The organism is Klebsiella sp. LY (assembly GCF_004010915.1).
Classification (GTDB): Bacteria; Pseudomonadota; Gammaproteobacteria; order Enterobacterales; family Enterobacteriaceae; genus Klebsiella; species Klebsiella quasipneumoniae.
In genome coordinates this window covers 963,117-1,020,787 of the sequence record NZ_CP022444.1, presented here as the reverse complement: position 1 = coordinate 1,020,787, position 57,671 = coordinate 963,117, and the positions used below count along the sequence as shown (strand labels likewise).

General features: G+C 59.6%; 45 protein-coding genes and 1 tRNA gene (2 of these 46 cut by a window edge). 26 read left to right on the top strand and 20 right to left on the bottom strand.

Going from position 1 to position 57,671, the window contains the following annotated elements; all coding sequences use genetic code 11:
• From menF to menE, 6 genes are all read left to right on the top strand, one after another.
• Positions 1 to 1,266, top strand: partial view of an isochorismate synthase MenF gene (menF, locus tag CE636_RS07695; RefSeq protein WP_017899279.1) — the 3' portion only. It extends 24 nt beyond the left edge of the window; the window shows 1,266 of its 1,290 coding nt (coding positions 25-1,290); its start codon lies beyond the left edge, outside the window; its stop codon occupies positions 1,264 to 1,266.
• A gap of 81 nt (positions 1,267 to 1,347) precedes the next feature.
• The gene (gene menD / locus CE636_RS07690) at positions 1,348 to 3,018 is read left to right on the top strand and encodes a 2-succinyl-5-enolpyruvyl-6-hydroxy-3-cyclohexene-1-carboxylic-acid synthase (protein WP_017899280.1); all 1,671 of its coding nucleotides are present in this window, start codon (positions 1,348 to 1,350) and stop codon (positions 3,016 to 3,018) included.
• On the top strand, positions 3,015 to 3,773 hold the full coding sequence (gene menH, locus CE636_RS07685; protein ID WP_017899281.1) for a 2-succinyl-6-hydroxy-2,4-cyclohexadiene-1-carboxylate synthase: 759 nt from the start codon (positions 3,015 to 3,017) through the stop codon (positions 3,771 to 3,773). Before menD ends, menH begins: the two co-directional genes overlap by 4 nt.
• 14 nt (positions 3,774 to 3,787) lie before the next feature.
• Complete coding sequence (gene menB / locus CE636_RS07680) at positions 3,788 to 4,645, top strand: 1,4-dihydroxy-2-naphthoyl-CoA synthase (RefSeq protein ID WP_004201730.1); 858 nt, start codon at positions 3,788 to 3,790, stop codon at positions 4,643 to 4,645.
• Positions 4,645 to 5,610 carry an o-succinylbenzoate synthase gene (menC, locus tag CE636_RS07675; RefSeq protein WP_017899282.1) on the top strand — a complete coding sequence of 322 codons (966 nt, stop codon included), beginning with the start codon at positions 4,645 to 4,647 and terminating at the stop codon, positions 5,608 to 5,610. The genes menB and menC overlap by 1 nt, the downstream gene beginning before the upstream one ends.
• A complete protein-coding gene (gene menE, locus CE636_RS07670) occupies positions 5,607 to 6,968 on the top strand; it encodes an o-succinylbenzoate--CoA ligase (protein ID WP_017899283.1) in 1,362 nt (453 codons plus the stop codon). The genes menC and menE overlap by 4 nt, the downstream gene beginning before the upstream one ends.
• Here the strand turns inward: menE and CE636_RS07665 are convergent.
• The 3 genes from CE636_RS07665 to CE636_RS07655 are packed head-to-tail and all read right to left on the bottom strand — an operon-like array spanning position 6,965 to position 9,921.
• On the bottom strand, positions 6,965 to 8,482 hold the full coding sequence (locus CE636_RS07665; RefSeq protein ID WP_004201726.1) for a tripartite tricarboxylate transporter permease: 1,518 nt from the start codon (positions 8,480 to 8,482) through the stop codon (positions 6,965 to 6,967). The genes menE and CE636_RS07665 overlap by 4 nt on opposite strands.
• 11 nt (positions 8,483 to 8,493) lie before the next feature.
• The gene (locus tag CE636_RS07660) at positions 8,494 to 8,925 is read right to left on the bottom strand and encodes a tripartite tricarboxylate transporter TctB family protein (protein ID WP_004201725.1); all 432 of its coding nucleotides are present in this window, start codon (positions 8,923 to 8,925) and stop codon (positions 8,494 to 8,496) included.
• Between the two features lie 15 nt (positions 8,926 to 8,940).
• Positions 8,941 to 9,921 carry a Bug family tripartite tricarboxylate transporter substrate binding protein gene (locus CE636_RS07655; RefSeq protein WP_017899284.1) on the bottom strand — a complete coding sequence of 327 codons (981 nt, stop codon included), beginning with the start codon at positions 9,919 to 9,921 and terminating at the stop codon, positions 8,941 to 8,943.
• A gap of 133 nt (positions 9,922 to 10,054) precedes the next feature.
• Here CE636_RS07655 and tctD point away from each other — a divergent pair, with 133 nt between their 5' ends.
• Both tctD and CE636_RS07645 read left to right on the top strand, forming a co-directional pair.
• A complete protein-coding gene (tctD, locus tag CE636_RS07650) occupies positions 10,055 to 10,732 on the top strand; it encodes a transcriptional regulator TctD (RefSeq protein WP_017899285.1) in 678 nt (225 codons plus the stop codon).
• Positions 10,719 to 12,125 carry a sensor histidine kinase gene (locus CE636_RS07645; RefSeq protein ID WP_025999154.1) on the top strand — a complete coding sequence of 469 codons (1,407 nt, stop codon included), beginning with the start codon at positions 10,719 to 10,721 and terminating at the stop codon, positions 12,123 to 12,125. The genes tctD and CE636_RS07645 overlap by 14 nt, the downstream gene beginning before the upstream one ends.
• Here the strand turns inward: CE636_RS07645 and nudI are convergent.
• Complete coding sequence (gene nudI, locus CE636_RS07640; RefSeq protein ID WP_017899287.1) at positions 12,117 to 12,542, bottom strand: nucleoside triphosphatase NudI; 426 nt, start codon at positions 12,540 to 12,542, stop codon at positions 12,117 to 12,119. The two genes, CE636_RS07645 and nudI, sit on opposite strands and share 9 nt — an antisense overlap.
• Before the next feature lie 414 nt (positions 12,543 to 12,956).
• Here nudI and CE636_RS07635 point away from each other — a divergent pair, with 414 nt between their 5' ends.
• The 6 genes from CE636_RS07635 (at position 12,957) to yfaU (ending at position 19,152) form a co-directional block, all read left to right on the top strand.
• The gene (locus CE636_RS07635; protein ID WP_004201712.1) at positions 12,957 to 13,499 is read left to right on the top strand and encodes a YfaZ family outer membrane protein; all 543 of its coding nucleotides are present in this window, start codon (positions 12,957 to 12,959) and stop codon (positions 13,497 to 13,499) included.
• A 102-nt stretch (positions 13,500 to 13,601) separates the two neighbouring features.
• The gene (locus tag CE636_RS07630; RefSeq protein WP_017899289.1) at positions 13,602 to 14,798 is read left to right on the top strand and encodes a nicotinamide mononucleotide deamidase-related protein YfaY; all 1,197 of its coding nucleotides are present in this window, start codon (positions 13,602 to 13,604) and stop codon (positions 14,796 to 14,798) included.
• Positions 14,799 to 15,001: 203 nt separating this feature from the next.
• On the top strand, positions 15,002 to 15,787 hold the full coding sequence (locus tag CE636_RS07625) for an IclR family transcriptional regulator (protein WP_017899290.1): 786 nt from the start codon (positions 15,002 to 15,004) through the stop codon (positions 15,785 to 15,787).
• Positions 15,788 to 15,797: 10 nt separating this feature from the next.
• The gene (gene rhmD / locus CE636_RS07620; RefSeq protein WP_017899291.1) at positions 15,798 to 17,003 is read left to right on the top strand and encodes an L-rhamnonate dehydratase; all 1,206 of its coding nucleotides are present in this window, start codon (positions 15,798 to 15,800) and stop codon (positions 17,001 to 17,003) included.
• A 41-nt stretch (positions 17,004 to 17,044) separates the two neighbouring features.
• A complete protein-coding gene (locus CE636_RS07615) occupies positions 17,045 to 18,334 on the top strand; it encodes an MFS transporter (protein ID WP_017899292.1) in 1,290 nt (429 codons plus the stop codon).
• Between the two features lie 14 nt (positions 18,335 to 18,348).
• The gene (yfaU, locus tag CE636_RS07610) at positions 18,349 to 19,152 is read left to right on the top strand and encodes a 2-keto-3-deoxy-L-rhamnonate aldolase (protein ID WP_004201703.1); all 804 of its coding nucleotides are present in this window, start codon (positions 18,349 to 18,351) and stop codon (positions 19,150 to 19,152) included.
• A 21-nt stretch (positions 19,153 to 19,173) separates the two neighbouring features.
• Here the strand turns inward: yfaU and glpC are convergent, their stop codons facing one another.
• Genes glpC through glpA form a run of 3 tightly spaced genes read right to left on the bottom strand, consistent with a single transcriptional unit; the run spans position 19,174 to position 23,220 of the window.
• Complete coding sequence (gene glpC, locus CE636_RS07605) at positions 19,174 to 20,352, bottom strand: anaerobic glycerol-3-phosphate dehydrogenase subunit GlpC (RefSeq protein WP_017899293.1); 1,179 nt, start codon at positions 20,350 to 20,352, stop codon at positions 19,174 to 19,176.
• The gene (glpB, locus tag CE636_RS07600) at positions 20,349 to 21,608 is read right to left on the bottom strand and encodes a glycerol-3-phosphate dehydrogenase subunit GlpB (RefSeq protein WP_017899294.1); all 1,260 of its coding nucleotides are present in this window, start codon (positions 21,606 to 21,608) and stop codon (positions 20,349 to 20,351) included. The genes glpC and glpB overlap by 4 nt, the downstream gene beginning before the upstream one ends.
• Positions 21,598 to 23,220 carry an anaerobic glycerol-3-phosphate dehydrogenase subunit A gene (glpA, locus tag CE636_RS07595; protein ID WP_004201696.1) on the bottom strand — a complete coding sequence of 541 codons (1,623 nt, stop codon included), beginning with the start codon at positions 23,218 to 23,220 and terminating at the stop codon, positions 21,598 to 21,600. Before glpA ends, glpB begins: the two co-directional genes overlap by 11 nt.
• 272 nt (positions 23,221 to 23,492) lie before the next feature.
• Between glpA and glpT the strand changes: the two genes are divergently transcribed.
• On the top strand, positions 23,493 to 24,839 hold the full coding sequence (gene glpT, locus CE636_RS07590; protein WP_004201695.1) for a glycerol-3-phosphate transporter: 1,347 nt from the start codon (positions 23,493 to 23,495) through the stop codon (positions 24,837 to 24,839).
• Between the two features lie 9 nt (positions 24,840 to 24,848).
• Positions 24,849 to 25,919: a glycerophosphodiester phosphodiesterase gene (gene glpQ, locus CE636_RS07585; protein WP_017899295.1), complete on the top strand. Its 1,071-nt coding sequence runs from the start codon at positions 24,849 to 24,851 to the stop codon at positions 25,917 to 25,919.
• A 463-nt stretch (positions 25,920 to 26,382) separates the two neighbouring features.
• Here the strand turns inward: glpQ and yfaE are convergent, their stop codons facing one another.
• The 4 genes from yfaE to ubiG all read right to left on the bottom strand — a co-directional run bounded on the left by yfaE (position 26,383) and on the right by ubiG (position 31,227).
• A complete protein-coding gene (yfaE, locus tag CE636_RS07575; RefSeq protein ID WP_004201692.1) occupies positions 26,383 to 26,637 on the bottom strand; it encodes a class I ribonucleotide reductase maintenance protein YfaE in 255 nt (84 codons plus the stop codon).
• Positions 26,637 to 27,767: a class Ia ribonucleoside-diphosphate reductase subunit beta gene (nrdB, locus tag CE636_RS07570; RefSeq protein WP_004140835.1), complete on the bottom strand. Its 1,131-nt coding sequence runs from the start codon at positions 27,765 to 27,767 to the stop codon at positions 26,637 to 26,639. The genes yfaE and nrdB overlap by 1 nt, the downstream gene beginning before the upstream one ends.
• Before the next feature lie 101 nt (positions 27,768 to 27,868).
• On the bottom strand, positions 27,869 to 30,154 hold the full coding sequence (gene nrdA / locus CE636_RS07565) for a class 1a ribonucleoside-diphosphate reductase subunit alpha (RefSeq protein ID WP_004201691.1): 2,286 nt from the start codon (positions 30,152 to 30,154) through the stop codon (positions 27,869 to 27,871).
• Between the two features lie 344 nt (positions 30,155 to 30,498).
• A complete protein-coding gene (ubiG, locus tag CE636_RS07555; protein WP_004201690.1) occupies positions 30,499 to 31,227 on the bottom strand; it encodes a bifunctional 2-polyprenyl-6-hydroxyphenol methylase/3-demethylubiquinol 3-O-methyltransferase UbiG in 729 nt (242 codons plus the stop codon).
• Between the two features lie 146 nt (positions 31,228 to 31,373).
• Between ubiG and gyrA the strand changes: the two genes are divergently transcribed.
• Together gyrA and rcsC are read left to right on the top strand one after the other, a co-directional pair.
• Complete coding sequence (gene gyrA, locus CE636_RS07550; RefSeq protein WP_004201688.1) at positions 31,374 to 34,007, top strand: DNA topoisomerase (ATP-hydrolyzing) subunit A; 2,634 nt, start codon at positions 31,374 to 31,376, stop codon at positions 34,005 to 34,007.
• A gap of 131 nt (positions 34,008 to 34,138) precedes the next feature.
• Positions 34,139 to 36,979, top strand: coding sequence for a two-component system sensor histidine kinase RcsC (gene rcsC / locus CE636_RS07545; protein ID WP_017899297.1), 2,841 nt, complete (start codon positions 34,139 to 34,141; stop codon positions 36,977 to 36,979).
• Positions 36,980 to 37,024: 45 nt separating this feature from the next.
• Here rcsC and rcsB read toward each other — a convergent pair whose 3' ends face one another.
• A complete protein-coding gene (gene rcsB / locus CE636_RS07540) occupies positions 37,025 to 37,675 on the bottom strand; it encodes a response regulator transcription factor RcsB (protein WP_004201684.1) in 651 nt (216 codons plus the stop codon).
• Between the two features lie 15 nt (positions 37,676 to 37,690).
• Positions 37,691 to 40,348 carry a phosphotransferase RcsD gene (rcsD, locus tag CE636_RS07535; protein WP_017899298.1) on the bottom strand — a complete coding sequence of 886 codons (2,658 nt, stop codon included), beginning with the start codon at positions 40,346 to 40,348 and terminating at the stop codon, positions 37,691 to 37,693.
• 772 nt (positions 40,349 to 41,120) lie between these two features.
• Here rcsD and ompK36 point away from each other — a divergent pair.
• From ompK36 to mgtE, 6 genes are all read left to right on the top strand, one after another.
• Complete coding sequence (ompK36, locus tag CE636_RS07530; protein ID WP_017899299.1) at positions 41,121 to 42,212, top strand: porin OmpK36; 1,092 nt, start codon at positions 41,121 to 41,123, stop codon at positions 42,210 to 42,212.
• Positions 42,213 to 42,315: 103 nt separating this feature from the next.
• Positions 42,316 to 43,368 carry an FAD:protein FMN transferase ApbE gene (apbE, locus tag CE636_RS07525; protein ID WP_017899300.1) on the top strand — a complete coding sequence of 351 codons (1,053 nt, stop codon included), beginning with the start codon at positions 42,316 to 42,318 and terminating at the stop codon, positions 43,366 to 43,368.
• Positions 43,369 to 43,441: 73 nt separating this feature from the next.
• Positions 43,442 to 44,506, top strand: coding sequence for a bifunctional DNA-binding transcriptional regulator/O6-methylguanine-DNA methyltransferase Ada (gene ada / locus CE636_RS07520; protein WP_017899301.1), 1,065 nt, complete (start codon positions 43,442 to 43,444; stop codon positions 44,504 to 44,506).
• The gene (gene alkB, locus CE636_RS07515) at positions 44,506 to 45,159 is read left to right on the top strand and encodes a DNA oxidative demethylase AlkB (protein WP_017899302.1); all 654 of its coding nucleotides are present in this window, start codon (positions 44,506 to 44,508) and stop codon (positions 45,157 to 45,159) included. Before ada ends, alkB begins: the two co-directional genes overlap by 1 nt.
• 74 nt (positions 45,160 to 45,233) lie before the next feature.
• Positions 45,234 to 46,877: a multidrug ABC transporter permease/ATP-binding protein gene (locus tag CE636_RS07510; RefSeq protein ID WP_017899303.1), complete on the top strand. Its 1,644-nt coding sequence runs from the start codon at positions 45,234 to 45,236 to the stop codon at positions 46,875 to 46,877.
• A 148-nt stretch (positions 46,878 to 47,025) separates the two neighbouring features.
• Entirely contained in the window at positions 47,026 to 48,462 is a 1,437-nt protein-coding gene (mgtE, locus tag CE636_RS07505; protein ID WP_004201674.1) for a magnesium transporter, read from the top strand.
• On the opposite strand, the gene CE636_RS07500 is transcribed toward mgtE, so the two are convergent.
• The gene (locus CE636_RS07500) at positions 48,425 to 49,663 is read right to left on the bottom strand and encodes a SulP family inorganic anion transporter (protein WP_017899304.1); all 1,239 of its coding nucleotides are present in this window, start codon (positions 49,661 to 49,663) and stop codon (positions 48,425 to 48,427) included. The two genes, mgtE and CE636_RS07500, sit on opposite strands and share 38 nt — an antisense overlap.
• A gap of 280 nt (positions 49,664 to 49,943) precedes the next feature.
• Here CE636_RS07500 and mqo point away from each other — a divergent pair, with 280 nt between their 5' ends.
• Positions 49,944 to 51,578: a malate dehydrogenase (quinone) gene (gene mqo, locus CE636_RS07495; protein ID WP_017899305.1), complete on the top strand. Its 1,635-nt coding sequence runs from the start codon at positions 49,944 to 49,946 to the stop codon at positions 51,576 to 51,578.
• Positions 51,579 to 51,633: 55 nt separating this feature from the next.
• Here the strand turns inward: mqo and eco are convergent, their stop codons facing one another.
• From eco to CE636_RS07470, 5 genes are all read right to left on the bottom strand, one after another.
• Positions 51,634 to 52,125, bottom strand: a complete 492-nt coding sequence (eco, locus tag CE636_RS07490) for a serine protease inhibitor ecotin (RefSeq protein WP_004201671.1) — start codon at positions 52,123 to 52,125, stop codon at positions 51,634 to 51,636.
• Positions 52,126 to 52,298: 173 nt separating this feature from the next.
• Entirely contained in the window at positions 52,299 to 53,408 is a 1,110-nt protein-coding gene (locus tag CE636_RS07485) for an AI-2E family transporter (RefSeq protein WP_004201670.1), read from the bottom strand.
• 185 nt (positions 53,409 to 53,593) lie between these two features.
• A tRNA-Pro gene (locus CE636_RS07480) sits at positions 53,594 to 53,670 on the bottom strand.
• 76 nt (positions 53,671 to 53,746) lie between these two features.
• Positions 53,747 to 55,507, bottom strand: a complete 1,761-nt coding sequence (yejM, locus tag CE636_RS07475; RefSeq protein ID WP_017899306.1) for an LPS biosynthesis-modulating metalloenzyme YejM — start codon at positions 55,505 to 55,507, stop codon at positions 53,747 to 53,749.
• Between the two features lie 18 nt (positions 55,508 to 55,525).
• Positions 55,526 to 55,753 carry a YejL family protein gene (locus CE636_RS07470; protein ID WP_004195346.1) on the bottom strand — a complete coding sequence of 76 codons (228 nt, stop codon included), beginning with the start codon at positions 55,751 to 55,753 and terminating at the stop codon, positions 55,526 to 55,528.
• 186 nt (positions 55,754 to 55,939) lie between these two features.
• Between CE636_RS07470 and yejK the strand changes: the two genes are divergently transcribed.
• Entirely contained in the window at positions 55,940 to 56,947 is a 1,008-nt protein-coding gene (gene yejK / locus CE636_RS07465; RefSeq protein ID WP_004144267.1) for a nucleoid-associated protein YejK, read from the top strand.
• 13 nt (positions 56,948 to 56,960) lie between these two features.
• On the opposite strand, the gene CE636_RS07460 is transcribed toward yejK, so the two are convergent.
• Positions 56,961 to 57,671: the 3' portion of a DeoR/GlpR family DNA-binding transcription regulator gene (locus CE636_RS07460; protein ID WP_017899307.1), read on the bottom strand. It continues 57 nt past the right edge of the window; 711 of the gene's 768 nt are visible here — the last part of the coding sequence; the start codon falls outside the window, past its right edge — the gene reads right to left on this strand; the stop codon is at positions 56,961 to 56,963.

Genomic DNA, 57,671 nt, shown 5'->3' with positions numbered 1-57,671 from the left:
GCCCGTTTACGTGACGGCCTGAGTGAGCCCTTTCCTGACTCACCCGGCACGCGAATTATCGATATTGCCTTTCCGCTGAATGATGCCTTCGATCCGCTGCTATGGTGCGGCCAGCAGCCGCAGTGGCCGCAGTTCTACTGGCAACAGCGCAATGGCGACGAGGAGCTGGCGGCGCTGGGGGCGGTAAAAAGCTTTCCCTCGCTCGACGCGGCGAACCGCTTTTTACACCAGGCCGGACGGCAGGATCTGCGCATCTGCGGCCTGAATGCGTTTGCCCCGCAGCAAGGCCGGCTGGTGCTGCCGCGTCTGGAATGGCGTCGGTGCGGCGGCAGGGCCGTGATGCGACTGGTGCTGCACAGCGACCTCTCCCTGCGCGACGATGCCGTGACGGCGCGTGATTTTCTCGCCAGCCTGACCACCGCCCAGGCGACCCCTGGCGGCGTACCGCCGCTGTTGAGCGAGCGCCACTCCTCCGATTATCCCCTGTGGCAGGCAATGATAGACCTGGCGACGCAGGCCATCGCCGCCGGCGACATGGATAAAGTGGTGCTGGCGCGGGCAACCGACCTGCAGTTTGCCGCCCCGCTGGATGCCGTGAGCATCATGGCCGCCAGCCGCAGCCGCAATCTTAACTGTTTTCATTTCCTGATGGCGTTCAATGCCCGTCAGGCGTTTTTCGGCTCCACGCCGGAGCGGCTGTGGCGCCGGCGCGGCGCGCTGCTGCGCACCGAAGCGCTGGCGGGCACCGTCGCTAATCATCAGGATGACGCGAAGGCGCAGCAGCTGGCCGACTGGTTGATGAAAGACGACAAAAATCAGCGGGAAAACATGCTGGTGGTGGAGGATATCTGCCAGCGCCTGCAGAGTGAGGCCTCGACGCTGGACGTTCTGCCGCCGCAGGTGGTGAGGTTGCGCAAGGTACAGCATCTTCGACGCTGCATCTGGACCGAGCTGGCGGAGCCTGACGACAGCCGCTGTCTGCTGCAGCTGCAGCCTACCGCCGCGGTGGCCGGCCTGCCGCGGCGGGCGGCGCTGGCATTCATTCAGCGCCATGAACCTTTTTCCCGTGAATGGTACGCCGGTTCCGCCGGGTATCTGTCGCTGGCGCAAAGCGAGTTTTGCGTGGCGCTGCGTTCGGCGAAAGTGGACAACGACACCCTGCGACTGTATGCCGGGGCGGGGATCGTCAGCGGCTCCGATGCGCTGCAGGAGTGGCAGGAGATTGACAACAAAGCGGCCGGGCTGCGCTCGCTACTCTGTCCATAAGCGGGAATGACGATGCATATCAAAACGCCGTCACTTTGGCTTATCTATACTTAGCATCAATATTTGATACCGGACAATTTCATGTCAGTAAGCGCATTTAACCGACGCTGGGCGGCAGTGATCCTGGAAGCTTTAACGCGCCACGGCGTGCAGCATATCTGCATCGCGCCGGGCTCGCGCTCGACACCCTTAACCCTGGCGGCGGCGGAAAACCGCGCCTTTATCCATCATACCCATTTTGACGAACGCGGCCTCGGCCACCTGGCGCTCGGTCTGGCGAAAGCCAGTCGCCAGCCGGTGGCGGTCATTGTGACCTCCGGGACCGCCACCGCGAACCTCTATCCGGCGCTGATTGAGGCGGGTCTCACCGGGGAAAAGCTGATTCTCCTGACCGCCGACCGTCCGCCGGAGCTGATCGACTGTGGCGCCAATCAGGCGATTCGTCAGCCGGGGATGTTCGCCTCCCATCCGTCGCAGACGATTTCTCTGCCGCGTCCCTCGCAGGATATTTCCGCCCGCTGGCTGGTCTCGACCATCGACCAGGCGCTGGGCGAGCTGCACGCCGGCGGGGTGCATATCAACTGCCCGTTCGCCGAACCGCTGTATGGCGATATGGATGATACCGGCGTGGAGTGGCAGCATCAGCTCGGCAGCTGGTGGCAGAGCGATAAGCCCTGGCTGCGTCAGGCGCTGCAGAGGGAAAGTGAGAAACAGCGTGACTGGTTCTTCTGGCGGCAAAAGCGCGGCGTGGTCGTGGCGGGCAGAATGAGCGCTGCCGAAGGGAAAAAAGTGGCCGAGTGGGCCCAAACCCTCGGCTGGCCGCTGATCGGCGATGTCCTGTCGCAGACCGGGCAGCCGCTGCCGTGCGCTGACCTGTGGCTGGGCAATGGCAAAGCGGTGAGCGAGCTGGCGCAGGCGCAGATCGTGGTTCAGCTCGGCAGCAGCCTGACCGGCAAGCGGGTTCTGCAGTGGCAGGCCACCTGCGAGCCTGATGAATACTGGCTGGTGGATAATCTGCCCGGTCGTCTCGATCCGGCACAGCACCGCGGCCGCCGTCTGCTTGCCAGCGTTGACCGCTGGCTTGAGCTGCACCCGGCGGAGAAACGCCAGCCGTGGGCGACGGCCATTCCTGAACTGGCCCGTCAGGCGTGGGAGGCGGCGGTCGCCAGCAACCACCCCTTTGGCGAAGCGCAGCTGGCGCAGCGAATTCGCCGCTATCTGCCGGAACAGGGGCAACTGTTTGTCGGCAACAGCCTGGTGGTGCGCCTGATCGACGCCCTGGCGCAGCTGCCGGCCGGCTACCCGGTTTACAGCAACCGCGGCGCCAGCGGCATTGATGGCTTGATCGCCACCGCCGCCGGCGTGCAGCGCGCCAGCGCCCGGCCAACCCTGGCCATCGTCGGCGATCTTTCGGCGCTGTACGATCTCAACTCGCTGGCCCTACTGCGACAGGCGTCGGCGCCGCTGGTGCTGATCGTGGTGAACAACAACGGCGGGCAGATTTTCTCCATGCTGCCGACGCCGCAGGATGAGCGGCGCCAGTTCTACTTAATGCCGCAGGATGTTGATTTCAGCCACGCGGCGGCGATGTTCGGCCTGGCCTATCATCGCCCGGCTGACTGGCAGGCGCTGGATGAGGCGCTGGCCGGCGCCTGGCGCAGGGCAGGGGCGACGGTGATTGAGCTGGCGGTCAATGAGACCGACGGCACACAGACCCTCCAGCAGCTGCTGGCGCAGGTAAGCCGCCTGTGACTCTCAGCGCGGCTGTCGAACATGGCCAGCCGGGTTATCCCTGGCTGGTCTTTCTGCACGGTTTTTCCGGCGACCGCAACGAGTGGCGGGAAGTGGGCGACGCGTTTCGCGCCTGGCCGCGGCTGTATCTCGATCTGCCGGGCCACGGCGGCTCCGCGAATATCGCAGTGCAGGACTTTGCCGGGGTCAATATTCTGCTGCAGGCTACGCTTAATAGTTACAACATACTTAACTACTGGCTGATCGGCTACTCGCTGGGGGGCCGGGTGGCGATGAACTTCGCCTGCCAGCCGCGCGCGGGCCTGCGCGGCCTGATCGTCGAAGGCGGCCATCCTGGCCTGCAGGATGCCGAAGCGCGGCGGGCGCGGCGCAGCAACGACAGCGCCTGGGCGGACCGTTTTCGCCATGAGCCGTTGGCGCAGGTCTTTGCCGACTGGTATCAGCAGCCGGTCTTCGCTTCACTGAACGCCGGGCAGCGCGCGGCGCTGGTCGCCTTACGCAGCCGGAACAACGGCGCGACGCTGGCGGCGATGCTGCAGGCAACCTCCCTTGCCGGGCAGGCCGATCTGCGCGCATCCCTGCAGGCGCGCGATTTCCCCTTTCATTACCTGTGCGGCGAGCACGACGCGAAGTTTCACGCCATCGCCCAGGCGCTCGCGGCGGATCTCCATCTTATTCACCATGCCGGACACAACGCGCACCGGGACAACCCGGCGGCGGTGATTGCCTGTCTGGCGCAGATTTTGGCAAGTTAACTGAAGGACATTCTATGATCTCTCTTGATGAAGCAATGCTCTATGCCCCTGTTGAATGGCACGATTGTTCCGAAGGCTATACCGATATTCGCTACCACAAATCGGCCGACGGCATTGCCAAAATTACTATCAACCGCCCGCAGGTGCGCAACGCCTTCCGCCCGCTGACCGTCAAAGAAATGATCCAGGCACTGGCGGATGCCCGTTATGACGACAATATCGGGGTGATTGTCCTGACCGGGGAAGGTGAGAAAGCCTTTTGCGCCGGCGGCGATCAGAAAGTCCGCGGCGATTACGGCGGCTATCAGGACGACTCCGGCGTGCATCATCTCAACGTACTCGACTTTCAGCGCCAGATCCGCACCTGCCCGAAACCGGTGGTAGCGATGGTGGCCGGCTACTCTATCGGCGGCGGCCATGTGCTGCACATGATGTGCGATCTGACCATCGCGGCGGAAAACGCCATCTTCGGTCAGACCGGGCCGAAGGTCGGCTCCTTCGACGGCGGCTGGGGCGCCTCCTATATGGCGCGCATCGTCGGGCAGAAAAAAGCGCGGGAAATCTGGTTCCTCTGCCGTCAGTATGACGCGCAGCAGGCGCTGGATATGGGGCTGGTGAACACCGTGGTGCCGCTGGCGGATCTGGAAAAAGAGACGGTGCGCTGGTGTCGGGAAATGCTGCAGAACAGCCCAATGGCGCTGCGCTGCCTGAAAGCGGCGCTGAACGCCGACTGCGACGGCCAGGCCGGTCTGCAGGAGCTGGCGGGCAACGCCACCATGCTGTTCTACATGACGGAAGAGGGGCAGGAAGGCCGCAATGCCTTCAACCAGAAACGTCAGCCGGACTTCAGCAAATTTAAACGGAATCCCTAATGCGCGTATCGCAGGTTTACCGCTGGCAGATACCGATGGACGCGGGCGTGGTGCTGCGCGAACGGCGGTTAAAAACCCGCGACGGCTTGTTCATCCGCCTGCGGGAGGGTGAACGCGAAGGCTGGGGGGAAATATCTCCCCTGCCGGGATTCAGCGCAGAGACCCTGGAGGAGGCGCAGGCGGCGCTATTGGCGTGGGCGCAGGCCTGGCGCGACGGCGCGGAGCCGGCGCTTCCTGCGCTGCCCTCTGTCGCGTTTGGCATCAGCTGCGCGCAGGCGGAGCTCAGCGGCGAGCTGCCGCTGGCCGCGGATTATCGCGCAGCGCCGCTCTGCTCCGGCGATCCGGATGAGCTGTTCGCCAGACTGGCGGCGATGCCCGGCGAGAAAGTCGCTAAGGTGAAAGTGGGGCTCTGGGAGGCGGTCCGCGACGGCATGGTGGTTAATCTGCTGCTGGAAGCCATTCCCGACCTGCAGCTGCGTCTGGATGCCAACCGGGCCTGGACGCCGCTGAAAGCGCAGCAGTTTGCGAAATATGTCGATCCGGCGTATCGCCAGCGCATCGCGTTTATTGAGGAGCCCTGTAAAACGCCGGAGGACTCACGAGCCTTTAGCCGCGAAACCGGGATCGCTATCGCCTGGGATGAAAGCCTGCGCGAGGCGGATTTTCGCTTCGTCGCCGAGCCGGGCGTGCGCGCGGTGGTGATTAAGCCGACGCTAACCGGCAGTTTACACCAGGTTCAGCAGCAGGTCGCCGCGGCCCATGCGCTGGGGCTGAGCGCGGTGATCAGTTCGTCGATCGAGTCCAGCCTCGGGTTAACTCAGCTGGCGCGGGTTGCCGCCTGGCTGACGCCGCAGACCATCCCCGGACTGGACACCCTGTCGCTGATGGGCGCCCAGCTGGTGCGGCCGTGGCCGGAAAGCACCCTGCCGATGATCAACATGGATACGCTGGAGGCGCTGTTGTGACCTTTTGCGACTGGCCCTGGCGCCACTGGCGCCAGCGGCGCGGAGAGGCGCAGGCGCTGCGCCTGAATGACCAACCGCTGACCTGGCGCGACCTGTGCGCCCACGTTGACGCGCTGGCGGCCGGCTTTGCCGCGCAGGGCGTAACGGCAGGTCATGGGGTGGCGCTGCAGGCTTTTAACCAGCCGTCGACGCTGCTGGCCTGGCTGGCGCTGCTGCAGTGCGGCGCGCGGGTGCTGCCGCTGAATCCGCAACTGCCCGCAGCGTTGCTGCAGGAACTGCTGCCAGCGTTGACCGTCCAGCATCAGCTGGTGCTTAACGGCGATGCGCTGCCGGGGGATTTACCGGCGTTAACCCTGCAGACGACAGTGGGAACCCATGCTGTGCCGTGGCGCGGGGATCGTTTCGCCTCAATGACGCTGACCTCAGGGTCGACCGGTCTGCCGAAGGCGGCAGTGCATGATGCCAGCGCCCATCTGGCCAGCGCCGCCGGCGTGCTGGCGCTGATGCCGTTTGCCGCAGAAGATGACTGGCTGCTGTCGCTGCCGCTGTTTCATGTCTCCGGCCAGGGGATTATGTGGCGCTGGCTGCTGGCCGGCGCGCGGCTGACGGTGCGCGATAAACAACCGCTGGCGCAGATGCTGCAGGGCTGCACCCATGCTTCGCTGGTACCGACACAGCTGTGGCGCCTGCTGAATGACGGTGCTGCGCTCTCCCTCAAGGCGGTGCTGCTTGGCGGCGCGGCGATCCCGGTCGAGTTGACCGAGCGGGCGCGGGGGCAGGGGGTACGCACCTACTGCGGCTATGGCCTGACCGAGTTCGCTTCCACCGTCTGCGCCAAAGAGGCCGACGGCGCAGCGGATGTGGGCGCGCCGTTGCCGGGGCGGGAGATGAAAATCGTTGCCGGCGAGGTCTGGCTGCGGGCGGCGAGTATGGCCGCGGGCTACTGGCGCGACGGTCAATTGTTGCCATTGACCAACGACGAAGGGTGGTTTGCCACCCGCGATCGCGGCGAGATCATCAATGGTCGGCTCAATCTCCTCGGGCGCCTGGATAATCTCTTTTTCAGCGGTGGGGAAGGGATCCAGCCTGAGGAGGTGGAACGGATCATCGTGGCGCACCCGCAGATACAGCAGGCGTTTGTCGTGCCGCTGGACGATGCGGAATATGGCCAGCGTCCGGTCGCGGTGGTGGAATGCGATGACGGCTGCGAGATCAGTGTGCTGGCGGCATGGAGCGCGGAGCGGCTGGCGCGTTTCCAGCAGCCGGTGCGTTGGCTGCGGCTGCCGGAAACGTTAAAGAACGGTGGGATTAAGATCTCGCGCCGGGCGCTGCGCGAATGGGTCAATTCGCCGGCTTAGCCGATATTGGCTTCGGCGCGACGCTGGCGCTGTTTACGCCGCAGACGCAGCAGCGGCGGCACCACCAGCACGGCGATGGCCAGCACCAGCAGCGTTTTGGTTACCCCGCTTTGCCACAGGATCGCCAGGTTGCCGTTGCTGATGGACAGCGCGCGGCGCAGGTTCTGCTCCAGCATCTCCCCCAGCACGAAGCCAAGGATCAGCGGCGACATCGGGAAGTGCATTTTGCGCATAATGTAGCCAAGCACGCCAAGCCCCACCATCAGCAACAGGTCAAAAGTGGTGCTGTGTACTGCGTAAACGCCGACGGCGGAGACCGCGGCGATGGCCGGGACCAGAAACCACAGCGGAATGGTCAGCATACGGGTGAACAGGCCGATCAACGGAATGTTCATGATAAGCAGCATCACGTTAGCGATCAGCAGGGCGGCAATCAGCCCCCAGACGATATCCGGCTGTTCGGTGAACATCGCCGGGCCGGGCGTAATGTTATACAGCGTCAGCGCGCCCATCATCACCGCGGTGGTGCCGGACCCTGGCACGCCGAGCGTCAGCATGGGAATAAAGGAACCGCAGGCGGAGGCGTTATTAGCCGCTTCCGGCGCCGCCACGCCGCGAATATCTCCCTTGCCGAAGTTATCGCTGTTACCGCTGAGTTTTTTCTCCGTCATGTAGGTAATGGCGCTGGCGATGGTCGCCCCGGCGCCGGGCAGAATACCGACGAAGAAACCCACCACCGAGGAGCGCAGCGTCGCGCCGACGCACTGTGCGGCCTCTTTGGTGTTAAACAGCATCCGTCCGGTTTTCCGCACCAGGGTTTGTCCGCCGCTGGTGCTCTCCAGCATCAGCAGGATCTCCGAAACCGAGAACAAGCCGATCACCACCACAATAAACTGCACGCCGTCGGAGAGATGGACGCTGTCGAAGGTGAAGCGGTAAACCCCGGTATTGGCGTCTACGCCCACCGTCGCCAGACCCAGGCCGATTAACGCCGCGAGGAACGACTTCAGCGGGTTCTGCGCCATCATGCTGCCAAGACAGGCGATGGCGAAGACCATCAGCGCGAAGTATTCCGCGGGACCGAACGCCAGCGACCACTGGGCGAGCAGCGGCGCGAACAAAATAATGCCGCCGATGGCGATCAGTGAGCCAAAGAAGGAACTGACGGCGGAAATCGACAGCGCAACGCCGCCGCGACCCTGCTGGGCCATCGGATAGCCGTCGAGGGCGGTCATAATGGCGGCGGCATCGCCGGGCACGTTCAGCAGAATCGATGAGATTCGCCCGCCGTATTCGCAACCGATATAGACCGTCGCCAGCAGGATCAGCGCCGATTCCGCGGGCAGGTGAAGGGCGAAAGCCAGCGGCAGCAGGATCGCCACGCCGTTGATAGGGCCCAGCCCCGGCAGCAGGCCGACGATAGTCCCGACAAAGCAGCCGATCAGGGCGATCAGCAGGTTCTCCGGCGTCATGGCGACGGCGAAGCCCTGCGAGAGATAGATCCAGGTATCCATAAACGCCTCCGTTAATTAAACCAGATGCCGAGGGGCAGGGTGACATCGAGCAGGGTGTCGAAGGCGTACCATAACGACACGCCCATCGCGACGCCGGCAATGCCCGCCGCCGGCAGCGTCGCGCCGAACAGCAGACCAATGATCGCCGTCAGCAGCGCGGTGGCCAACGGAAAACCGAGCCATTCAAATCCCCAGGCGTACACCACCAGCACCACGACCATGGTCAGCAGACGCTGCAGCACATGCCGTCCCGGCCACTCGACGGCGTCCGGGCGACGCAGCAGCATTAACGCCGAGCACAGCAGCATCAGGCCGATGATCCCGAGCGGGAAGGGGCGCGGGCCGACGGGTTCATAGGAGTATTCGCTATGGATCTGCCAGGCGATAAACAGACCGCCAGTACATAACAACAGCCATACTCCGGCAAAAATACGATCGCTCATGAGCGCCTCCGCGGTTTATTTTGCCAGGCCAAAGGCTTTCGCCTGTTCGCGGTAGTCGCTGACCTGCTGCTTAACGTAGGTATCGAGCGCTTTGCCGTTCATATTGAATTCAAACAGGCCGCGCAGTTCACGTTGCTTTTTGAACGCTTCGGTTTGCTGCAGTTTAGTGAATTCATCGACCCACCACTGGTACTCGGCGTCGCTGACTTTCGGGCCCATAAAGAAGCCGCGAATAATCGGCCAGACCAGGTCGTAGCCCTGCTCTTTAGCGGTGGGGACATCGGCGAGCGCGCCCGGCAGCCGTTCACTGGAGAAGACCGCCAGCACACGGATTTTATTACCCTGCAGATAGGGCACCATCTCGCTGAGATCGCCGGAGACTGCCTGCACATGGTTACCGAGCAGCGCGGTCACCGGCTCGCCGCCGCCTTCAAAGGCGACATAGCGCATTTTATGCGGGTCGACGTTGGCTTTTTGCGCCAGCAGCGCCGCTTTCATCCAGTCCTGACTGCCGATGGAGGCCCCGGCGCCAATCACGATACTGGAGGGGTTTTTCTCCATCGCGGTCATAAACGATTTCAGATCTTTCCATGGCGAATCGGCGCGCACGGCGATCATGCCGTAGTCGGTGCCGACGCTCGCCAGCCAGCGCACGTCATCGACGCTGTAACGGCCGAATTTACCCTGCGACAGGTTCAGCAGCGAGCCGCCGGAGAAGGCGACGACGGTCCCCGGCTCTGCCGGGCGCTGGGCGACAATGGCGTTGTAGGCCACCGCGCCCACGCCGCCGGGCATATAGGTGACGCGCATCGGTTTTTCGATGGCGCCGGTTTCCATCAGGCTCACCTGAATCAGCTTACAGGTCAGGTCAAAGCCGCCGCCCGGTTTAGCAGGCGCGATACATTCGGTGCGGGACGGGGCCTCCGCGGCGAAGGCGGATGTGGTACAGAGGCACAGCGCGATGGCGCTCAGATGACGGAGAAATGGCGTTTTCATAGGCTTCCTCAGCAGGTACAGGGCAGGTTTTTTTGATTATGTGAACCGACATATAGCGATTCGGTTGCATGATTGTTAAAACAGTTACCTTTCATTTCCCTTTCAATGCGGCAGCAACGTTACAGGATGTGATATGCGTCTCTTATTAGCCGAGGATAACCGTGAGCTGGCTCACTGGCTGGAAAAAGCGCTGGTGCAGGGCGGTTTTGCCGTGGATTGTGTCGCTGACGGGCGTGCGGCCGACCATCTGCTGCAAAGCGAGCAATATGCGCTGGCGGTGCTGGATATCGGTATGCCGGGGTACGATGGCCTTGAAGTGGTCCAGCGGCTGCGCAAGCGTGGGCAGACTCTGCCGGTGCTGTTGCTGACCGCCCGCAGCGCGGTAGCGGACCGGGTGAAAGGTTTAAATGCCGGCGCGGATGATTATTTACCCAAGCCCTTTGAGCTGGAAGAGCTCGACGCCCGCCTGCGGGCGCTGCTCCGGCGCAGCGAAGGGCAGGTGCATGAGGTGCAGCAGCTTGGCGAGCTGGCGTATTGTGACGAAGGCTATTTTTTACTCCGCGGCCAGATGTTGTCTCTGACGCCGCGCGAGCTGGCGCTATTGAAGGTGCTGATGTTTCGCCGCACTCGCCCGGTTTCCCGTCAGCAGCTGTTCGAACAGGTGTTCAGTCTTAGCGACGACGTCAGTCCGGAAAGCATCGAACTCTACATTCACCGTCTGCGCAAGAAACTTCAGGCGAGCAATGTGCGTATAACCACCCTGCGCGGTTTAGGCTATCTGCTTGAGTGCGAGCGCCATGAGATGGAGTAAGCCGCAATCGCTCTATGCCCAACTGTTGCTGTTTCTCGGCCTGCCGCTGGTCCTGCTGTGGGGACTCTCCGCGTTTAACAGCTACGTCAGCGCGCTGCAGGCGGCGACGCAAGCCTACGATCGTACCCTGCTGTCGTCGGCGCGGACGGTGGCCGAGCGGCTGGTGGTTCGCGGAGGGCAACTGGAGGTGAATGTGCCCTGGGTGGTGCTGGACAGCTTCGAGCTCAATATGAACGATCGTCTCTATTACAAGGTGCTTGACCCGCAGGGGAAGGTCATTTCCGGCTATGACGATCTGCCCGCGATGCCGCCCTCCACCTCGCGAACTCAGCTCTATCCGGCGCTGGCATGGTTTTATCATACCGAATATCGCGGTCAGGCAATTCGCGTGGCGCGCCTGCTGCAGCCCATCAACGAAGGGGGTATCGTGGGCATGGCGGAGATCTATATTGCCGAAACGCTGCAGTCCCGCCGCTGGCTGGCTGGACAATTACTCTTCTCATCCTGGGTGTCGCAGGGGTTACTGGTCCTGTTGACGCTGGTGCTGGCAGCCTGGCTGCTGCGCCGCGTGCTGCGGCCCATGCGCCAGCTCTCCGCGCTGATGGTGCGCCGTGAACCCGGCCTGCTGACGCCGCTGCCGGAGCTGCTGCCCTGGTCAGAAACGCGGCTGCTGATTGTCGCGTTCAACCGCTATATCGACCGCCTGCGGGTGATGATCTCCCGTCAGGAGCGCTTCAGCGCCGATGCTTCCCATCAGCTGAAAACGCCGCTGGCGGTGCTGAAAACGCAGGCTTCGGTTGCGCTGGCCAGCGACGATCCGCAACTGTGGCGCGAAAGCCTGCAGGCGATGCGCGCCACGCTGGACGATACGGTCTTGTTAACGGAGCGGTTGCTGCAGCTGGCGACGGTAAAACAGCGGGAGCAGGCGTTTGCGGTGATTAACTTGCCGGAAATTGTGCGCAACAGCTGCTTTTCGCGTATTGCGCAAGCGCGGAGCAAACATATCGATCTTGGCTATGAGGGCGAGCAGTCGGCGGTACAGGTGGCAGGCGATAGCGTTCTGCTGGGGGAACTGTGCGCTAACCTGCTCGACAATGCCATTCGCTATACCCCGGAATATGGTACGGTCACGCTTAGCCTGCATCGCGACGGCGACGCCGTGCTGCTCAGCGTGGAAGACAGCGGCCCGGGAATTGACGACCAGCAGGTACACCAGGCGCTGATGCCGTTTCGCCGCCTCGATAACGCGGGCGCGATACCCGGTGCCGGGCTGGGGCTGGCGCTGGTAAACGATATCGCGCGTCTGCATCGTAGCCACCTGCAGCTTTCGCGCAGCGAAAGCCTGGGCGGACTGAAGGCGACGCTGCGCCTGCCGACCGTGGCGTCAGAGTAGCCCCTTCATGCTCAGGGTCAGGCGGGTGGCGGCGTTGAGATCGTAGTTTTTAAGCTCATCCGCTTTCACCCAGGCGTAATCGTCAAACTCCTCGTTGATCGTCACGTCACGATTGGCGCTGACGCAGTCGAAGATCAGATAGATCATATAGATCGCTTCCTGGCGCCCGTCGGGGTAAGTTTTAACGCGGGTATCATCGCGGAAGCTCCACGGCGCAATATGGGTAAGGATGAGTTTTTCGCCGAGCTCTTCGCGGATTTCCCGGCGCAGCGCCTCTTCAAGACGTTCCCCAGGCTCTACGCCGCCGCCGGATAAGGCCCATTGTCCGGGAAAAACGCCGCGGTCGGCAGCCATCTTGCACAACAGGTAATGGCCATCATTTTGGATTAGCGGGCAAACAATCGTCCTTTGACGCATGGTTTTTCTCCTTCAGGGGATAGGGCGGTAGGCTGATGAAACAGTTTGCGAGCCGCCTCGGTAAATCGCAACAGAAATAAAGCCCTGGCCTTGTCGAGTGCTACGTTAAGCGAAAATAACCGTATGGAGCACCGCCATGGAAAGGGCGACGAATTCCCCCTCGCCGCGCCGATCGTGCGGTGTGCCCCTTTTAACGTCAATGTATTTGGCGTAAATCATATTAAACATCAATATGAATGACGCTGAATTCCCGACGCCCCGCACCGGCAACGTCCGATGCCGTAAAAAGACGCAACTGGTTACACTCTTGTGAAAAATCATTTCGCCAGGTCATTGATTCCTGACGAGTGCGCAGTAGAATTTTCAGGTTTTTTCGGGACTTCTTTGATTTTAATTTTCTGGATAGAGTAAATAATGAAAAAAAGCATTTTTATGGCGCTGGCTGGCGTCATGCTGGTCTCTTCGGCGGCCCATGCGATCAGCGTTACCGGCGAAGCAGGCGAGCATTACACCAACCTTGGGGTCGGCTTCGGCACCGAGTCCACCGGTCTGGCTGTTTCGGGTAACTGGCTGCACAGCGATAACGATGGCGACGCCGCGGGTTTAGGCCTGGGCCTGAATATTCCGCTGGGGCCGTTCCTGGCGACCGTGGGCGGTAAAGGGGTATACACCAACCCGAAACAGGGTGATGAAGGTTATGCGGCAGCGGTCGGCGGCGGCCTGCAGTGGAAAATCGGCGACAGCTTCCGTCTGTATGGCGACTACTACTACTCTCCGGATTCCCTCTCCAGCGGCATTGACAGCTATCAGGAAGCCAACGTCGGCGCCAGCTGGACCATTATGCGTCCGCTCAGCATCCAGGCGGGCTATCGCTATCTGAACCTGGCAGGCAAAGATGGCAACCGCGATAACACCATCGCCGACGGCCCGTACATCGGCGCCAGCGCCAGCTTCTAATCTCCTCCGGCGCGGTCTCTTCTTGCCGCGCCAGATTTTCCTCCTCGTCAGCCTCCCGCTTTGCGTTATAGTATTTGCCACCTGGCAGGCAAGGAGTGAGCAATGTTGAATGTGGAAATGCTGTCCACTGGCGATGAAGTGTTGCATGGTCAAATCGTTGACACCAATGCAGCATGGCTGGCGGATTTCTTTTTTAATCAGGGTTTACCATTAACGCGCCGTAATACCGTCGGCGACGATCTCGATGCGCTGGTGGCGATTCTGCGCGAACGCAGCGAACAGGCGGATGTGCTGATCGTCAATGGCGGCCTCGGCCCCACCAGCGACGACCTGAGCGCGCTGGCCGCGGCCACCGCGAAAGGCGAAGGGCTTATTTTGCATCCGGAGTGGCTGGATACCATGACCCGCTTCTTTGCCGAACGTGGGCGGCCGATGGCGGAAAGCAACCGTAAGCAGGCGGAAATCCCCGCCAGCGCCGAGATGATCAATAACCCGGTGGGCACGGCCTGTGGCTTTGCCATCCAGCTCAATCGCTGCCTGATGTTTTTCACCCCCGGCGTACCCTCTGAATTTAAAGTGATGGTCGAGCAGGAGATTTTACCGCGTCTGCGCCAGCGCTTTACGCTGCCGGAGCCGCCGGTATGCCTGCGTCTGACCACCTTTGGCCGCTCGGAGAGCGAGCTGGCGCAAAGCCTCAATCCGCTGACGTTACCGCCTGGCGTCGTGATGGGCTACCGCTCGTCGATGCCGATCATTGAGCTGAAGCTGACCGGACCGGCTGAGCAGCGTGACGCCATGCTGGCTCTGTGGCCGGAAGTGCGTAAAGTGGCTGGCGACAGCCTGATTTTCGAAGGCACTGAAGGGTTACCGGCGCAGATTGCACGCTGCCTGCAGGAGCGGCAGCTGAGCCTGACGCTCAGCGAGCAGTTTACCGGCGGTCTGCTGGCGCTCCAGCTGTCCCGCGCCGGCGCGCCGCTGCTGGCCAGCGAAGTGGTCCCGGCGCAGGAGGAGACGCTGGCGCAGGCGGCCCGCTGGGCGGCCGAGCGGCGCATAAACCATTTTGCCGGCCTGGCCCTGGCGGTGAGCGGCCAGGAGAACGATCATCTTAACGTGGCCCTGGCCACCCCGGACGGCACCTTCGCGCTGCGGGTGAAGTTCAGCGTCACCCGCCACAGCCTGGCGGTACGCCAGGAAGTCTGCGCCATGATGGCATTAAACCTGCTGCGTCGCTGGCTGAATGGCCAACCGCTGGCCAGCGAACATGGCTGGATTAACGTGGTGGATTCCCTCTCGCTGTAAGTCGTTTCCCGGCGCACGGGCTTCTCCCGGGCGCCGGTTGTCCAGCCTGTTGTACTCTCCTGAAAAAATTCTGTGCGTTAAGTCGCAATTTTCCACTGCGAACGGTCCAGCATACGGGAAAGCGATTGCCCCGCGATGTCGCTCACACTTTACCGCCCGGACAACCGCAACACTGATTCCAGTATTCAGGATTGGAGTCCAGTATGTTGGAATCAACGAAAGTCCCGGCGCTGACCCGCGCGATTGAGATCCTCAATTTAATTGGCCGCATCGGACCCTGCAGCGCGGCGACGATAATAGCGGAGCTGGGGATCCCGAAAAGCACGGTTTATCTGCTGCTGGGCGAGCTGAAAAAGCAGCGCTTCATCAGTATGGATAATCAGGATAACTACTGCCTGTGGACCAAACTGGTGGAGCTGGCCGGGCAGGCGCTAAGCAAAATGGACCTGCGCGAGCTGGCGCGGCCACGCCTGACCCGGCTGATGGATGAGTGCGGCCTGCTCTGCCATCTGGGCATTATCGATCACGGTAACGCCTACTACATTCTGAAAATTGAATCACCCGCCACCATTAGCGTGCGTTCGCACGAAGGAAAGAGCCTGTCGCTTTACCGCTCCGGGATCGGCAAATGTTTGCTGGCCTGGCAGCCCGCCGGGGTTCAGGCATCCATTATCGATGAACTGCAGTGGGAGCGGGCTACGCCAACGACCATCAGCAATGCTCAACAGCTGCGGGAGGAGCTGGGGCGGATCCGCGCCCGGGGCTGGAGCTTTGATAATGGCGAGGACTACCCGGATGTGCGCTGCGTGGCCGCCCCGGTTTTTAACGCCAATAACGACCTGACCGCCGCCATCTCGGTGGTGGGCACCCGTCTGCAAATCAATGAAGACAATCGCGATTATCTGGCCGGTAAGGCGATTGCCTGCGCGAAAGATATTTCACGAGTGCTGGGGTGGAAAAGCCCCTTCGAACAACTCGCCTCATCATAAGGAGAACACCATGACCCTACCGAAAATTAAACACGTCCGTGCCTGGTTTACCGGCGGCGCCACGGCAGAGCAGGGCGCCGGCGGCGGCGATTACCACGATCAGGGGGCTAACCACTGGATTGACGATCATATCGCTACCCCGATGAGTAAATATAAACAGTATGAGCAGTCCCGCCAGTCGTTTGGCATCAACGTGCTGGGCACGCTGATTGTGGAAGTGGAGGCTGACAACGGGCAGACCGGCTTTGCTGTGTCGACGGCCGGAGAGATGGGCTGCTTTATCGTCGAAAAACATCTCAACCGCTTTATCGAAGGCAAATGCGTCAGCGATATCAAACTGATCCATGACCAGATGCTTAACGCCACCCTCTACTACGCAGGATCCGGCGGTCTGGTGATGAACACTATCTCCTGTGTCGACCTCGCGCTGTGGGATCTGTTCGGGAAAGTGGTTGGCCTGCCGGTCTACAAACTGCTGGGCGGAGCGGTGCGTGACGAAATCCAGTTCTATGCTACCGGCGCTCGTCCGGATCTGGCGCAGGAGATGGGCTTTATCGGCGGCAAAATGCCCACCCACTGGGGGCCGCACGATGGCGACGCCGGGATCCGCAAAGACGTCGCCATGGTGGCGGACATGCGCGAAAAATGCGGCCCGGATTTCTGGTTAATGCTGGACTGCTGGATGAGCCAGGACGTTAACTATGCCACCAAACTTGCCCATGCCTGCGCCCCTTACAACCTTAAGTGGATCGAAGAGTGCCTGCCGCCGCAGCAGTATGAAGGCTATCGCGAGCTGAAGCGCCAGGCGCCCGCCGGGATGATGGTGACCAGCGGCGAGCACCACGGCACCCTGCAGTCCTTCCGCACCCTGTCGGAGACCGGGATTGATATTATGCAGCCCGACGTCGGCTGGTGCGGCGGCTTAACCACGCTGGTGGAGATTGCGGCTATTGCAAAAGCGCGCGGTCAGCTGGTGGTGCCGCACGGCTCGTCGGTGTACTCACATCATGCGGTGATCACCTTCACCAACACGCCGTTCAGCGAGTTTCTGATGACCAGTCCGGACTGCGCCACGCTGCGTCCGCAGTTCGACCCGATCCTGCTCGGCGAGCCGGTGCCTGAGAGGGGGCGCATTCATAAATCGGTACTGGATAAACCCGGCTTTGGCGTCGAGCTCAATCGCGACTGCAACCTGAAACGTCCTTATCAACACTGATCCCCCGGGCCGCCCGGCGGCCCACGCCTGAGGATATTATGATGAGCAACACACTGCTGGAGAGCGTGGTGAAGAAAAACCGCGCCCGCTTAATCCCCTTTATGCTGGCGCTGTACGTGCTGGCGTTTCTTGACCGTTCGAATATCGGTTTCGCCAAAGAGACCTACCAGCTGGATACGGGCCTCAGCAACGAAGCCTATGCGCTGGGGGCGGGGATTTTCTTTGTGGTCTATGCCTTTCTCGGGGTACCGGCCAACCTGCTGATGCGCAAATTCGGCGCCAGAAAATGGATCGGCTGCACCACGCTGCTGTGGGGCGTGCTGTCGGCGGCGATGGCGTGGGCGGATACGGAAGCGAAATTCCTGCTGGTACGCACCCTGCTGGGCGCGGCGGAGGCGGGCTTCTTCCCCGGCATGATCTACCTCACTTCACAGTGGTTTCCCCAGCAAAACCGCGCCAGCATTATGGGGCTTTTTTATATGGGGGCGCCGCTGGCGCTGACGCTCGGTTCGCCTTTATCCGGCGCACTGCTGGAGATGCATGGGTTTATGGGCCATCCCGGCTGGTTCTGGATGTTTGTGATTGAAGGCCTGCTTGCTGTCGCCGCGGGAGCGTTCACCTTCTTCTGGCTGGACGATTCGCCGCAGCATGCCCGCTTCCTGAGCGCTGCGGAGAAACAGGCGCTGAGCGGCGAGCTGGCGCGAGAGGAGGAGAAAAAGGTCACCTCGCGCCTGTCCGATGCGCTGCGTAACGGGCGGGTCTGGCAGCTGGCGCTGATTTACATGACCATTCAGGTGGCGGTCTATGGCCTGATTTTCTTCCTGCCTACTCAGGTCGCCGCGCTGTTGGGCACCAAAGTCGGCTTCATTGCGTCGGTGGTGACGGCTATCCCATGGGTGGCGGCGCTGTTCGGCACCTGGCTTATCCCTCGCTACTCCGATCGCACCGGCGAGCGGCGCAATATTGCCGCGCTGACGCTGCTGGCGGCAGCGGTCGGGATTGCGGTTTCCGGGCTGGTGGCGCCGGTGCTGGCTATCATCGCGCTGTGCGTGGCGGCGGTTGGGGTGATTGCCGTGCAGCCGGTCTTCTGGACGATGCCGACGCAGCTGCTCTCCGGCACGGCGCTGGCCGCCGGGATTGGCTTCGTTAACCTGTTTGGCGCCATCGGCGGCTTTCTGGCGCCGATCGTGCGTGTGCAGGCCGAAACGCTGTTCGCCAGCAGCGCCGCCGGACTGTTAACCCTGGCCGGCGTGGCCATCGTCGGGGTGATCATCATCTTCTCATTAAGCCTCACCCGCGCGGTTCCTCAGCGCGGCAGCGTACAGCATTGATTAAAGGAATCGCTATGAACGCACTATTATCTAACCCCTTCAAACGTGGATTATTACGCGGTGAGACGCAAATTGGCCTGTGGCTGAGCTCGACCTCCTCCTATATGGCGGAGATCGCTGCAACTTCGGGATACGACTGGCTGCTGATCGACGGCGAGCATGCCCCGAACACCATTCAGGACCTTTATCATCAGCTCCAGGCCATCGCTCCCTATGCCAGTCAGCCGGTGATCCGACCGGTGGAGGGCAGCCGCAGTCTGATAAAACAGGTGCTGGATATTGGCGCCAGAACGTTGCTGGTGCCGATGGTCGATACCGCCGAGCAGGCGCGGGAAGTCGTCTCGGCAACCCGTTATCCTCCCGTCGGGAGCCGCGGCGTGGGCGCCGGCGTGGCCCGGGCGGCGCGCTGGGGCAGAGTGGAGAATTATATGGCGGAGGCGAATGACGAACTCTGTCTGCTGATTCAGGTAGAGAGCCGAACCGCGCTGGAAAATCTGGACGCTATCCTCGAGGTGGAGGGCATTGACGGGGTGTTTATCGGTCCGGCGGATCTCTCCGCTTCGCTGGGGCACCCGGACGATGCCGGCCATCCTGACGTGCAGCGGGTGATTGAGCAGAGCATCCGGCGCATTCGCGCGGCGGGAAAAGCGGCCGGATTTCTGGCGGTCGACCCGGCGATGGCGGAAAAATGTCTCGCCTGGGGGGCCAATTTCGTCGCCGTCGGGGTCGATACCATGCTCTACACCGAGGCGCTGGACCGCCGGCTGGCGATGTTTAAATCCGCCAGCGCTCAGCCGCAGGGGAAAGCGAGCTATTGACGGCGCAGGCTGGCGCCGGACTCAGGCGAGCGCCTGCGCCAGCACCGTCAGCGGATGTTCGCAGCGTTTGCTGGTGGACATCTCAATCTGCCATTTGCAGGTCTCGCAGTCGGTGACGACGATGTCGGCTCCGCTCTCCTCAATCTGACGGAACAGCGGGGCGCCGATAGCCTGGGATACCGCGTAATTCTCAGTCTTAAAGCCGTAGGTGCCGGCGATGCCGCAGCACTGCGAATCCAGCACCTCCAGCTGCAGGCCGGGGATCAGCCGCAGCAGTTCGAGGGTATACAGCGACCAGCCCATTTTCTCCATATGGCACGGCGTGTGATAGACCACCTTCAGCGGCAGCCGGCGCAGCGGCAGCGTTTTGCCACTATCCAGTTGTTTCCAGATCCAGCGAGTGGCCAGTTCCACCCGGTCGCGGAGATCGCTGTTGTCAACATCCAGGAGGTGAGGGTATTCATCGCGCAGGGTAAAGGTGCAGGTCGAAGAGGTGGCAATGATCGGCAGCGCATTTTCCCGCATCGCGGCGACGTTGCTCAGCGCCTGCTTACGCGCTTTGTCAAAAAAGCCGTTGGCGATCAGCGGCACGCCGCAGCATTTTTCCCTTGATAACAACTGCACGCCGGTGCCCAGCGCATTGACGACGCGAATCAGGTCCTTGCCCAGCTGCGGGTGGTTATAGTTGACGTAGCAACCATGAAAGAAGGCCACCTGCTCAGGGTACTGCGTCTGGTGGGCCGCGAGCTGGCGGTAAGCGCGGCGGAAGGTACCGAAGCCATATTTCGGCAGCGTGCGGCGATGATCGATATTGAGCGCTGCGTCGAGCAGGCGGCGTACCGGTTTTAAGCCGGTGGTGGCATTAACCAGTGGGGCAAAGGGGGTGGAAAGGGTGCCCATCAGGTCGGTATGGCTGAGGATGGCGTCGCGCAGGGTCGGCTTTTGCTGGCCGTACTGTGCCCGGGCGCGTTGAATGATATCGCCAATTTTCACATCCGACGGGCAGGCCACCTCACAGCGCTTGCAGTTGATGCAGTACTTGAGCGCCTCATCGTACAGCGCGCCATCCTTCAGGCGGAGGCGTTCGCCATCCGGCCCCGCCTGTTTCGGCCCGGGATAGCGCGGATTGACCCGGCTTACCGGACAGGTGGTGGTACAGACCGTGCACTTAATGCAGCTTTCAAAACGGGTATCGTTCATGGCCGGCCTCCGGCAAGAGCGTGGATCTGTCTGGCGGCGTGCAGCGCGGTGACGGCACAGACCCCGCCGCCGCAGCCGAGCTGAATGGCATCGAACCCGCCGAGCAGCGAACCGATGGCGAACAGATTGCTGAACGGCTGCCCGCCCAGCAGGGGACGCAGCAGGGCATCGGTTTTCACCCCGAAGCGCTGCCACGGCTGGGAGGCAAAGAAGTCGCCCTGGTACCAGTCGTCGCGCGGCAGGGGCTGCTGCAGATCGAGACCAAGGATGGGTTCGCGCACGCTCTCCCGCGTGGCGACAAGACCGTTGCTGAAAAAGCTGCCGCTGGCCAGCACGGTAAAACGCGGACGCAGCGCAATATCGCCGTGATTTCGCGTCCAGACGGCCTCGACGGCGCCCTGTCGATGGCTGATGTTCACCACTTCATCGCCGGCAAGCCAGGTGCCGCCGCCGCGTATAAACTGCCGCTGCAGCAGACTGTGCAGGCGCATCCCGGGAACCGAAGGCGGCAGCGTCGGCAGCAGACGCAGCGGGCAGGGCAGGCGCGCCTGCAGCCAGTGGTACAGGCGATCGTCGGCGAGACCAAAGCAGGCGGGCATGATCAGCAGCTCATGCTGCTGCGCCAGGGGCAGCAGCGCCGCGTGCAGGGCAGGCCAGTGGTGTTCATCGTCGAGGAGGCGGGCGATATTGGCGGCGCGAAATTCGGTGGGGTTGTCACGTAACACATCCAGCAGCGGTAACTCGATTTCCGCCGCCACGGCGGTAACGCCGGTTTGCCCGAGCGCGGCGGCGGCGAGATGCGGCTGAAAATCGGCAAAGCCGCTGATCCCCACCAGGCAGACCCCTTGTCGGGGGAGTGGCGCGACAGGAACCTCCTGCGGCGATAGCCACGCCGCGCGCAGCGTCCCCAGCGGCGTTACTCGCCGGTGCGGGTGGTGCGCGTCGCCCTGCATCACCGCCCCGCAGGTGGTCAGCAGGGCTTCAGTCTGTTTAGCGTATTCGAGCACCGCCCCGGCGCCGAGCCGGGAATAAGGGTGCTCAGGAAGCAGTTCAGCGAGCTGCTGCAGACCTTGCGCGAGGTCAGTGACGTTATCGCCGTTCGGCAGCGCCGAGAGCAGATCTAACGACGCGGAGGAAAAATGCAGCGCGCTTTGCCCGCGGCTGATGATAACGCTGCGCAGGCCGGACTGATTCAGCGTCAGGCCGCACAGCAGACCGGCCAGTCCGCCGCCGATAATCGCGCAGTCAAATTTCATCCTGATGCTCCTGTGGCAGTCCGCACAGGCCGAGGTAGACCCAGCGGGTGAATTCGCTTTCGCGCAGCGCGTCGCCCCAGGCGATGGGCTGCACGCCCTTCCAGCGTTCATTGAGAAACGCCGACAGCTGGGCCAACGACTGCGCGGGGGTGGTGACGTTAAAGCGCTGCAGCAGCCCGGCGGCGCGGCAGGCGCAGAGTTCCCCCTGGCAGGTCCCCATGCCAATCCGGGTACGGCGGCGCAGGTCGAGCAGGGTGTTGACCGCCAGATTTTCCACCGCGTATTTCACTTCACCAGCGGTGACGGCTTCGCATTCGCAGACCAGGCTACGGTGCTGGCGGCTGTCGCCAAGCCAGGCCGGAGTGCGATCGCCATGGCGGTAGACGGCAGAGCCGCGCAGCGGGCCAGGCAGGGAGATAATTTTTCGCAGGGTGCTTTCCGTCGGCTCCTGTGAGCCGGGCAGCGGGCTCTCGGCCGTGGTACAGGGGGTGGTGTTGCCCAGCTTACGACAGACGGCGTCGGTGGCCCACTCGGCCATCAGGCGATAGGTCATCAGCTTGCCGCCGGTGATGGTAATGAAGCCTTCCATGCCGTCACGCTGAGCATGGTCGAGCAGGACGATGCCGCGGCTGACGCTGCGTCCGCTGGGATCGTTGTCGCTGGCCACCAGCGGGCGGACGCCGGAGTAGGCGCGGAGGATCCGGGTGCGGCCCATGACCGGCGCCAGCTTTTCGCCTTCGCGCAGCAGGGTATCGACTTCCGCGGTCGTGACCCGGTTGTCGTCAATTTCGTCATAAGGAATATGCATCGAGGTGGTGCCGATCAGCGAGATGGTATCCCCGGGCACCAGAATATCGGCATCGGCCGGCTTACGGCAGCGGTTGATCACCAGGTTGTTAATCCGGTGGTCGAGGATCAACAGCGATCCCTTCGCCGGGAACATGGTGATGCGCAGGTCGGCATATTCCGCAATGCGCTGCCCCCAGATCCCGGCGGCATTAACCACTACCCCGGCGTACAGCGTGCGGGCCTGGTGAAGCTGACTGTCGTATACCTGGACGCCGCAGACGCGATCGCCCTGGCGCAGCAGGCCAGTGACTTCGCAGCCGGTGAGGATCTGCGCGCCGTGTTCGCGGGCGTCGAGCATATTGGCCGCGGTGAGGCGAAACGGGTCAATGGTGCCGTCCGGAACCTGCACCGCCCCCAGCAGCGCCGGGTTGACGGCGGGCTCGCGGCGCAGCGCCTCCTGCGCAGAGAGCGGCGTGGCCTCTATGCCAGCCTGCTGGCAGGCGGCGATAAAGGTCTGCTGATATGCCAGATCGTCTTCAGGCAGGGTTATGAACAGACCGCCGGCTGGTTCGATACAGTGACGGGCGATACGGCGCAGGATGCGGTTCTCACTGATGCATTCGCGGGCGGATTCGTTGTCAGTCACCGCATAGCGGGCGCCGCTGTGCAGCAGCCCATGATTACGGCCGGTGGCCCCGGTGGCGATATCATGACGCTCAATGAGCAGTGTGCGTAATCCGCGCCGGGCGCAATCGCGGGCGATACCGGCGCCGGTTGCTCCGCCGCCGATGATAATAACCTCGCTATCCAGACGTCCCGTCATCTTCAGCTCCTTTGCTTTCGTTTAACACCATTTAGCCACAGTCTATAAGGTTATTGTTTGATTTCGAGCATATTCGCGCGTTATTTGAGCGTGTTATGTGATTTCGTGCTCACATTGGAACCTTTTGTCATATTTCTGTAACAAATTGTGCGATGTTTCACAGTATCAGCTCTACGTATTGCCTACCATCGCGGCCAGATTCGAAGTTAGTGATTAATCTGGGATTGTTGTCGTGACGTTAGTAAAAAACAGCAAGGGCCACGGAGGCTGATATGTTAAGTATTTTTAAACCCGCCGCGCATAAAGCGCGTTTGCCAGCCGCGGAGATCGACCCGCTCTATCGTCGGTTACGCTGGCAGATTTTTATCGGCATCTTCTTTGGTTATGCCGCTTACTATCTGGTTCGTAAGAACTTTGCCCTGGCGATGCCCTATCTTATCGAGCAGGGTTTCTCCCGCGGCGACCTCGGTTTCGCCCTTTCCGGCATCTCCATTGCCTACGGATTTTCGAAATTCATCATGGGATCGGTCTCTGACCGTTCGAATCCGCGCATTTTCCTGCCGGCGGGGCTGATCCTCGCCGCGCTGGTGATGCTGGTGATGGGCTTCGTACCGTGGGCCACCTCGAGCATCATGATCATGTTCGTGCTGCTGTTCCTCTGCGGCTGGTTCCAGGGGATGGGCTGGCCGCCGTGCGGCCGTACCATGGTCCACTGGTGGTCGCAGAAAGAGCGTGGCGGAATTGTTTCAGTGTGGAACTGCGCGCATAACGTCGGCGGCGGGATCCCGCCGCTGTTGTTCCTGTTGGGTATGGCCTGGTTTAATGACTGGCACGCGGCGCTCTATATGCCGGCGTTCGCCGCTATCCTGCTGGCGATTTTCGCCTTTGCGATGATGCGCGATACTCCGCAATCCTGCGGCCTGCCGCCAATCGAAGAGTATAAAAATGACTACCCGGACGATTACAGCGAAGAGCATGAACAAGAGCTGACGGCGAAGCAGATCTTTATGCAGTACATTCTGCCGAACAAGCTGCTGTGGTACATCGCGGTCGCCAACGTCTTCGTTTATCTGCTGCGCTACGGCATTCTCGACTGGTCGCCGACCTACCTGAAAGAGGTGAAGCACTTCGCGCTGGATAAATCCTCCTGGGCCTACTTCCTGTACGAGTACGCCGGGATCCCGGGCACCCTGCTGTGCGGCTGGATGTCGGATAAGGTGTTTAAAGGCAACCGCGGCGCCACCGGCGTTTTCTTTATGACCCTGGTGACCATCGCTACCATCGTGTACTGGCTGAACCCGGCGGGTAACCCGGGCGTGGATATGGCCTGTATGATTATTATCGGCTTCCTGATCTACGGCCCGGTGATGCTGATTGGTCTGCATGCGCTGGAGCTGGCGCCGAAGAAAGCTGCCGGCACCGCGGCAGGCTTCACCGGTCTGTTCGGTTATCTCGGCGGCTCCGTGGCCGCGAGCGCCATCGTCGGCTACACCGTCGATTTCTTCGGCTGGGACGGCGGCTTTATGGTAATGATCGGCGGCAGTGTGCTGGCGGTCGTCCTGCTGGTTATCGTGATGCTCGGTGAACGCCGTCATCATCAACAGCTGAAACAAGCCTAAGGAGCGGCGATGAACATGAAACTCACCACGCTAATGAGCGGCATGATGTTGGCCAGTTCGGCGCTGTGCTTCAGCGCGACAGCGGCGGATAAAATGGTTATCGCCCACCGGGGCGCCAGCGGTTATCTGCCCGAACATACCCTGCCGGCGAAAGCGATGGCCTACGCGCAGGGGGCGGATTACCTTGAGCAAGACCTGGTGATGACCAAAGACGACCGGCTGGTGGTGTTGCACGACCATTATCTCGACCGGGTGACCGACGTCGCTCAGCGCTTCCCGCAGCGGGCGCGTCAAGATGGCCGTTTCTACGCCATCGACTTTACCCTGGCCGAGATTAAGTCGCTGAAGTTTACCGAAGGCTTTGAGCCGAAAGATGGCAAGAACGTGCAAACCTACCCCGGGCGTTTCCCGATGGGCAAATCCGATTTCCGCATTCATACCTTTGAAGAGGAGATTGAGTTTGTCCAGGGGCTGAATCATTCCACCGGCAAAAACATCGGTATTTACCCGGAAATCAAAGCGCCGTGGTTCCACCATCAGGAAGGCAAAGATATTGCTGCCAGCACCCTGAAAGTGCTGAAAGAATATGGCTACACCAGCAAGCAGGATAAGGTCTATCTGCAGTGCTTTGACGCCAACGAGCTGAAGCGCATTAAAAATGAACTGGAGCCGAAGATGGGCATGGATCTTAATCTGGTGCAGCTCATCGCCTATACCGACTGGAATGAAACCAAGCAGAAACAGGCCGATGGCCAATGGGTGAACTACAGCTATGACTGGATGTTCAAGCCGGGGGCCATGGCGCAGATTGCACAATACGCCGACGGCATTGGTCCGGATTACCATATGCTGGTGGCGGAAGGCTCAAAGCCGGGGGCGGTGAAGTTGACGGCGATGGTGAAAGAGGCGCACGCCAGCCATCTGCAGGTGCATCCGTACACCGTGCGCGCGGATCAGTTGCCGGAGTACGCGACTAACGTTAATCAGCTCTATGACCTGCTGTATAACCAGGCGGGCGTCGACGGCTTGTTTACCGATTTCCCGGATAAAGCGGTGCAGTTCCTGGACGCTAAACGCTAAAAAGCCGGGTGGCGGTTGCGCCTTACCCGGCGTACGAACTGCGGTTTTGTTGACACGGTTCTCGGCGTGCAACGATTTCGACCCGGGAATAACGTTTGTTCTATGATATTTCCTGGAAGATTGTGCTCCCGATATTTCTTCTGCGTTATGCCTTTCATAGCGCAGGGAGCGCACAGGGGGAGGCCAGTCGCCGCCTCCCCCTGTACCCCCGGGCTCCGGCCAGCAAAATCGCCGCTGCGCGGTCCCTTCGACTTATCCCTGCAGGCTTCGGATCGGGCCGAGGCAGCGTCCATGCAAAACACGGCCCTCAGCCCGCATCCATGCGGGCTGCCACGGCCTTCCGGGAACGTCTCAGCGATTTTGAGGCCGTCAACACCGGCAGTTTCAGCAGCCCAGGGCGGCAGTGCGTAAACGGCCGGTCCTGGAACAGTAGGTCAGGTAAGCGTAGCGCCACCTGACAAGACTACATCTCGATCTCAATATCGCCTTTCGCCCGGCAGCAGCAAGGCAAAATCTCGCCCGGCTGGATAAAGGCCAGCGGCTCGGTCAGCCAGTCAACCTGGCCGGAGACCAGACGGGTGCGGCAGGAGCCGCAATAGCCTGCGCGGCATTGATACTCGACGTCGATATTATGCGATTCAAGAGCAGCCAACAGGGAAGGGTGTTCATCCTGACACTCAAGGCGAGTGTCAGAGATTTTCAAGAAGATCCGCTTCATTACAGCTGGAAGTTGCTCAGATCGTCGGCATCGACTTCAGAGTCGATCTGGCCGACCAGGTAAGAGCTGACCTCTACTTCCTGCGGCGCCACCTGAACGTTGTCGGAGACCAGCCAGGTGTTGATCCACGGGATCGGGTTGGAGCGGGTCTGGAACGGCAGATCAAGGCCCACCGCCTGCATGCGGATATTGGTGATGTACTCGACGTACTGGCAGAGAATATCTTTGTTCAGGCCAATCATCGAGCCGTCGCGGAACAGGTAGTCCGCCCACTCTTTCTCCTGCTGGGCCGCCAGCACGAACAGATCATAGCACTCCTGTTTGCACTCTTCGGCGATTTCCGCCATTTCCGGATCGTCGCTGCCGGAGCGCAGCAGGTTCAGCATATGTTGAGTGCCGGTCAGGTGCAGCGCTTCATCGCGGGCGATCAGGCGGATAATTTTGGCGTTGCCTTCCATCAGTTTGCGCTCGGCAAAGGCGAAGGAGCAGGCGAAGCTGACGTAGAAGCGGATCGCTTCCAGGGCGTTGACGCTCATCAGGCATAGATAGAGTTTCTTTTTCAGCTCGCGCAGATTGACGGTCACGGTCTTGCCGTTGACGGTATGGGTGCCTTCGCCCAGCAGGTGCCAGTAGCTGGTCATCTCGATCAGCGAATCGTAATAGTGGGAGATCCCCTCGGCACGCTTCTGGATCTGCTCGTTGGTGACGATATCGTCGAACACGGTCGCCGGATCGTTGACGATGTTGCGGATGATATGGGTGTACGAGCGCGAGTGAATGGTCTCAGAGAAGGCCCAGGTTTCCACCCAGGTCTCCAGCTCCGGGATGGAGATCAGCGGCAGCAGAGCAACGTTCGGGCTGCGGCCCTGGATGGAGTCGAGCAGCGTCTGGTACTTCAGGTTGCTGATGAAAATGTGTTTTTCATGTTCCGGCAGCGCCTGGTAGTCGATGCGATCGCGGGAAACGTCAACCTCTTCCGGGCGCCAGAAGAAGGAGAGCTGCTTTTCAATCAGCTTTTCAAAGATGTCGTATTTTTGCTGATCGTAGCGGGCCACGTTAACCGGCTGGCCAAAAAACATTGGCTCAAGCAGCTGATCGTTTTTCGTCTGTGAAAAAGTGGTGTATGCCATTGAAGTGAGTCCTGTTGAACTGTATTGCCCGGCGGGAATGGGTTGGCCGGGCCTACAAAATCGTAGGCCGGGTAAGCGTAGCGCCACCCGGCAAAAATACCTTAGATCTTACAAGCGCCGCTTTCGCAGCCGTCGTCCTGAATGGACGGGGCCAGGTCATCCTGAGCGTCTTCAGCGCCATCACGGGTGTTGTGATAGTACAGCGTTTTGACGCCGAATTTATAGGCGTTGAGCAGGTCTTTCAGCAACTGCTGCATCGGCACTTTTCCGGAAGGGAAGCGCGTCGGATCGTAGTTGGTATTCGCAGAGATCGACTGGTCGATAAACTTCTGCATGATACCCACCAGCTGCAGGTAGCCGTCGTTGTTCGGCATTTCCCACAGCAGCTCGTAGGCGTTCTGCAGGTTTTCGTAGTCCGGCACCACCTGGCGCAGGATCCCATCCTTCGAGGCTTTGATACTCACGTGACCGCGCGGCGGCTCGATGCCATTGGTGGCGTTGGAGATCTGCGACGAGGTCTCGGACGGCATCAGCGCGGAGAGCGTAGAGTTGCGCAGGCCGTGGGTTTTAATGGACTCGCGAAGCGCTTCCCAGTCGTAGTGCAGGGATTCGCTGACGATGCCGTCCAGGTCTTTTTTGTAGGTATCGATCGGCAGGATACCCTGCGCATAGGTGGTTTCGTTGAACCACGGGCAGGCGCCCTGTTCGATAGCCAGCTCGTTGGAGGCCTTCAGCAGGTAGTACTGAATCGCTTCGAACGTTTTGTGGGTCAGGTTGTTGGCGCTGCCGTCGGAGTAGCGTTTGCCATGCTTCGCCAGATAGTAAGCGAAGTTGATCACGCCGATGCCCAGCGTACGGCGGCCCATTGCGCCGCGTTTGGCGGCCGGGATGGGGTAATCCTGATAGTCGAGCAGCGCGTCCAGGGCACGCACCGCCAGCACCGCCAGCTCTTCCAGCTCGTCGAGGCTGTCGATAGCCCCGAGGTTGAAGGCCGACAGGGTGCACAGCGCGATTTCGCCGTTTTCGTCGTTGACGTCTTCCAGCGGTTTAGTCGGCAGAGCGATCTCCAGGCACAGGTTAGACTGGCGCACCGGGGCGACCACCGGATCGAACGGGCTGTGGGTGTTGCAGTGGTCGACGTTCTGGATGTAGATGCGGCCGGTGGAGGCGCGCTCCTGCATCATCAGCGAGAACAGCTCAACCGCTTTAATGCGCTGCTTGCGAATGCTGTCGTCCTGCTCGTACTGGGTGTACAGGCGCTCAAACTCGTCCTGATCGGCGAAGAAGGCGTCATACAGGCCCGGGACGTCGGAAGGGCTGAACAGGGTAATGTCGCCGCCCTTCAGCAGACGGGTGTACATCAGCTTATTGATCTGCACCCCGTAGTCCATGTGACGAACGCGGTTGGCGTCGGTACCGCGGTTGTTTTTCAGCACCAACAGGCTTTCCACTTCCAGATGCCACATTGGGTAGAAGAGGGTCGCCGCGCCGCCGCGAACGCCGCCCTGCGAGCAGGACTTCACCGCAGTCTGGAAATGTTTGTAGAACGGAATGCAGCCGGTGTGGAAGGCTTCGCCGCCGCGGATCGGGCTGCCCAGCGCGCGAATGCGGCCGGCGTTGATGCCGATGCCGGCGCGCTGGGAAACGTATTTCACAATCGCGCTGGAGGTGGCATTGATGGAATCCAGGCTGTCGCCGCACTCGATCAGCACGCAGGAGCTGAACTGACGGGTCGGGGTACGCACGCCGGACATGATCGGCGTCGGCAGCGAGATTTTAAAGGTCGACACCGCGTCGTAGAAACGCTTGATGTAGTCCAGACGCGTTTCGCGCGGGTAGTTAGAGAACAGGCAGGCAGCCACCAGAATATAAAGGAACTGCGCGCTCTCATAAATTTCGCCGGTGACGCGGTTCTGTACCAGATACTTGCCTTCCAGCTGCTTCACGGCAGCGTAGGAGAAGTTCATGTCGCGCCAGTGGTCGAGGAAACCGTCCATCTGCTGGAACTCTTCTTCCGTGTAGTCTTCCAGCAGATGATGATCGTATTTACCCTTCTCGACCATCTTCACCACGTGATCGTAAAGCGCCGGCGGCTCAAACTGGCCGAAGGCTTTTTTACGCAAGTGGAAGATCGCCAGACGTGCGGCGAGGTACTGGTAATCCGGCGCCTCGCGGGAGATCAGGTCCGCAGCGGCTTTAATAATGGTTTCGTGGATGTCCGCGGTTTTAATGCCGTCATAGAACTGGATATGCGAGCGCAGCTCTACCTGGGAAATCGAAACGTTATTCAGTCCTTCTGCCGCCCAATCCAGTACGCGATGGATTTTGTCGAGATTGATGCGCTCGGTGGTCCCGTCGCGCTTTGTCACCAGCAGACTCTGATTCATGTGGATTTTACCTGTCCGTGAAAGAAAATATCCCCCGTTTATCCACAGAAGGCCGTTGTGACTAACTCTGTGGATAAATACTATATGTAGGGGGTTGTCGATAAAAGGAACGCTATATGGTGAGTATTTTAGTAAGGAATCTTTTGAGTACAAGGGTTGATTTTGACGTTAAATTGAGGTTGCGGAAGGGTAATAATCCGCAAGTCCACGTCGCATAAGGCCTGGAGAAGAAGTCAATAAAACAGAAAAAAAAATGAAAATTTGATCGAGTGCTGATTTCTTCATCGGAAGAAATAATCACGCGGCTTGATGCCGCGCAATCATCATAAGCGCAGCTGCTGACGTCACGCTTTTTTGGCGCTGGTATGCAACATATAGTTAACATCAACCCCCGGCGCCAACTTGAAGGTGTTGGTCAACGGATTGTAATGCAGACCGATGATATGCTGCTCTTTCAGAGTAGTCTGATCTACCCAGCCCAGCAGTTCGGCCGGCTTGATAAATTTTTTCACATCATGGGTGCCTTTGGGCACCATCTTCATGACATATTCCGCGCCGACCACCGCCATCAGCCACGCTTTACCGTTGCGGTTGATGGTGGAGAAGAAGACCTGACCGCCAGGCTTCACCAGCCGCGCGCAGGCGTGGACTACCGACTGTGGATCAGGGACGTGCTCCAGCATCTCCATGCAGGTGACGACATCGTATTGCTGCGCGTGCTTCGCGGCATGTTCCTCAACCGTTTCCTGAACATATTCCACCTGAATACCGCTCTCCAGGGCGTGCAGTTTCGCCACCTGCAGCGGCTCTGCACCCATGTCCAGTCCGGTAACCGTCGCGCCTTCGCGCGCCATACTCTCGGCGAGGATGCCGCCGCCGCAGCCGACATCGAGGACTTTTTTACCGAACAGGCCGCCTGAGCGTTCGGCGATATAGCCCAGCCGCAGGGGATTAATGCGGTGGAGCGGTTTGAACTCGCCCTCCAGATCCCACCAGCGCGAGGCGACGGCTTCGAATTTGGCGATTTCAGCATGATCGACGTTAGGGGCTACCGACGTTTTTTCGGCATTCATGGGCGCTTTTACTCCTTTTCTGTTCAGACCTGGGAGTATATCAGCAGCGCGCCATGAATAAACCGTATTGCTTTACCTCTCTTAGCGCGGCTGTGTTATAATTTGCGACCTTTGAATCCGGGATACAGTAGAGGGATAGCGGTTAGATGAGCGACCTTGCGAGAGAAATTACACCGGTCAACATTGAGGAAGAGCTTAAGAACTCTTATCTGGATTATGCGATGTCGGTCATTGTTGGCCGTGCGCTGCCGGATGTCCGAGATGGCCTGAAGCCGGTACACCGTCGCGTACTTTACGCCATGAACGTATTGGGCAATGACTGGAACAAAGCCTATAAAAAATCAGCCCGTGTCGTTGGTGACGTAATCGGTAAATACCACCCGCACGGCGACTCCGCGGTATACGACACCATCGTCCGTATGGCGCAGCCGTTCTCGCTGCGTTACATGCTGGTGGACGGCCAGGGTAACTTTGGTTCCATCGACGGCGACTCCGCCGCGGCGATGCGTTATACCGAAATTCGTCTGGCGAAAATCGCTCATGAGCTGATGGCCGATCTTGAAAAAGAGACGGTCGATTTCGTTGACAACTATGACGGTACGGAGCGTATTCCGGACGTCATGCCGACCAAAATTCCTAACCTGCTGGTAAACGGCGCCTCCGGGATCGCCGTCGGGATGGCCACCAACATACCGCCGCATAACCTGACGGAAGTGATCAACGGCTGTCTGGCTTATGTCGACGACGAAGACATCAGCATTGAAGGGCTGATGGCGCATATTCCTGGCCCTGATTTCCCGACCGCCGCCATTATCAACGGCCGTCGCGGCATTGAAGAGGCCTACCGCACCGGTCGCGGTAAAGTCTACATCCGCGCGCGCGCGGAAGTGGAAGTGGACGCCAAATCCGGCCGCGAAACCATCATCGTGCATGAAATTCCTTATCAGGTGAACAAAGCGCGCCTGATTGAGAAAATCGCCGAGCTGGTAAAAGAAAAACGCGTGGAAGGCATCAGCGCGCTGCGTGATGAGTCTGATAAAGACGGGATGCGCATCGTGATTGAAGTGAAGCGCGACGCGGTAGGGGAAGTGGTGCTCAACAACCTCTATTCCCAGACCCAGCTGCAGGTCTCCTTCGGTATCAACATGGTTGCGCTGCACCATGGCCAGCCGAAGATCATGAACCTGAAAGACATCATCGCCGCCTTCGTGCGCCACCGCCGCGAAGTGGTGACCCGTCGTACGATTTTCGAACTGCGCAAAGCGCGCGACCGGGCGCATATCCTCGAAGCGCTGGCCGTGGCGCTGGCCAACATCGACCCGATTATCGAACTGATCCGTCGCGCGCCGACCCCGGCTGAAGCGAAAGCGGCGCTGGTTGCCCAGGCGTGGGATCTCGGTAATGTCGCGGCGATGCTGGAACGTGCCGGTGATGACGCCGCGCGTCCGGAATGGCTGGAGCCAGAGTTCGGCGTGCGCGAGGGTAAATACTACCTGACCGAGCAGCAGGCTCAGGCGATTCTGGATCTGCGTCTGCAGAAACTGACCGGCCTTGAGCATGAAAAACTGCTCGACGAATATAAAGAGCTGCTGGAACAGATCGCGGAACTGCTGCACATCCTCGGCAGCGCCGACCGTCTGATGGAAGTGATTCGCGAAGAGCTGGAGCTGATCCGCGACCAGTTCGGCGACGAACGTCGTACCGAAATCACCGCCAACAGCGCTGATATCAACATCGAAGATCTGATCAACCAGGAAGACGTGGTGGTCACCCTGTCGCATCAGGGCTATGTGAAGTATCAGCCGTTGACCGACTACGAAGCACAGCGTCGTGGCGGTAAAGGCAAATCGGCAGCGCGCATTAAAGAAGAAGACTTTATTGACCGCCTGCTGGTGGCCAACACCCATGACACTATCCTCTGCTTCTCAAGCCGCGGTCGTCTGTACTGGATGAAGGTCTATCAGCTGCCGGAAGCCAGCCGCGGCGCGCGCGGTCGTCCGATCGTCAACCTGCTGCCGCTGGAAGCCGATGAGCGTATCACCGCTATCCTGCCGGTCCGCGAGTACGAAGAGGGTGTTAACGTCTTTATGGCCACCGCCAGCGGTACCGTGAAGAAAACCGCGCTGACCGAGTTCAGCCGTCCGCGTTCCGCTGGCATCATCGCGGTGAACCTGAACGAAGGCGATGAGCTGATCGGCGTCGATCTGACCTCTGGTCAGGACGAAGTGATGCTGTTCTCCGCGGCCGGCAAGGTCGTGCGCTTCAAAGAAGATGCCGTTCGCGCCATGGGCCGTACCGCCACCGGCGTACGCGGCATTAAGCTGGCGGAAAACGACAGCGTCGTCTCGCTGATTATTCCGCGCGGCGAAGGCGCGATCCTGACGGTGACGCAAAACGGTTACGGTAAACGTACCGCCGCGGCTGAGTATCCGACCAAGTCGCGTGCCACCCAGGGCGTTATCTCGATCAAAGTCACCGAGCGTAACGGTTCCGTGGTCGGCGCCGTACAGGTGGATGATTGCGATCAGATCATGATGATCACCGACGCCGGGACGCTGGTGCGTACCCGCGTTTCCGAAGTGAGCATCGTGGGCCGTAACACCCAGGGCGTGATCCTCATCCGCACCGCGGAAGATGAAAACGTGGTGGGTCTGCAGCGCGTCGCTGAGCCGGTAGACGACGAAGAACTGGACGCCATCGACGGTAGCGCGGCGGAAGGCGATGATGATATCGCCCCGGAAGCAGATACCGATGACGACATCGCCGAAGACGAAGAGTAATCGTCCCAGGTAAATGTTCTGAAAGGGCCGGGTATTCTCCCGGCCCTTTTTGCATTAACATTGCGGCAAAGCCGGTTTACCGCTACTTTAACCCCATTCTGTTGAGTCCCTGACGGCCGAGCATCGCCACATTGAAATATCTTGCCTCTTTCCACACAACCCTGAAGGTTTCACGTTATCTGTTCAGAGCGCTGGCGGTATTGCTGTGGCTGCTGATTGCGTTTGTCTCTGTGTTTTATATCGTCAACGCGCTACACGAGCGGGAAGCCGAGATCCATCAGGAGCTCAATCTCAATGCCGATCAGGCCCAGCGCTACATTCAGCGTACGGCGGACGTGATTAAAGAGCTCAAGTATGTCGCCGGTAACCGGCTGTCGGCAGGGGATGCGGTAGCGCAAGGGCAAAGCGGCGATATTGCGATCCCCAGCTTTGAACCCCTGTATCCTGACTCCGACTGCAGCGCAATGAGTAGTGCATGGCGTAATTCGCTCCAATCACTGGCGTGGTTTATGCGCTACTGGCGGGATAATTTTACCGCCGCCTACGACCTTAACCGCATCTTTCTCATCGGCAGCGATAATCTCTGTATGGCCAACTTTGGCCTGAGGGACGTGCCGATTGAGCGCGATCAGGCGCTGAAAGTCCTGCATCAACGCATTGAGCAATACCGCAATGCGCCGCAAAACGAGCGCGGCAACAACCTGTTCTGGATAAGTCAGGGCGTGCGCCCCGGGGTGGGCTACTTTTACGCCCTGACGCCGATCTATATGGCCAATCGCCTGCAGGCGATGCTCGGCGTGGAGCAGACCATCCGCATGGAAAGCTTCTTTACGCCGGGCAGCCTGCCGATGAGCGTGACGATCTTCGACGATAACGGCCAGCCGCTGATCTCGCTGGCCGGCGCGGAAGGCAAAGTCCAGAGCGAAGCGAAGTGGATGCAGGAGCGAATGTGGTTTGGCTACAGCACGGGTTTCCGCGAGCTGGTGCTGAAGAAAAGCCTCGCGCCGTCCTCCCTGAGCATCGTCTATTCCGTCTCGGTAGACCAGGTGCTGGAGCGGATCCGCATGCTGATCATCAACGCCATCGTTCTCAATATCCTCAGCGGCGCGATGCTGTTTGCGCTGGCGCGGATGTATGAGCGGCGCATTTTTATCCCGGCGGAAAATGACGCTCAACGGCTGGAAGAGCATGAGCAGTTCAACCGCAAAATCGTGGCCTCCGCCCCGGTGGGGATCTGTATTCTGCGCACCCTCGACGGGACCAACATTCTCAGTAACGAGCTGGCGCACAACTATCTGAACATGCTGACCCACGAGGACCGCCAGCGGCTGACGCAGATTATCTGCGGCCAGCAGGTCAACTTTGTCGATGTGCTGACCAGCAACCATACCAACCTGCAGATTAGCTTTGTCCACTCGCGCTATCGCAATGAAAACGTGGCGATTTGCGTGCTGGTGGACGTTTCCGCCCGCGTGAAGATGGAGGAGTCGCTGCAGGAGATGGCCCAGGCGGCGGAGCAGGCCAGCCAGTCGAAATCGATGTTCCTTGCCACCGTCAGCCATGAGCTGCGTACCCCGCTGTATGGCATCATCGGTAACCTCGATCTGCTGCAGACTAAAGCCTTGCCGAAAGGCGTCGATCGCCTGGTGACGGCGATGAACAACTCCTCGAGCCTGCTGCTGAAAATCATCAGCGATATTCTCGATTTCTCCAAAATCGAGTCCGAGCAGTTGAAGATCGAGCCGCGGGAATTTTCCCCGCGCGAGGTCATGAACCATATCTCCGCCAACTATCTGCCGCTGGTGGTGCGCAAGCAGCTGGGTCTGTACTGCTTTATCGAACCGGACGTTCCGGAACAGATGTCAGGCGACCCGATGCGTCTGCAGCAGGTGATCTCAAACCTGCTGAGCAATGCGATCAAGTTCACCGACACCGGCTGCATTATCCTGCACGTTCAGTGCGCAGGAGATTATCTGCAGATTAGCGTCCGCGACACCGGGGAGGGGATCCCGGCGAAAGAGGTATTGCGCCTCTTCGACCCTTTCTTCCAGGTGGGGACCGGCGTGCAGCGCAACTTCCAGGGCACCGGCCTTGGCCTGGCGATCTGCGAAAAACTGATCAGCATGATGGATGGCGATATCGCCGTGGAAACGGAGCCGGGAATGGGCAGCCGCTTTACCATCCGCATCCCGCTGTATGGCGTGCAGAACACGCCGCAGGTGACGGCGGACGGTTTCGCTGGCAAGACCTGCTGGCTGGCCATCCACAACACCTCGTTGGCGATGTTCGTCACCTCGCTGCTCAGCTATCACGGCCTGACGGTACGCCGCCATGCCGGAGAAACCCCGGACGCCGAGGATGTCTTACTCACTGACGATGAAGCGCTGAGCGGCTGGCAGGGAAGGGCGATGGTCATCTTCTGCCGTCGTCATATCGGTATTCCGCAGGAGCGGGCCGCCGGCGAGTGGCTGCATAGCGTGACGACGCCGCATGAACTGCTGCCGCTGTTGGGACGTATTTTCCACGTCGCGCTGGCCAGTGCGGAGAATAGCCGGGCGCTGATGGCGCCGGAGGCGCAGGTCGGCAATAACGACGACATGATGATTCTCGTGGTCGACGATCATCCGATCAACCGCCGCCTGCTGGCGGATCAGCTGGGATCGCTCGGCTACCAGTGCGTGACCGCCAACGACGGGGTCGACGCGCTCAACGTTCTCAGCAAGCAGCACATCGATATTGTGCTCAGCGACGTCAACATGCCTAATATGGATGGTTATCGCCTGACGCAGCGCATTCGTCAGCTTGGCCTGACGCTGCCAGTGATTGGCGTAACGGCCAATGCCCTGGCGGAAGAGAAGCAGCGCTGTCTGGAATCGGGGATGGACAGCTGTCTGTCCAAGCCGGTGACGCTTGACGTGCTGAAGCAAACGCTGACGGTATATGCGGCGCGGGTACGTAAAGGGCGGGAATAATCGGGAGCTCCGTCTCGCCGGGGCGAGACGGAGAGCGCGTCGGGATTACTCTTTGTCCGTCGAGCTCAGCGAGACGGAGGAGAGGTAGTTCAGCAGGGCGATGTCGTTTTCGACGCCCAGCTTCATCATCGCCGACTTTTTCTGGCTACTGATGGTTTTGATGCTGCGGTTCAGCTTTTTGGCGATCTCGGTCACCAGGAAGCCTTCGGCGAACAGACGCAGCACTTCGCTCTCTTTCGGCGACAGGCGTTTATCGCCATAGCCGCTGGCGCTGATTTTTTCCAGCAGACGAGAGACGCTTTCCGGGGTGAATTTCTTCCCTTTCTGCAGCGCGGCCAGCGCTTTAGGCAGATCGGTCGGCGCCCCCTGCTTGAGGACGATCCCTTCGATATCCAGATCCAGCACCGCGCTGAGGATCGCCGGGTTATTGTTCATGGTCAGAACAATGATCGACAGATCCGGGAAGTGGCGCTTGATGTATTTGATCAGCGTGATCCCGTCGCCGTATTTATCACCGGGCATGGACAGATCGGTGATCAGCACATGGGCGTCCAGCTTCGGAAGATTGTTGATAAGGGCCGTGGAGTCTTCAAACTCGCCAACGACGTTCACCCACTCAATTTGCTCAAGTGACTTACGAATACCGAACAGTACGATCGGATGGTCATCGGCAATAATTACGTTCATAGTGTTCATGTATAAGGCTACCTTCTACAGCAAGCTCTTGACGTAAGCGTCAATGTCGCTGATATATTTTTCTATGCCTTGCGCATCCTTTTCGCGAATAAGATGCTCAAGCGTTTCACATAACTGCTTGCCGGGTATCAGATTAAGCATAGCAAATGCCCCTTTGAGGCGGTGGGCGGTTTGCGCCAGAGCAGCAAAATCACCCGCTTCGTTTTCAGTATACAATCTCTGAACATCATCCGGTACCGTATCGGCAAACAGTGCGTAATAGCCGCTGGCATGGAGTTCGGCGTTACTCTCGTTTCCTGAGGTGGCGGGTTGAACCGCCTCCTCCGCCAGCTGCTGCTCAATAAGCTGCAGGATAGCCTCCTGCATCGCCGTGCTAATATTAAAGTTGACCCGCAGTTGGCCCGGGCCGATTTTGCGTATCCCAACCTCATCATCGCTTAAAAGCAAGCCCGAAGCAGTAAGATTAGACGGATTATCCGTTAAATACAGATCGAACGCTTGACTTGTCGCTCGATCGTCCGGCGTGATGCAGGACGCCCCCCAGCTCTCCAGCTGGCGGGTGACAATCCGCCGTACTTCGCTGGAGGTCACATCCAGCAGGACGATAACGTCATCCAGCAGATGTTCTCCCGCCTCTGGCGCCTCTTCGCTGGCCGGCATTTTCAGATGCAGGCTATAGCGAGTCCCCAGCGACTCCCGCGCTTTGATGGTCAACTGCCCGCCCAGCTTGCGCGTCATACGGTCACATAACCAGAAGGTAAGGGCGTTCGCTTTGCCGTACAGATCGCTCTGAGTCTCATTGAGATACGGGAAGTGCATATTGTCGATCTCGTTTGCCGAGACCCCGTTGCCAGTATCCAGTATGCGGAAGGTCAGGCGATCGCTGGCCGACTCTTCCTGGCAGACGTCGAGGGTGATCTTGCCGATAGGCGTGGTGGTGATGGAATACTGGATCAGCAGTACCAGCGTGCGCCGCAGGGCTTCACGGTCGCCATAGCGTTGCTCGCCGGCAGGCAGCGCGTTATTGATAAGCAACTGCAGCCCCTTGCGCTTCATCGCCGGCAGCACCTCCGGTACGACGTCGTCGATCAGCTCCTGCACCGAGAACAGCGACTGGCTGGTTTTCCAGGCATCGCTTTCCAGCAGGTTGGCGAGCTGAATATCATCGATCAGTTTGACCAGCTCATCGGCATGCTGCGCCAGCATCCGGCTCTCCGCGCCGTCGAGCGCCGCTGCCTCAGCCGCCAGGTTAAGGGCTGGCTGCTTCAGGGCGCTGCCGATATGCCGCATAAAGGTCGTCCGGCCCTGCTGGTTTTTCTCATACAAGCGCTGGGCCTGTTTGAGCTTTTTATTGACCAGCACTTCGCGGTCCTGGTCTCGGATAATCAGGATCTGCGTGCGCGGCGCAACCTGGCTGCGATACTGGCGGATCTCATACTGTTCGTTGTTGACGGTGGCCTGGATCACCCCCTGATGCTGGTCCGCCATGTTAGTGATGTTCTGCAGATTCAGGTGCGGAAGCAGATGGTCGGCAATCGGGTTGCTGATCACCGTTCGGTTGGCTTCCTGATCGTGGACCAGCAGCCCCAGCGGCAGCAAAGAAACAATTTCTTCATTAAGGGCGCGCAGTAAACGCAGTTCGCTATTGGCGGCGGAGGGGAGCCCGGCGCCCGAGGTGCTGCTGCGACCTTTATAATTCCGGAAGGTCGTGAAACCGAACAGCGCCAGCGCCAGCAGGCCAATGTTAAGCAGCAGCGGCAGAAGAATGTTTTGCAGGGATTCCAGCAGCATGGTGCTCATCGGTACTGTCCACACTAACTGCATACCGGTGGTGCTGATGTCGGTGGCGATGTCAATCTGCATGCCGTTGAAGGTGATCCCGATATGATCGCTAGCCTCTTTCTCGGGGCTGGCGGCCACATTTTGCGTGGGATCAGGCTCGATACGAAAGCTATCCAGCGCCATGCCCGGCGGGATCAGATCGTTAATCGGCAGGTCGAAGGCGACCACCGTTGCCAGGTGTCCTGGCTGATTGAAGGTAGTACGTAACGTGAAGTAGTGCGCGTTCTGCCAGGCAAGATGGCGCAGCGGCGAGAAGGTCTCGCGCTCATCAAGGGTATTGGCCTGCAGCAGCATTTCCGCGCGCCGGGATTCCACCACGCTGCTGATCGTTGACTCTTTAAAGCTTGAGGAGAGGTCCTTCAACGGCAGGGTGGAGATAAGGATCAGGCTATTGTCCAGCCCATTGAGATAGTACATCGACCACGGAATGGTCTCCGCGCCCCACAAAATATCGAGATAATCGGACATTTTCTGCGTCATCTCGAGGGTCGAACTGTCGTGGGAGCCAAAGATCAGGGCTTCGGTTTTACGCCGGGGCTTCTCCAGATAGTACACGTCCTGCTTTAAACGCGTCTCCTGCAGACCGCCGCTGGCGGTGTTGGCGGAGGTGGCGGCGATATTGTCGTAGATCTGCCAGGTGGCATAGCGCCAGGTATCAATGCGTTGGTGCAGGGCATGGGAGACATCAACTACCTGATAGCTCTTCTCTTTCAGCCAGGCATTGACGGCGCTTTGAATCATCACCCCCATCGTCGCCAGCAGGACAATAACCATCAAAATGAAGAAGCGGCTGATGTTGCCGGGGATCAGAGAGAATTTTTTCGGGGTCATCTTGTGGCTGAACGACTCATCATTGTTTGTAAACAGGATGTAGCGCCAGAGTAACTGGCAACAAAGCAGATGCTGCAGGCAGTATAAAGGCTAATGGCGTAAATCCATACTACAGATTGGTGCCAGCGGCGCGATACCGCCCAGGAATTATCTTAGAAACGAAGCGTAAATGAAACCGCGTCCGCAAGACTGACCAGTGACGATATTGACAGAAACAAAAGCCAGGAATCGCACGAAATAACAAGACATTGGCAGAATAAGCGCAAAAGACGGCCTAATTGATTGATTAATAGTCGTTAGGGAATCATTGGCTGTAGCACAGATAAATTAAAGTTGTGTAAAGAAGGGTAAAAAAAACCGGATGCGAGGCATCCGGTTGAAATAGGGGTAAACAGACATTCAGAACTGAATGACGGTAATAAATAAAGTTAATGATGATAGCGACTGTTATTTTAGTCACCGATGATCATTTTGTTTTACCATTCAGTGCTATAGGCTTAGTTTTGTATATCCTGTTGATTTTAAATAGCTAAATAATTTTTTTGATTATTAGTGCGTATTTCCCTGGCCATTTTGGGGTAAAAAAAAGTTCCGCCATATTTACAAATTGAAACATCTTGTGGGAACTTTGAAACATCTTAGAAGTTTTAGTATCATATTCTTGTTGGATTATTCTGCATTTTGCAGCACAATGAAATAGCCGACTGATTAGAAGGGTAATCAGTAAGCAGTGGCATAATAAAAGGCATATAACAAACAGAGGGTTAATAACATGAAAGTTAAAGTACTGTCCCTCCTGGTACCGGCTCTGCTGGTAGCAGGCGCAGCAAATGCGGCTGAAATTTATAACAAAGACGGCAACAAATTAGACCTGTACGGTAAAATTGACGGTCTGCACTACTTCTCTGACGACAAGAGCGTCGACGGCGACCAGACCTACATGCGTGTAGGCGTGAAAGGCGAAACTCAGATCAACGACCAGCTGACCGGTTACGGCCAGTGGGAATACAACGTTCAGGCGAACAACACTGAAAGCTCCAGCGATCAGGCATGGACTCGTCTGGCATTCGCCGGTCTGAAATTTGGCGACGCGGGCTCTTTCGACTACGGTCGTAACTACGGCGTAGTATACGACGTAACGTCCTGGACCGACGTTCTGCCGGAATTCGGCGGCGACACCTACGGTTCTGACAACTTCCTGCAGTCCCGTGCTAACGGCGTTGCAACCTACCGTAACTCTGACTTCTTCGGTCTGGTTGACGGCCTGAACTTTGCTCTGCAGTACCAGGGTAAAAACGGCAGCGTCAGCGGCGAAGGCGCGACCAACAACGGTCGTGGCGCTCAGAAACAGAACGGCGACGGCTTCGGTACCTCTGTAACTTATGACATCTTTGATGGCATCAGCGCTGGTTTCGCGTACTCTCACTCTAAACGTACCGACGATCAGAACAACCTGGTTCTGGGTAACGGCGACAACGCTGAAACCTACACCGGCGGCCTGAAATACGACGCGAACAACATCTACCTGGCCACTCAGTACACCCAGACCTACAACGCGACCCGCGCTGGTTCTCTGGGCTTTGCTAACAAAGCGCAGAACTTCGAAGTGGTTGCTCAGTACCAGTTCGACTTCGGTCTGCGTCCGTCCGTGGCTTACCTGCAGTCTAAAGGTAAGGATCTGGAAGGCTACGGCGACCAGGACATCCTGAAATATGTTGACGTGGGCGCGACCTACTACTTCAACAAAAACATGTCCACCTATGTTGATTACAAAATCAACCTGCTGGACGACAACAGCTTCACCCGCAACGCCGGTATCTCTACCGACGACGTGGTTGCACTGGGCCTGGTTTACCAGTTCTAAGTTGCAAGCTGCATAACAAAAAGGCGCCTCCGGCGCCTTTTTTTATGTCTGGTTTAACCTCGCTGGTATACTCTTGTCGCCCTGGTAAGAGGAGCCTCGATTAATGGATATGACTTTCTTTCGCGCCGCGCTGTTGGGCGCCTGCGTACTGTTCTCTGGCTGCGATTCAGCCACCACTCCCGCGACACCCGCCTCAACGGCCACCGTACTGGATGGTAAAACAATGGGCACCTTCTGGCGGGTCAGCGTTATCGGCGTGGATGAGGCAAAGGCGCAGGCGCTGCGCGCCAAGGTTCAGGCCCAGCTGGACGCCGACGATCGCCTGCTGTCGACTTGGAAAAACGACTCGGCGCTGATGCGTTTCAACCACGCGACGGATACCCGGCCCTGGCCGGTGAGCGAAGCGATGGCGGACATCGTGACCCTGTCGCTGCGGATTGGCGCCAAAACGCATGGCGCGATGGATATCACCGTCGGGCCGCTGGTCAACCTGTGGGGCTTTGGCCCGGATAAACAGCCGGTCGCCACTCCGGATGCGCAGGCGATCGCCGCGGCGAAAGCGCGCACCGGCCTGCAGCATCTGCAGGTTATCAATCAGAGCGGCAGGCAGTTCCTGCAAAAAGATATTCCCGATCTGTTTGTCGACCTCTCCACCGTGGGGGAAGGCTATGCCGCCGACCACCTCGCGCGCTTGATGGAGCAGGAAGGGATCTCCCGCTATCTGGTGTCGGTGGGCGGGGCGCTGGTGAGCCGCGGGATGAACGGCGAAGGTAAGCCCTGGCGGGTGGCGATCCAGAAACCGACCGACCAGGAAAACGCCGTTCAGGCGATTGTCGACATCAATGGTCACGGCATCAGCACCTCCGGCAGCTATCGCAACTACTATGAACTCGATGGCAAACGTATCTCGCACGTCATCGATCCGCAGACCGGGCAGCCGATAACCCATAAGCTGGTCTCCGTGACCGTCATTGCGCCAACGGCGCTGGAGGCGGACGGCTGGGATACCGGGCTGATGGTGCTGGGGCCGGAAAAAGCGCAGCAGGTGGTGCGCGAGCAGGGCCTGGCGGTCTACATGATCGTCAAAGAGGGGGAGGGCTTTAAAACCTGGATGTCGCCGCAGTTCCGTACCTTCCTCGTCGGCGAAAAAAATTAAAAAGCAAGATTGCGGGTTTTTTGCTGCGGGCTTTACCGCAGACTGAGGATACACTTACAGCAGGAGACCCGTGATGAAACCGATAGTTGCCGATACCGATGACCGCCGCTGGCAGGCGGTCTGCGAGCGTGATACCCGGGCCGATGGTCAGTTCGTCTTTGCGGTACTGACCACCGGCGTCTGCTGCCGTCCCTCCTGCCGCTCGCGGCGCGCGCGGCGGGAAAACGTGCGCTTTTTTGCTGACGTCGCTGCTGCCGTGGCGGCGGGATTCCGCCCCTGCAAACGCTGCCAGCCGGATAAAGACTCTCCGCAGCAGCAAAGGATCGACAAGGTGGCGCAGGCCTGTCGGCTGCTGGAGCAGGAGGCGCCCCTGACCCTCGAGGCGCTGGCGTGCGAGCTGGCGGTCAGCCCGTTTCATTTCCACCGTTTATTCAAATCCGTCACCGGTATGACCCCGAAAGCCTGGCAGCAGGCGTGGCGCGCGCGACGCCTGCGGGAGGCGCTGGAGCAGGGGAAACCGGTGACCCGCGCCGCGCTGGCGGCCGGCTTTCCCGACAGCAGCAGCTATTATCGCCAGGCCGATGCCGCCTTAGGGATGACCGCTAGCCAGTTTCGCCGCGGCGGCGCCGCCACCGTGGTGACCTGGACGACAGGCGACTGTGCGCTGGGCCGCTGCCTGGTGGCGCAAAGTGAACGCGGCGTCTGCGCTGTGCTGCCGGGTGATAACGATGCTGCTTTGCTCGACGATCTGCGTCAGCGCTTTCCCCGCGCCGAGCTGCGTCAGGGCGACCCTGAGTTTCGTCGTCAGATGGCGGAGATTTTCGCCCACCTCGACGACAGCCGGCGGCCGGTGTCGCTGCCGCTGGATCTGCGGGGCACCGCGTTCCAGCTGCAGGTCTGGCAGGCGCTGCGGCAGATCCCGGCGGGGGAGACCCGAAGCTACCGCCAGGTGGCCGAGCATATTGGCCAGCCGCGGGCGGTAAGAGCCGTGGCCGGCGCCTGCGCGGCGAATTCACTGGCGGTGATCGTTCCCTGCCATCGGGTGGTGCGTGAAGATGGCGCGCTATCCGGTTATCGCTGGGGAACGGCGCGAAAAGCGCAGCTGCTGGCGCGCGAGGCGCAACGAGAGGAGGAGTAATGCTCGATCTGTTTAGCGATACCCCACCGTGGCAGGAGCCGCTGGCCCCCGGCGCGGTGGTGCTTCGCCGCTTTGCCCGCGAGCGTGCCCCAGGGCTGCTGCAGGCGATTGCCGACGTCGCCCGCCAGTCGCCGTTTCGCCAGATGGTCACGCCGGGCGGGTACACCATGTCGGTGGCGATGACCAACTGCGGCCGGCTGGGCTGGACCACCGATCGCCACGGCTACCTCTACGCCCCGGTCGATCCGGTCACCCGTCACACCTGGCCGCCGATGCCGGCCGTGTTCCATGAACTGGCGCTGGCGGCAGCCGCGGCCGGCGGCTATCCGGGCTTTTCCCCCGACGCCTGTCTGATTAACCGCTACCAGCCCGGCGCAAAGCTGTCGTTGCATCAGGATAAAGATGAACAGGATCTGCGGGCGCCGATCGTCTCGGTCTCCCTGGGCCTGCCGGCCATCTTTCAGTTTGGCGGGTTGCAGCGCAGCGACCCGCTGCAGCGGCTGTTGCTGGAGCATGGCGATGTGGTGGTCTGGGGCGGGGAGTCGCGCCTGTTTTATCATGGCATTCAGCCGCTGAAAGCGGGCCATCATCCCGAGACCGGCGACTGTCGATATAACCTCACCTTTCGGCAGGCGGGCCGTCCCGGCGATTAAAATAAGAATTATTCTTGATGTCACCGGCGAGCCGTTTAAACTGCTGGCTGTTTTGCTTTTCCGGATAGCCTGTTATGGAACTTCTTTCTCTCGTCTGGCGCCAGTATCGCTGGCCGTTTCTGGGCGTTATTGCCCTTAGCCTGCTCAGCGCCGCGCTGGGTATCGGCTTAATCGCTTTTATTAACATGCGCCTGATCGCCACTGTCGATACCTCGCTGCGGGTGCTGCCGGAATTTCTTGGCCTGCTGGGGCTGTTAATGGCGGTGACCCTGGGCTCGCAGCTGGCGCTGACCACCCTCGGCCACCATTTTGTTTTTCGCCTGCGCGGCGAGTTTGTGAAACGCATCCTCGATACCCAGATTGAACAGGTGGAGAAGATCGGCAGCGCGTCGCTGCTTGCCGGGCTGACCAGCGATATCCGCAATATTACCATCGCCTTTGTACGCCTCCCTGAGCTGGTGCAGGGGATCATTCTCACCTTCGGCTCCGCCGCTTATCTGGCCTGGCTGTCAGGAAAAATGATGCTGGTGACGGCGCTGTGGATGGCGCTCACCATCTGGGGTGGCTTTGTGCTGGTGTCGCGGGTGTACAAACATATGGCCAGCCTGCGCGAAACGGAAGATAAGCTCTATCACGACTACCAGACGGTGCTGGAAGGGCGTAAAGAGCTGACCCTCAACCGGGAGCGCGCGGAGTATGTGTTTAATCAGCTCTATCTCCCGGACGCCCGCGACTACCGGCACCACATCGTTCGCGCCGATACCTTCCATCTCAGCGCGGTCAACTGGTCGAATATTATGATGCTTGGCGCCATCGGGCTGGTGTTCTGGATGGCCAACAGCCTCGGCTGGGCCGATACCGCCGTGGCGGCGACCTACTCCCTGACGCTGCTGTTTTTGCGCACGCCGCTGCTCTCCGCCGTCGGCGCGCTGCCCACGCTGCTTAGCGCCCAGGTGGCGTTCAACAAGCTGCGCCAGTTCTCGCTCGCCCCTTACCGGGCCGATTTCCCCCGGCCGCAGCCGCAGGCTGACTGGCAGACGCTGGAGCTGCGCGATGTCACCTTCCATTATCCGGACCAGCGCTTTGCGGTAGGGCCGCTTAATCTGACGCTAAAACGCGGCGAGCTGGTGTTTCTCATCGGCGGCAACGGCAGCGGCAAATCAACCCTGGCGATGCTCCTGACCGGCCTGTATCAGCCGGTTTCCGGTCAGATTCTGGTGGACGGCCAGCCGCTGGCGGCGGATAAACCGGAGGCGTACCGCAAACTGTTCTCCGCGGTGTTTACTGACGTCTGGTTGTTCGACCGTCTGCTCGGGCCGCAGGGCGAGGAGGCCGATCCGGCGCTGGTGGCAACGTGGCTGGAGCGTCTGCAAATGGCCCACAAGCTGCAGCTGGAAAACGGTAAGATCGGCGACCTTCGGCTGTCGAAAGGGCAGAAGAAGCGCGTGGCGCTCCTGCTGGCGCTGGCCGAGTCCCGGGATATCATTCTGCTGGATGAATGGGCGGCGGATCAGGATCCGCATTTCCGCCGCGAGTTCTACCAGGTCCTGCTGCCGCTGATGAAGCAGATGGGGAAAACCGTGTTTGCCATCAGCCATGACGATCACTACTTCCAGCACGCCGATCGCCTGCTGGAGATGCGTGCCGGGCAGCTGTCCGAGCTCACTGGCGAAGAGCGGGCGCAGGCCTCCCGCGATGCGGTGGCCCGCACGGCCTGATTCACGCTGCGCGCCCGGGGAAAGCCGGGCGCCACTGAAATTTTCAGCGTCTACAGTGCTGACGGTTATTATTTCCCCCTCCTCGCGCTATGCTTAAGGCTTCCGGCCCGCAGGCCGGCTCACTATTCTCAAAAGGATTGCCTGACCGATGTCCGTTTTGCATAAAAAAAGCGCCCGCTTGCGTGACGAAGAGCGCGCCCGTCTGATTTGGCTCTTGAGCACCGATAAAGCGGTGACCTCCGCGCTGCTGGGCAAACTGACGCTGGCCGAACGTTACGATGAAGGGACGCTGGCCGATGACCTGGCTGAAGTGGAAATGCTGGTCTCGCATCTGCCGCCGCCGGATCTCGCCGATGCGCTGGAAGCGCTCCCCTATGACGCCCGCACCGCGCTGTGGTGCCTGGTGCCCGACGATAAACGCGGCGAAGTGCTGCTGGAAGCTTCAGAAAACGTCTGGGGCGACCTCATCGATAAGATGAGCGACCACGAGCTGCTGCAGGCGATGCAGCCGCTGGATATCGATGAACAGGTTTACCTGCTGCAGCATCTGCCGCGCAATCTTACCGGACGGTTGCTGGCGACCCTGCCGGCTGAGAAGCGCGCCCGTATTCGCCAGATTATGCGCTACGCCGACAACAGCGTCGGGTCGATCATGGAGTTTGAGGTCATTACGGTGCGGCCGGAGGCCACCCTGGCGGCGGTCCAGCGCTATCTGCGGCGTCTCGGGAAAATGCCGGAGAACACCGATAAACTGTTCGTCACCACCCGCAATAAGCTGCTGCTCGGCGAGCTGGAGCTGCAGACCATTCTGCTCAACGATGCGCAGAAGCGGGTGGGGGAGGTGATGGAGGGCGATCCGGTCACCTTTCAGCCGCATGAAGAAGCGGAGAAGGTGGCGCGCACCTTCGAACGTGATGACTTGCTCAGCGCCGCCGTTATCGATGCCGATGGCAAACTGATCGGCCGTCTGACCATCGATGAGATCGTCGATGTGGTCTATGAAGAGACCGACAACGATCTGCGGCGGATGGGCGGCCTGAGCGATGAAGAAGATGTCTTCGCCCCGGTCAGCAAAGCGGTGAAAACGCGCTGGGCGTGGCTGGCGGTGAACCTGTGTACGGCGTTTATCGCTTCCAGGGTCATCGACGGCTTCGAACATACCATTTCACAGCTGGTGGCGCTGGCCTCGCTGATGCCGATCGTCGCCGGGATCGGCGGCAATACCGGCAACCAGACGATCACCATGATCGTTCGGGCGATGGCGCTGCAGCAGATCCAGCCCGGCAGCTTTACCTTTCTGATCCTGCGTGAAATGGGCGTTGCGCTGATTAATGGCCTGGTGTGGGGCGGGATCATGGGGGCCATCACCTGGTGGCTGTATGACGATCCGCAGCTTGGCGGGGTGATGACGCTGGCCATGATGCTCAACCTGCTGATGGCGGCGATGATGGGCGTGATAATCCCGATGGTCATGGTGAAGCTGGGGCGTGACCCGGCGGTCGGCTCCAGCGTAATGATTACCGCTATCACCGACACCGGCGGCTTCTTTATTTTTCTGGGTCTGGCGACGCTGTTTCTGATGTAGCCTGCGCTTTTGCCCGCAGGCGGCGGGGGATGATCGCCATCGCGACAATCCCCGCCAGCACGCCAATCGCCAGATTGCTGGTTCCCACCGTCGCGGCGACGGTCACCAGCATCACCAGCGTTTCCGGCCACGGATTGCGCGCCAGCTCGCCCGGGAGAATGCTGTGCCAGCTAAAGGTCTTCACCGCCACGATCACCATCACCCCGGCCAGGACCGCCATCGGGATTTTCGCCATCACCTGGCTGAGCGCTGTCACCAGCAGGAGCAGCACCAGGCCGGCGATAACCGTTGAGAGACGGCTACGGGCTTTGCCCATTTCCACGTTAACGATAGTCTGGCCGATCATCGCGCAGCCCGCGATACCGCCATAACAGCCGGCGAGGATGTTGGCGATCCCCAGCCCGGCGCTCTCCCGCGATTTATTCGACGGCGTATGGGTCAGGTCATCCACCAGCTTAGCCGTCAGCAGAGACTCCATGAGGCCGACAAAGGCGATGCTGAGGGCGCACGGCCAGATTATCTGCAGGGTGGTCAGGTTCAGGGGAACGGTCAGGGCGGTGAACCCCGGCAGGCCGCCGCTCATTGACCCTTCATCACCCACGGTCGGCAGCAGCTGGCCGGTGGTCGCGGTATAGAGAGTGAGCGCGACGATGGCGATCAGCGGCGCCGGGATAGTCTTAATAAAGCGCGGCGCCCACAGAACGATAAGCAGCGTCAGGACGAACAGGCCGACGATCAGCGGCTGGCGGCTCCAGAAGTGCGGCACCTGGGCGAAGAAAATCAGGATCCCGAGGGCGTTGACGAACCCGGTCATCACCGCCGGGGGAATAAAGCGCATCAGGCGCGCCATGCCGCACAGACCAAACAAAATTTGAATCATACCCGCCAGAATGACGGCTGGCAGAATGTAACCCACGCCGTGCTGATGCACCATCGGGCCAATGACCAGCGCCACTGATCCCGCGGCGGCGGTGACCATCGCCGGGCGTCCGCCGAGTATCGACATCGCCAGACAGAGCACGACGGAAGCAATCAGGCTCACCTGCGGGTCAACGCCGGCAATAACCGAAAACGAAATCACTTCAGGAATTAACGCCAGGGCGGTGAGCACGCCGGCCAGGACTTCGCGCGTCAGCAGCGACGGAGAACGAAGGATTGGACGCAGGTTGCCGGAAGCGGCGGGGTCTGAAACTGGGGGCATAAAAAAAGTTCGCAGATTATAAAAAAAGGAGGAGCGGTGTCAGGCCCTGCTTCCGTGCGGTCTGTCACAAAACCAGGGATGATAGCGCGGAATCTGCCAGGGCACCAGTACAAAAAGTGATTTGGTGTATACATTTATTAAACATTTTTATAACGGATCTCAAAACAGAACTTAAAATTTAAACAATATTTAAATTTTTGAGCTTCGGTGGTAACGTGAGGGGTGACAATCGTATCACCTGCGCTAAATAAAACAGCGAGTAAAGTAAGGCTCAAATCCGATGAATAAAAAGATGGCCGTACCACGCTCACAGGCGGTTGGTCCCAACAGCACTCGGACCAACACCCGCCATGAGCAAGAGACGGATGTATTGTTGATTGGCGGCGGCATTATGAGCGCCACACTGGGAACCTGGCTGCAGGAGCTTGAGCCAGACTGGTCTATTACCATGGTTGAGCAGATGTCCAGCGTGGCGGAAGAGAGCTCAAACGGGTGGAACAATGCGGGTACCGGCCACGCGGCGCTGATGGAGCTGAACTATACGCCGCAGACCGCCAACGGCATCAATATCGACAAAGCGGTCGACATCAACGAAGCCTTCCACATCTCGCGTCAGTTCTGGGCGCATCAGGTGACGCGCGGCGTCCTGAACAAACCAAAATCATTCATTAACAGCGTGCCGCACATGAGCTTTGTGTGGGGCGAAGATAACGTCAACTTCCTGCGCGCGCGCTATGCGGCGCTGCAGCAGAGCGAACTGTTCCGCGGCATTCGTTATTCTGAAGACCATCAGCAGATCAAAGCCTGGGCGCCGCTGGTGATGGAAGGCCGCGACCCGCTGCAAAAGGTGGCCGCCACCCGTACGGAAATGGGAACCGACGTCAACTATGGCGAAATCACCCGCCAGCTGATCGCCAGCCTGCAAAAGCATGATAATTTCTCCCTGCAGCTGGGCACCGTGGTGCGTCGCTTCAAGCGCAACGCCGACAAGAGCTGGACGGTGACCCTCGCGGATGCCGACAACCGTCGTCAGAAGCGGGTCATTAAAGCCAAATTTATCTTTATTGGCGCCGGTGGCGCAGCGCTGACCCTGCTGCAGGAAACCGGCATTCCGCAGGCCAAAGAGTATGCCGGCTTCCCGGTCGGCGGCCAGTTCCTGGTCTGCGAAAATCCGGAGGTAGTAAACCACCATCTGGCGAAGGTTTACGGCCAGGCCGAAGTGGGCGCGCCGCCGATGTCGGTGCCGCACATCGATACCCGTATTATCGACGGTAAACGCGTGGTGCTGTTCGGGCCGTTCGCCACCTTCTCGACCCGCTTCCTGAAGAACGGTTCGCTGTGGGATCTGCTGGCCTCGACCAATACCTCGAATATCCTGCCGATGCTCAACGTCGGCCTGGACAACTTCGATCTGGTGAAATACCTGATTAGCCAGGTGATGCAGAAAGATAAAGATCGTCTGGCCGCGCTGTGCGAATACTATCCGGAAGCGCGGAAAGAGGACTGGCGGTTGTGGCAGGCCGGTCAGCGCGTGCAGATCATCAAGCGCGATGCGAAGAAGGGCGGGGTACTGCGCCTGGGCACCGAAGTGGTCAGCGATGACGAAGGCACCGTCGCGGCGCTGCTCGGCGCATCGCCAGGCGCCTCCACCGCGGCGCCTATCATGCTGCAGCTGATGGAAAAAGTGTTTAAAGACAAAGTGAATTCGCCCGAATGGCAGGCCAGGCTGAAGGCGATCATCCCGACCTACGGTATTCGCCTTGATGGCAACCCGGCGGAGATTGAGAAAGCGCTGGCGTGGACCAGTGAAGTGCTGGAGCTGAAATATGAGCCGGCCGCGGCGGCGGATGAAGCTCCGCAGGCGGAGCTGAAGCCGCTGAGCGGCGGCAAGCCGATGGCGGACATCGCGCTCTGACAAAAACGGCAGCCTGCGGGCTGCCGTTGTTTTATTGCTGATTCAATTGCGCGCCTTAGCGGATCTCGGCGTTGCCGATAGTCTCGTCGGCGCGCCAGATGCGATATTTTACATCGACATTAGTCGGCGTGTAGATAACGATCGGCAGCTTGCTGTTGTAGCGCAGCATAGCGTCATCGCCGAGGCCGGCAGTAACAAATTTCTTCGTTTTCTTGCCGTCCGGGCAGGCCATCATGGTGGATACCGGGCCGCTCAGCTTATCAAAGACATAGTAGTCATAACCCCAGCCTTCCAGGGTTTTGCTTTCCAGCTGCCCGCCAAAACGATGGTGGTTGCAGTCGACTTCCAGCGTCTGGCCGATCATCAGCTCAACCTTCAACGCCGACTCATCCTGCTGCTGCGGCAGCTGAATAACCTGACGCTTCATGCCTTTTTCCGCTTTCGGGAACGGCGCGACTTTTTCCAGCGGCTGGTCTGCGGCCAGGGCGCCGGCAGACATGCAGGCGGCGGTGAGCAGAGAAACGGCTAGCGTAGTGATTTTTTTCACGGTTGATCATCCTTTATTTTCGTTCCTGACAGGGATAGCCTATCATCACTTAGCTGAATGTTAAGATTTATTTACCATTTTTTGCAAAGTGAACAGTGTTATCTACTGGCAAAAGGGCAGCGTTCAGAGCGCAACAGAGGCGCTGGCGGGCCGCCAGACGCCTGCCGGAGAAGCTATTCAGTACGGCTATTTTTCGCCTCCTCAATAAACTCTTCATCGATTTCATCGGTGTTGCCAGCATGTTCCCGTCCCGACAGCAAATTCCAGCAGGCGATAAACAAGGCGGCGATCAGTGGCCCGATCACGAATCCATTGATACCGTAGATCTCCATGCCGCCTAAAGTAGCGATCAGGATCAGGTAGTCCGGCATCTTGGTATCCTTGCCCACCAGCAGCGGACGCAGAATATTGTCCACCAAACCAATCACAACGACAAAGAAGCCCACGATAAAGGCGCCCTGCCACAACTGGCCGGTAGCAAAAAGGTAAATAGCCGCCGGCACCCAGATAATAGCCGAGCCCACCGCCGGGATAAGCGACAGGAACGCCATCAGCGCCCCCCAGAGAATGCTGCCGTCCAGACCGGCGATCCAGAAGGCTAAGCCGCCCAGCGCCCCCTGCGCCAGTGCCACGGCGACGGTGCCTTTTACCGTGGCGCGGGCCACTGCGGCGAACTTAGCGAACAGGTGCTGCTTCACATAGCTGGATAACGGCAGAGATTCGAGGATCAACAGCACCAGGTAAGGTCCATCCTTCAGCAGGAAAAACAGTAGGTACAGCATGATGCCGAAGCTGACGGTAAAGCCAAAGGTCCCTTTGCCAATCAGAAACGCACTGCCGGCCAGATACTGGCCACCTTTCAGGGCGACATCGGAGAGCTGCTGCTGGATCTGCTGCGCGCTATCAAGGTTATGTTCTGCCAGGAAGCTTCTGGCCCAGCCGGGGAGGTGGGCAATCAGGCTGGCGACCACCGTCGGGAACTGGGTATCGTTATGCTGCAGTTTGCTGTACACCACGTTCAGCTCGTAGGCCAGTGACGACAGGATAATCGCCAGCGGCGTAAACACGATAAGGCAGATAATGACGATGGTCATCAGCGCCGCGAGGCCATTACGCTCGCCGAGGCGGGTGCGTATTTTGTTTTTGACCGGATTAAAAATCACCGCGAGGATCGCGGCCCAGAGAATGGCGGAATAGTAGGGTGAGAGAACATCAAAAAAGGCCAGGGTTACAATGAAAACGATAAGGATGAAAAATCCTTTGGTAAGTCCATTAACTCTCATGTCATCCGCTCCTGCTTATGAGTCATACGGTCGAATAATAGATGCTACGAGGTAATTTACCATCAGGATAGTCGTACTCTATACGCTGTGGTGCGGAAAGGGCACAAATTCAACGAGGTGGGGGACGGGCGTAAAAGAGAGACATAAAAAAACCAGCCTTAAAAGGCTGGTTTCTCTGGGATTTTTGGTCGGCACGAGAGGATTTGAACCTCCGACCCCCGACACCCCATGACGGTGCGCTACCAGGCTGCGCTACGTGCCGACGCGTGGGGAACAATATTACCCGTTCCCCAGGCGAATGCAAGCGGGTCGCGCGCGATTGATTCATAATTAATCAATCAGTTAGCGATAAAGCGTTTTTCGTCGGTCAGGACCTGCAGCAACAGGCTGAGCTGCGGTTTCTGATCTTTGATTTTCTCGCCGTCGCGGCTCCAGGTGGTGTAGGTGCCGTTATGGTTGAGGACCACGGTGATGGTCGGGGTGGTAATGGCCAGCGTATCGCCGTTGGCCGCGGTGACCCAGTTCCGACGCCGCGCGGCGCTGAACAGATCTTCACCCTGCGAATACTCATTGGCCGGCGTCGAAACGTGAAGCAGGCGCTGCATCAGCGTGGTCATCACATCTTTGTTATCGGTCAGGGTGGCAATTTCCTGGGCCGGCGTGCCCGGCCAGTGAATAACCAGCGGCACCTGCAGCTGCTCGCGCGACCAGTCGAATGAGTCGTGTTTGACTTTAAGCGGCTTGCCGTGGCCGCCGGTGATAATCACCACCGTATTATCGAGCTTGCCGGCTTCGCGCAGCGCGGTCAGCACCCGATCGATCTGGGCATCAACGTCGCCTGCCGCCTTGCTATAACGGCGGACAAAGTTCTGCTGCTGCGTGTCGTCGAGAGTGGTGCCATTCAGCGAGATCCACGAGAACCAGCGATTCTCATCCTGCGCGTAACGGTCCAGCCAACTGATCCACTGATTGGCGGTCTGCTCGTCGCTCTGGGTCTTCGCGCTCGGCAGCGAGAAGTCGGAGAGCAGCGCCTGGCGATACAGCGGGCTGCTAAACCCATCGGAAGAGAACAGCCCCAGCTGGTAGCCCTGCTGGTTGAGGGCGGTGATCAGCGCTGCGGGAATACGCGCCGAGAGGACACCGTCCATATAGGCTGGCGAAATGCCGTAGAACAGGCCAAACAGGCCGCTGTCGGCGGTATTGCCCGAGCTCATATGCTGGGTAAAGTTGACGTTTTCTTTGGCAAACGCCGCCAGCGCCGGCATCGTCTTTTCAAACCGCGAGTAGTTCAGGTTGTCGACGGTGATCAGCAACACGTTATAGCCCGCGCCGAGGTCGCGGTAGCGCAGGTTACTGAGCGGATACTGGACCGATACCGCCTCCGGCGCCCCTTGTTCCACCAGGCGACGCTGATAATCCTGGGCGTCGAGCAGGCCATGTTTCTCAAGGAAACGACGGGCGGTCATCGGATAGGAAAGCGGTAGATTCGCTCGCTGCATGGTGATCGGGCGATAGAAGTTGGCATCCGCCCAGATATAGACCAGGTGGCTGCTGACGAACGACAAAAAGAAGAACCAGGCCACCGGGCGGGCGTAATGGCGGCGGCGCGTCAGGCTGCGCAGCTTTTGCCAGCTCCAGGTGGCGAAGAGCATTTCAATCAAAAAGATGACCGGGACGCTGATAAACATCAGCTGCCAGTCGCGCGCCATCTCATTCTGGTCAGGGTTGATGACCAGCTCCCAGACCACCGGATTTAAATGAAGATGGAAGCGGGTAAAGACCTCGCTGTCTATCAGCAACAGCGTCATCCCGGCGGTGGCAAGGATCACCGACAGGAAGCGCATCAGGCGCTGCGAGACCACGATAAAGGTCAACGGAAAGAGGATCAGCACATAGCTGGTAAACACCAGGAAGCTGAAGTGCCCGACGAGACTGACGTACGAAAAGAGTCGTCCGGCAAGCGTCGTCGGCCAGTCGGCGACAAAAAGGTAGCGGCTGCCGAGCACCATGGCCAACAACATGTTGAACAGGGCGAACCAGTGCCCCCAGCTAACCATCTGGGAGACTTTTTCTCGGTAGGGCTGACGTAGAGTCACCATATACTGTTGCTGTTATCCTTAATGCGCTGGATCGTCGTTAATCGAAGATTGCAAAGCCTGCGCGAAAGAACGGGCGATGGCCTGACGCTGCGCCGGCGCGACGCTACTGTTGATCAGGTTGGTCACCATATTGCCTAACACCATCAGTGAAAGGTCAACCGGGGCTTTGTGTGATTCCAGGACGTTCGTCAGCTCGCTGAGCAACTGTTCGACCTGTTGATCGCTATAGCGGGAAATTTGCGGCATAAACTCAAAATCTGTTTGTTCGTGAAAGGGCAACATATTACCGTAGCAGCAGCTTTTTTTCCGCATTTTTTCGCCGCGGCGCAAAAGCGCACCGATCGTCAGTCATGACGTCGAAATGTGTGGCGCCAGTTGCGTCGGCTACCCGGCGGTGGTTGAATACCGCCCGGTCTAAAAGGAGAGTTTAACATGAGTCTGGATATCGACCAGATTGCCCTGCATCAGTTAATCAAACGTGATGAACAAAATCTGGAGCTGGTGCTGCGCGAGTCACTGCTGGAGCCGAACGCGACGGTCGTCGAGATGATGGCTGAACTGCACCGGGTTTATAGCGCCAAAAGCAAAGCCTATGGGCTGTTCAATGAAGAGAGCGAACTGGCGCAGGCGCTGCGCCTGCAGCGTCAGGGCGAAGAGGAGTTTTTGGCGTTCAGCCGCGCGGCGACCGGCCGCCTACGCGATGAGCTGGCGAAATACCCGTTCGCCGAAGGGGGCATTGTCCTCTTCTGCCAGTATCGTTACCTGGCGGTCGAGTATCTGCTGGTGGCGGTGCTCAATAACCTGAGCAGTATGCGCGTCAACGAAGAGCTGGATATCCGCTCGACCCATTATCTGGATATTAACCATGCCGATATCGTCGCGCGCATCGATCTGACCGAGTGGGAAACCAACCCGGAGTCGACCCGCTACTTAACCTTCCTGAAAGGGCGGGTGGGGCGCAAAGTGGCCGATTTCTTTATGGATTTCCTCGGGGCCAGCGAAGGCCTCAACGCCAAAGCGCAGAACCGCGGCCTGCTGCAGGCGGTGGACGACTTCGCCGCCGACGCGCAGCTTGATAAATCCGAGCGACAGAATGTGCGTCAGCAGGTCTATGCGTACTGCAACGAACAGCTGCAGGCCGGGGAAGAGATTGAGCTGGAATCGCTGTCCAAAGAGCTGGCTGGCGTCAGCGAAAAGAGCTTCCAGGAATTCACCGCCGAACAGGGTTACGAACTGGAAGAGAGCTTCCCGGCGGATCGCAGCACCTTACGCCAGCTGACCAAGTTTGCCGGCAGCGGCGGCGGTTTAACCATTAACTTCGACGCGATGCTGCTGGGCGAACGCGTATTCTGGGATCCCGCCACCGATACTCTGACCATTAAGGGCACCCCGCCGAACCTGCGCGACCAGCTGCAGCGCCGGACCTCCGGCGGCAACTAAGCGCCGCGCCCCGTCAGCGCGACCGCTGAACGGGGACGATCTCCACGCCGCGCTGCACCAGCTGCTGGCGCAGCGCGGCGTCGGGATCCCCATCGACGATAAGCGTACTGGCGAGGTTCAGCTCGCCGATGGCAAAGGCCGACGCGGCGTTGAGCTTTTCCCGGGAGGCCATCACCACGGTTTCCGCGGCCCTGGCCGCCAGCGCGCGCTTGATGCCTGCCTCTTCATAATCACCGGTGGTAAAACCCGCACGCGGGTGGACGCCGGTCACCCCCATAAAGAACACATCGGCGTTGATCCGCGCCATTCCTTCCAGCGTTTCGGGGCCGACGGCGACAACTGAATGCTTAAACACTTTGCCGCCAAGCAGGATCACCTCGATTCGCGGGTGATCGACCAGCGCCACGGCGATGCCGGGGCTATGGGTGACCACCGTGCAGCTGAGGTCGGCGGGTAAGAAGTCGATCATCGCCGCGGTGGTGGTGCCGCCATCGACAATCACCACCTGTCCCGGCTGGATCAGGGCGGCGGCGGCGCGCGCCACCGCCTGCTTGGAGGCGATTTGCACGCTTTTGCGTGTTTCAATAGGGGCGATGGCAGCGGAGACCGGCAGCGCCCCGCCGTGGACCCGCTGCAGTTTTCCTTCCGCCGCCAGCTCGCGCAGGTCGCGGCGAATGGAGTCCTCTGAGACGTTAAACCGCTGGCTCAGCTCCCCGGACATCAC

Bases quoted from the DNA above. Each gene is read 5' to 3' on its own strand.
- menD (WP_017899280.1), top strand. From the start codon at position 1,348: ATGTCAGTAAGCGCATTTAACCGACGCTGGGCGGCAGTGATCCTGGAA.
- menB (WP_004201730.1), top strand. From the start codon at position 3,788: ATGATCTCTCTTGATGAAGCAATGCTCTATGCCCCTGTTGAATGGCAC.
- menC (WP_017899282.1), top strand. From the start codon at position 4,645: ATGCGCGTATCGCAGGTTTACCGCTGGCAGATACCGATGGACGCGGGC.
- CE636_RS07665 (WP_004201726.1), bottom strand. From the start codon at position 8,482: ATGGATACCTGGATCTATCTCTCGCAGGGCTTCGCCGTCGCCATGACG.
- CE636_RS07660 (WP_004201725.1), bottom strand. From the start codon at position 8,925: ATGAGCGATCGTATTTTTGCCGGAGTATGGCTGTTGTTATGTACTGGC.
- CE636_RS07655 (WP_017899284.1), bottom strand. From the start codon at position 9,921: ATGAAAACGCCATTTCTCCGTCATCTGAGCGCCATCGCGCTGTGCCTC.
- tctD (WP_017899285.1), top strand. From the start codon at position 10,055: ATGCGTCTCTTATTAGCCGAGGATAACCGTGAGCTGGCTCACTGGCTG.
- CE636_RS07645 (WP_025999154.1), top strand. From the start codon at position 10,719: ATGAGATGGAGTAAGCCGCAATCGCTCTATGCCCAACTGTTGCTGTTT.
- nudI (WP_017899287.1), bottom strand. From the start codon at position 12,542: ATGCGTCAAAGGACGATTGTTTGCCCGCTAATCCAAAATGATGGCCAT.
- CE636_RS07635 (WP_004201712.1), top strand. From the start codon at position 12,957: ATGAAAAAAAGCATTTTTATGGCGCTGGCTGGCGTCATGCTGGTCTCT.
- CE636_RS07630 (WP_017899289.1), top strand. From the start codon at position 13,602: ATGTTGAATGTGGAAATGCTGTCCACTGGCGATGAAGTGTTGCATGGT.
- CE636_RS07625 (WP_017899290.1), top strand. From the start codon at position 15,002: ATGTTGGAATCAACGAAAGTCCCGGCGCTGACCCGCGCGATTGAGATC.
- rhmD (WP_017899291.1), top strand. From the start codon at position 15,798: ATGACCCTACCGAAAATTAAACACGTCCGTGCCTGGTTTACCGGCGGC.
- CE636_RS07615 (WP_017899292.1), top strand. From the start codon at position 17,045: ATGAGCAACACACTGCTGGAGAGCGTGGTGAAGAAAAACCGCGCCCGC.
- yfaU (WP_004201703.1), top strand. From the start codon at position 18,349: ATGAACGCACTATTATCTAACCCCTTCAAACGTGGATTATTACGCGGT.
- glpC (WP_017899293.1), bottom strand. From the start codon at position 20,352: ATGAACGATACCCGTTTTGAAAGCTGCATTAAGTGCACGGTCTGTACC.
- glpB (WP_017899294.1), bottom strand. From the start codon at position 21,608: ATGAAATTTGACTGCGCGATTATCGGCGGCGGACTGGCCGGTCTGCTG.
- glpA (WP_004201696.1), bottom strand. From the start codon at position 23,220: ATGACGGGACGTCTGGATAGCGAGGTTATTATCATCGGCGGCGGAGCA.
- glpT (WP_004201695.1), top strand. From the start codon at position 23,493: ATGTTAAGTATTTTTAAACCCGCCGCGCATAAAGCGCGTTTGCCAGCC.
- glpQ (WP_017899295.1), top strand. From the start codon at position 24,849: ATGAACATGAAACTCACCACGCTAATGAGCGGCATGATGTTGGCCAGT.
- yfaE (WP_004201692.1), bottom strand. From the start codon at position 26,637: ATGAAGCGGATCTTCTTGAAAATCTCTGACACTCGCCTTGAGTGTCAG.
- nrdB (WP_004140835.1), bottom strand. From the start codon at position 27,767: ATGGCATACACCACTTTTTCACAGACGAAAAACGATCAGCTGCTTGAG.
- nrdA (WP_004201691.1), bottom strand. From the start codon at position 30,154: ATGAATCAGAGTCTGCTGGTGACAAAGCGCGACGGGACCACCGAGCGC.
- ubiG (WP_004201690.1), bottom strand. From the start codon at position 31,227: ATGAATGCCGAAAAAACGTCGGTAGCCCCTAACGTCGATCATGCTGAA.
- gyrA (WP_004201688.1), top strand. From the start codon at position 31,374: ATGAGCGACCTTGCGAGAGAAATTACACCGGTCAACATTGAGGAAGAG.
- rcsB (WP_004201684.1), bottom strand. From the start codon at position 37,675: ATGAACACTATGAACGTAATTATTGCCGATGACCATCCGATCGTACTG.
- rcsD (WP_017899298.1), bottom strand. From the start codon at position 40,348: ATGACCCCGAAAAAATTCTCTCTGATCCCCGGCAACATCAGCCGCTTC.
- ompK36 (WP_017899299.1), top strand. From the start codon at position 41,121: ATGAAAGTTAAAGTACTGTCCCTCCTGGTACCGGCTCTGCTGGTAGCA.
- apbE (WP_017899300.1), top strand. From the start codon at position 42,316: ATGGATATGACTTTCTTTCGCGCCGCGCTGTTGGGCGCCTGCGTACTG.
- ada (WP_017899301.1), top strand. From the start codon at position 43,442: ATGAAACCGATAGTTGCCGATACCGATGACCGCCGCTGGCAGGCGGTC.
- alkB (WP_017899302.1), top strand. From the start codon at position 44,506: ATGCTCGATCTGTTTAGCGATACCCCACCGTGGCAGGAGCCGCTGGCC.
- CE636_RS07510 (WP_017899303.1), top strand. From the start codon at position 45,234: ATGGAACTTCTTTCTCTCGTCTGGCGCCAGTATCGCTGGCCGTTTCTG.
- mgtE (WP_004201674.1), top strand. From the start codon at position 47,026: ATGTCCGTTTTGCATAAAAAAAGCGCCCGCTTGCGTGACGAAGAGCGC.
- CE636_RS07500 (WP_017899304.1), bottom strand. From the start codon at position 49,663: ATGCCCCCAGTTTCAGACCCCGCCGCTTCCGGCAACCTGCGTCCAATC.
- mqo (WP_017899305.1), top strand. From the start codon at position 49,944: ATGAATAAAAAGATGGCCGTACCACGCTCACAGGCGGTTGGTCCCAAC.
- CE636_RS07485 (WP_004201670.1), bottom strand. From the start codon at position 53,408: ATGAGAGTTAATGGACTTACCAAAGGATTTTTCATCCTTATCGTTTTC.
- yejM (WP_017899306.1), bottom strand. From the start codon at position 55,507: ATGGTGACTCTACGTCAGCCCTACCGAGAAAAAGTCTCCCAGATGGTT.
- CE636_RS07470 (WP_004195346.1), bottom strand. From the start codon at position 55,753: ATGCCGCAAATTTCCCGCTATAGCGATCAACAGGTCGAACAGTTGCTC.
- yejK (WP_004144267.1), top strand. From the start codon at position 55,940: ATGAGTCTGGATATCGACCAGATTGCCCTGCATCAGTTAATCAAACGT.